We start from the raw sequence: 57,671 nt of genomic DNA on the forward strand, positions 1-57,671 counted from the left end.
GTACAAAACAATAATCGAATTTGAACAACTAAATAATAATCAAAGAATAGCAGCGTAGCGCTTAACTAGCCGTACAGTTTTTTGTTGCATATCCAGATCAACGGATTATTGGATATTCAAACTACTGGATTGATGGATTGATGACTCACGTCTCACGTCTCACGACTCACGTCTCACGACTCACGACTCATGACTCACGTCTCACGTCTCACGACTCATGACTCACGTCTCACGACTGCTCACCGATCACTCAAAGGGCAGCTTCTTGTTGGTTTCTTCGGGCAGTGTCCAATGAAATTCTTTAGATGTTTCTGTTATCTTTGCACTTCAAATTTTGGGGAATCCCGATTCATCGGAATTAACCGAGGGAACGAACTTGCAAGATGGTGACTTCTTCTAATTCAACCCCTCCAAACCGTTCCGTTAATTAGCGGATGGCTAATGGTTTCCTTCCGGGGATTTCGGGGGGGGAAATTGAGATTGACTTAAAATTTGATTGTTTAGGAAAAGTACTTTGGAAATACGCTACGCGGCGGAGATGATCCATAGGAGGAAGAACAAAAGAGACTCAATATTTAGAAAAGGGCTTATGATTTCAGTAGATCAATTAGTGGTAAGTTTTGGTGGCTTCGATCTGTTTAAGGGGGTGTCGTTTCTGGTGGCACCGAAAGATCGGATTGGCTTGACGGGAAAGAACGGCGCCGGCAAATCGACCTTGTTGAAGATTTTGGCCGGCAAACAATTGCCCTCGGAGGGAACGGTTTCGTCGCCTAAGGATACGCGTGTCGGTTATTTGCCCCAGCACATGGTGGTTGATAATACGAAAACGGTATTTGATGAAACCAAAACTGCTTTCGATGAAATTTTGAGCCTGAAAGCCGAAATTGACCATCTGAACCACGAAATAGCAACCCGCGAGGACTACGAGTCGGACAGCTACATGCAGCTGATTAACCGGGTGACGGATCTGAACGACCGCTACCTGATGGTTGGCGGAACAAATATGGAGGGCGAAATTGAGCAGACCCTGAAGGGATTGGGTTTCGAGCGGAAGGACTTCACGCGGCAAACCTCGGAGTTTAGCGGCGGATGGCGGATGCGCATCGAGCTGGCCAAAATACTGCTCCGCAAACCCGACGTGTTTTTATTGGATGAGCCAACCAACCACCTCGATATTGAATCGATTCAGTGGCTGGAAGATTTTTTGGCCAACTACAACGGGGCGGTGGTTTTGGTATCGCACGACCGGGCTTTCCTGGATAATGTCACCAACCGTACCATCGAGATTTCGCTGGGCAAAATTTACGACTATAAAGCAAACTATACCCGCTATCTGGAGCTTCGTAAGGAGCATCGCGAGACGCAGCTGGCGGCTTACCGCAATCAGCAAAAACTGATTGAGGAGACCGAGCAGTTTATCGAGCGCTTTCGGTATAAAGCCACCAAAGCGGTGCAGGTGCAGTCGCGCACCAAGATGTTGGAAAAGCTCGACCGTATTGAGGTGGACGATGAGGATAACTCGCGCTTAAATATTAAGTTTCCGCCGGCGATCCGCTCGGGCACCATCGTTGCCGAATGTAAGCACCTGTCGAAAAGTTACGGCGATTTAGAGGTGTTGAACGATATTGACCTGATTATTGAACGGGGCGAAAAAGTGGCTTTTGTGGGTAAAAACGGCGAAGGTAAAACAACGCTGGCCCGCGTTATCCTGGGCGAACTGGAACATACCGGCGAGCTGAAGATTGGGCACAATGTGAAGGTGGGCTACTTTGCCCAGAATCAGGCGCAAAAGCTGGATGAAAACTTAACCGTGCTCGAAACAATCGACCAGATCGCGGTGGGCGATATCCGAACCAGGATCCGCGATATTCTGGGGGCATTTATGTTTTCGGGCGAGGATGTGGATAAGAAGGTGAAGGTGCTCTCGGGCGGAGAGCGTATGCGCCTGGCCATGATTAAGTTGATGCTGGAACCGGTGAACTTTCTGGTGCTCGATGAGCCGACCAACCACCTGGATATTCGCTCGAAGGAAATGCTGAAAAACGCCCTGGCCGACTATGATGGTACCGTGTTGGTTGTGTCGCACGACCGCGAATTCCTCGACGGCCTGGTGAACTGTGTGTACGAGTTTAAGCACAAAAAGGTGAAGCAGCACCTGGGGGGCATCTACGACTTTCTGCAAAAGAAAAAGTTGGAGTCGCTGAAAGAACTGGAGCAGAAAACCAAGCCGGGAGCCAATAACGCCGCAAAGACTGTTGTGGCCGCACCGGCCGCCGACGATAATAAGCTGAGTTACGAAGAACGAAAGGAAATTAATAAGCAAATCTCGCGACTGGAGAAATCGGTTGAGCAAAGCGAGAACGATATCGCTCGAATTGAGGACGAGATTGCAACGATGGATCAGCAGATGGCCAATCCGGAAATGCTGAACGATGCTTCAATCTTCGAGAAATACGATCAGCTGAAACAGGAATTGGAAAAGGTAATGGAACAGTGGACCGAATATACTGAAGAGTACGAAGGCTTGCTGAAACAGAAAACCTGGTAGCAGGTGAGTCTCAGTCTCAGTCACAGTCTCAGTCTCAGTCACAGTCTCAGTCTCAGTCACAGTCACAGTCACAGTCACAGTCACAGTCACAGTCACAGTCACAGTCACAGTCACAGTCGCGAACTTTGAATTTGGGATTGTATATTTGAAACCTGAAAGCTGAATTTCGGTATATCAAAACGCATAAATATTAGTAAAAAACATACATGAGAGAGCAACGACAACAGAAATCGGACGATATGATTTTCGGCATCCGTGCCGTTATTGAAGCCATCAACTCGGGTAAGGAAGTTGATAAAGTGTTATTGCAAAAAGGCGAACGGGGCGACCTGTTTAAAGAAGCTTTTGATCTGATTCGCCAGCATCAAATTCCATTTCAATATGTGCCGGTTGAAAAGCTGAACCGCATTACGCGAAAGAATCACCAGGGGGTGATCGCCTTTATTTCGCCGGTTAGCTTTTACGATATCGAAAACCTGTTGCCTGGTTTGTTCGAGGAAGGTAAGAATCCGGTGATTCTGGTGCTCGATCAGGTGACTGATGTGCGCAACTTTGGCGCCATTGTTCGTACGGCTGAATGTGCCGGTGTGCATGCCGTGCTGGTTCCCGATAAAGGGGCCGCGCGGATTAATGCCGATGCAGTGAAAACATCGGCCGGTGCCCTGCATCTGATGCCGGTGTGCCGCACCCGCGACCTGAAGAAGTCGGTTTTGTTTTTGCAACAATCCGGACTAAAGGTGATTGCTGCAACCGAAAAATCATCCGAAAACTATATTAAATCCGATTATACAGGGCCGGTGGCCATTGTGATGGGCTCGGAAGAATTTGGAATCGATCGCCAGATCCTGGATTTGGCTGACGATCGTGTTCAAATTCCTATTCTGGGGAATATCCAATCGCTGAATGTGTCGGTAGCTGCCGGCTTGCTGGTATACGAAGTGGTGCGGCAGCGTGCCGAGCTTAATGATTGATCGGCACCTGGCGTTTGAAGGATTCCTCGAGTGAGATGAAGGTTTCGGTACTTGATATACCGGATATTTTCTGAACCTTGTCACTCAGGATTTCTTTCAAATGCTCGTTGTCGCGTGCGTACACTTTTAGCCATATTGCGTATGCTCCGGTGGTGTAGTGGCACTCAACAATTTCGGGGATGGCCTGAAGCATTTTGGCTACATCATCATAAAATCCTCCTTTTTCGAGGTAGATACCAACATAGGTGCATGTTTTGTAATCCACTTTTTTCGGATCGATATGATAACCCGAACCGGTAATAACATTCATCTCGATCATCCTGTTTACACGCTGATGAACGGCTGCTCTTGAAACACCCACCTCGGCGGCTACATCTTTAAAGGGGATACGGGCATTCTTGGTGATAATATCAAGAATGTGTAAGTCTATCTGATCCAGATTATTTCTTAAGGTCATAATGTGAAAATGTAATTGATATAATACGGCAAAAGTAAGCATTATTTAGCAAATCGAAATTATCCTTGGTAGTATTCTTTCAAAATGATTTATTTTTTCGATTCCGCACTCGTTTGGTATAACTTTCAGACTATCAGTTTTATACTGTGCTTAATCGGGGCTGATGGTCTTTAGGTACTGATAAAAGTCAGCAAAAAACGGCACAATAAGTTCGCAAAATTTTGCATGTAGTTTTAAAATGCTATTTTTGCCGATGTAAAAGTATCAAATTGATATATGGCTGAAGATGTATGATTTGAACTTCTCTCACTAAATTGTAGGATTCTTAACTAACTGACATTATGAAAAATGCTAATCTAAGTTGGCTTTTCATTCTTTTGCTATTGATCGTCGTCAGTATTGTCGGCGTTTTTGTACCTAGCGGATTTGGAGGGCTTGATGATCCCAATATCGTTACCGGCGATGTTGCGTGGATGTTGACTGCGACAGCATTGGTGTTGTTAATGACACCGGGGCTGGCGTTTTTTTATGGCGGAATGGTAAATCCCAAGAACATTCTGTCGACCATGTTGCAGAGTTTTATTGCCATGGGATTAATCAGTGTTGTATGGGTAATCGTTGGCTTCAGTTTAGCCTTTGGCGATAGTATTGGTCCCGAGGGCTTCGGGCTGTTTGGTAACCCGGCGACTTTTTTCATGTTCCATAATGTATGCGGGAATACCGACCCGAATTTAAGCCCGACCATCCCCTTGGCGCTATTTGCCATGTTTCAGTTGAAATTTGCGATTATCACCCCGGCGTTAATCACCGGGTCGTTTGCCGGACGTGTTCGCTTCCGGGCCTATATGCTGTTTATGGTTTTGTTTATCATCTTCATTTATGCGCCGCTGTGTCACTGGACCTGGCACCCGAATGGTTTTCTTCGCAACTGGGGGGTGCTCGATTTTGCGGGCGGTACCGTCGTTCACATGTCGGCTGGTTTTGCCGCGCTGGCAGGAGCAATTTTTCTGGGTAAACGCAAAGATTTCGGCACCGAACTGAAGCCTGCCAACATTCCTTTTGTGTTGTTGGGAGCCGGTATGCTTTGGTTTGGCTGGTTTGGTTTTAACGCCGGTTCGGCTTTGGGTGCCAACTCAACAGCTGCTTTAGCTTTAATGAATACCAACACCGCATCGGCCGCGGCCATGTTAGCTTACTTGTTTTACGATATGGCTAAAGGGAAAAAACCATCGAGCATGGGGGCTGCCATTGGCCTGGTTGTCGGCTTGGTGGCTATTACGCCGGCTGCCGGTTTTGTGAATGTTGGCTCTAGTTTAATTATTGGCGTTATTGCGGCTATTGTGAGTAATATTGCCATTGAGTTGCGGTCGAAAACCCGCCTGGATGATACGCTCGATGTATTTCCGGCACACGGGATGGGCGGTATCGTCGGTATGCTGTTAACCTCTGTTTTTGCCGAAGATGTTGGTCTTATTCATGGCGAAACAACCACCTTTTTGTATCACTTATTAGCCTTGGTTGTGGTTGCGTTGTTTACCTTTGGCGGAGCCATGTTGATGTATAAAATTACCGACATGATTCTGGCTATGCGTGTATCGGCCCAGTCCGAGAAAATCGGTCTGGACTTAAGTCAGCACAACGAATCGTACGACTTTGAATATAAAAGCGACACGAAGCTTTAACGAGTCGCTCTTTTATATGCTCGAAACTCCCCACTGTCTCCGGGGAGTTTTTTTATGCCTGAAAGTTAGCCCATGCACAGAGTTGAAGCCGCCGGATCATCAAGAGGCTTTAATGATGTTTTTTAGATGACAAGCCGGCAACTTGTGATAACCCAAGGTGCCCGACTTTCATTTCTGCTCAACCGGGCAATAAAAAAACCGTTCATTGCTGAACGGTTTCCTTATATGTTTTAGTGGTATTACTTGATGGCTACCTGCCGTTTAAAATCCATCTCCAGTGAAATGAATGTTTCGGTACGGGCAATACCTTCAATTTCCTGAAGTTCCTCGTCGATCAGCTTCTTGAGGTGCTTGTTGGTTTTTGTTTGAATTTTCACAAAAATTGCATACTGCCCCGTTGTGTAGTGGCATTCAACAATTTCCGGAATCTTGCGTAAAGCTTCGGCAACCTGTGTGTGGAATTTGGCTTTTTCGAGATAAACGCCCATATAAGCACAAGTATTGTAACCCAGTTTTGCCGGATTGACAACAAACTCGCTGCCCGAAATAACCCCCAGGTTTAACAACCGCTGAACACGCTGGTGTATTGCAGCTCCTGATACGCCGCATTCGCGGGCTACTTCAAGGAACGGAATACGTGCGTTTTTGGTAATTAGGCGCAGGATTTTTTCATCCAGCTCATCGATTTGTGGTAGGGGTTCTATATAATCTTGATTCATCATTTATTTTGATATGAAATTCGAATATTTCCTCTTAAAAATACGATAATTAATAAATAATCATTCTCTTGTTACCGTAATTTGTAATTGAATCTGTTGAAAAACTGAAAATTTGAAATTTGCTTCTTTTTAAAACGGGGCAAATGTAGAACAATTTTATGGATTTCTAAATGATAAAATATGGACAGTTGAAAAAATTGTCCGCTATTAGGACCGAATTAATTGGTTGCCTTGAAACAATTGGCCAGCTGGGTAATATCGTAGCCGCTGGGGCTTTGATATACCCGCAGGTCGAATTCGGGCAAAATAGCCAGTACATGATCAAAAATATCAGCCTGTATACCTTCGTAGTTTGCCCATCGCTGATCTTTGCTGAAGACATATATTTCGATGGGCAGCCCCGAGTCGGTGGGCTGTAAATGACGAACCAAAAAGGTCATCTCCCGGTGGATGTTGGGGTTTTGCTTCAGATAAGCATTCAGGTAGTAACGGAAAATTCCCAGGTTGGTCTGCCGCCGGCCATTGTAAACATCACCGTCCTGAACATTCAGCTTGGCATTAAACTGTTTGATGTCTTCCTGTTTGTCCGCAATATAATCTTTCAATAAGTAGAAACGGCTTAGTTTTTCCAGCAGCTTTTCATCGGCAAAACGGACACTTTTCATATCCAGGTTGATGGAGCGTTTTATGCGTCGGCCACCCGACTCTTCCATGCCGGCCCAGTTGTTAAACGACTCTGAGACCAGAGCATAAGTTGGAATTGTGGTGATGGTTTTATCCCAGTTTTGCACTTTAACAGTTGTGAGGGAGATGTCGATTACGGTTCCGTCGGCTTTATGGCTGGGCATTTCAATCCAGTCGCCGGGCTTAAGCATTTTGTTTGCTGAGAGTTGAATACTGGCCACGAAGCCTAAAATTGAATCTTTAAAGATTAACAACAGTACGGCAGCCATGGCTCCAAGTCCGGCAAAAAGGCCGAGAGGTGATTTATTGATAAGAATGGCGATTCCGAAAATAACGGCAACAAAAATGGTAAAGATCTGCAATAGCTGTACGTAGCCTTTAATCGGTCGGGTGGCAGCGTAGGGTGTGGTCTGGTAGATGTCGTTCACTGCGTTGGCAAAGCGAACAGCGACCATGGTGAAAATGAAAACAAAATAGATTCGAGAGATCACCGATAAGCTGTAATCAACGACAATAAGCTCCGAGAAGCCGCTGACGGCATAAATCATAAAGGCCGACGGCAAGTGAGCCAGCGCACTGAGTACCTTGCGTTTGATCAGGAAATCGTCCCATTCGGTTTTTGTTTTCTGGAAAATTTTGTTGATGAATGACAACAGAATTGCTCTTACCAAAAGTTGGGCTAGTAAAGCGGATATAATCAGGATGATAACCGATATTGTTGTTCCAAACGCAGTGGCCCACTGAGTTGATATGTTTAGGTTCTCGAAAAGGGCAATAAGCCAATTATTCAATTGTTTCATGCGTTGTGTTTTTGCTAAAGTCGAATTTTTATGAGTATTTTATCATTCGAAAATAGATAAAAACCTGGTATTATGACACGTTTTGTATGGATATTGCTGATGCTGGTATGTCCCTTCGGGCTGAAGGCCCAAATTTCTTTTGACAAGTATTTCGAAGCACGTACGCTGCGGATCGATTTCACCCTGGCCGGAAATGATGAGCAAACGGAGCTCTTTCTGGAACAAATGAAGAGGCAAGGCGAATGGGCGGGATCGCACACTCATCTGGTTGACGAGGAGAACTACGGCAATTTTCGGTATCAGCTGAGGGATCCCCAGAGTGGAGAGGTTTTATTTTCACGAGGCTTTTGTTCCTTGTTTCAGGAGTGGCAAACGACCCCGGAGGCTGCCACACTCAGTCGAAGTTACTATCATGTGGCGTTGATGCCGTTCCCGAAAAAGAAAGTTAAGTTTGTTGTGGAGATGCGGACCTGGGAAGGCGTATTTAAGGAATTGTTGAATCTGGAGGTGAAGCCGAACGACTATTTTATTGTCGACGAAAAAGGCGCTGGATATCCCGTTATTCCGGTTATGGAAAATGGCCCCCATGCGGAAAAAGTCGATCTTGTATTTTTAGCAGAGGGCTATCAGGCTGATGAGATGGATAAGTTTCAGCAGGACATTAAACGTTTAACCGACTATCTTTTCGCGATGAAGCCCTACGATAAGCATAAACAGGATTTTAACCTGTACGCGGTGTTGGTGCCGTCGGCCGAGTCGGGTACCGATGTTCCCGGGAAAGGGGTGTATAAGAACACGGCCTTCAATTCGAATTTTTACACCTTCGATGAAGCGCGCTACCTGACATCGAAAGATTTAAAAGCGATACATGACGCCGCTTCGGGTGCTGTTTATGATCAGCTTTATGTGCTGGTGAACTCGGATACCTATGGTGGAGGTGGTTTTTATAATTATCTGAATTTGACAACAGTTGACAACGAACGCTCACCGCAGGTGTTTGTGCATGAGTTCGGACATGGCTTTGCGGGCCTGGCTGATGAGTATTACAGTTCGTCGGTGGCTTACGATGAATTTTATAACCGGAAGGTGGAGCCTTGGGAACCGAATATTACGACTTTGGTTGACTTTGACCGCAAATGGAAATCGATGATTGAGGCTGACATACCGCAGCCGACACCCCGCGTAGCCAGGTACGATGGCGTTGTGGGGTTGTTTGAAGGTGGTGGTTATGCCGAGAAAGGAATTTACAGCCCCGTGATGGACTGCCGGATGAAAACCAATGAGGCGCCCGGCTTTTGCCCGGTCTGCAGTCGGGCGATTGAAAAAGCCATCCAATCGTACAGTGAGTAGTCCGGAAAATAAGACCTGTCATTGTTCGGTGTGAGCCTTGGGCGAAAGGCTGAAAGTGGCAGGATAAATGCCGATAGACAACTGAAGCCTTACTTCAATGCTAATCGGTGTAAAAAAAGAAAGCCCTGAATTAATCTGATTCAGGGCTTTCTTTTGCAGGATGTTATTATTTGCCGTTGGTGGGCACTTTGTACCACTTATTGATTGGGGTGGGAGGGGTATAGTCTTGTAAATACGCCATCGCTTCGTCGCTGGTGTTGGCAATAAAATACAAACTGCGGTACGATGCCTTTGCGAAGTTTTCGTCGAACGAGCGATCAAATTGCCGGAACAGATCATCGTAGAACCCATTAGTATTCAGGAATACAATTGCTTTGTTGTGGTAGTCCAGCTGTTTCAGGGTGATCACTTCCAGAATTTCCTCCAGTGTGCCGAATCCTCCGGGGAGGGCAATGAAAGCGTCGGACAGGTCGCGCATCAAGGCTTTGCGTTCCATCATATCTTTGGTAACGTGCAGTTCGGCGGCATGCTCTGAAACAAGCTGATGGCCTTTCAGTTTTTCCGGGATGATACCGATGGTGTGTGCACCGCTTTCGGCGGCTTTCTCGAGCATCTCGTGCATGAGCCCTACGTTGGCACCTCCGTTAATCAGCGTTTGTTTATTTTGGCCGATCAGTTTTGCCAGCTTGATGGCTTCGCTGAAATACGCTTGGTCGAGCGCATTGCTGGACGAAGCAAAGACACAAATCTTCATTTTCTTTATCGTCTTGAGTTGTGAAACAAGGGGCTTGAGTAAAAAGAAGAGAGTCATGAGTCCGGAGAGTTTGGTCCCGTTACTCATGACTCTCAGCTCGCAACTATTCGTTAGGCATCGATGTTTGCATAAACAGCGTGATCTTCGATGAACTGGCGGCGAGGTGGAACCTCATCGCCCATCAGCATACTGAAAACATGATCGGCTTCGGCAGCATTTTCAATCGTCACCTGTCGTAAGGTGCGGCGCTCGGGGTCCATAGTGGTTTCCCAAAGCTGCTCGGCGTTCATCTCACCAAGACCTTTGTATCGTTGAACGTGTACGCTCGATTCTTTTCCTTCGGCCCATTCGTTAATCAGTTTGAGTCGTTGTTGTTCTGTCCAGGCGTACTCTTCTTTTTTACCTTTTTTCACCAAATAGAGTGGTGGTGTGGCAATGTACAGGTAACCACTCTTGATCAGGTCTTTCATGTAGCGGAAGAAGAAGGTCATAATCAGAGTGGCAATGTGGCTTCCGTCCACATCGGCATCGGTCATGATCACAATCTTGTGGTAACGTAATTTCTCGAGGTTAACGGCTTTCGAGTCTTCCTCGGTACCGAATGTTACGCCCAGGGCGGTGAAAATATTCCGGATTTCTTCACTCTCGAGAACTTTGTGCTGCATGGCTTTCTCCACGTTCAGGATTTTACCGCGCAGTGGCAGGATGGCCTGGAAGCGGCGGTTACGGCCTTGTTTGGCTGTACCACCTGCTGAGTCTCCCTCGACCAGGAAGATTTCGCAGTTTTCAGCATCGCGATCCGAGCAGTCGGCCAGTTTTCCGGGCAAGCCACCGCCGGTCATCACGGTCTTACGTTGAACCAGCTCGCGGGCTTTACGGGCGGCGTGGCGTGCTGTGGCAGCCAAAATCACCTTGTTGACAATCGCTTTTGCCGACTTGGGGTTTTCTTCCAGATAGTTGCTCAGCATTTCGCTTACGGCCTGGTCAACCGGCAAGCTTATTTCCGAGTTCCCCAGCTTAGTTTTTGTTTGTCCCTCAAATTGAGGCTCCGCAACTTTCACCGAAATAACGGCGGTCAATCCCTCGCGGAAGTCATCACCGCTAATGTCGAATTTCAACTTGGCAAGCATGCCGGTTTGCTCGGCGTAGTTTTTCAGCGTACGTGTCAGTCCGCGGCGGAAACCGGTCAGGTGAGTACCCCCTTCGATGGTGTTGATGTTATTAACGTACGAGTGAATGTTTTCGTTGAACGAGGTATTGTAGTGCAGGGCAATTTCTACCGGCACTTCTCCTTTTTCGGATGAAATATGGATGGTCTCGTCAATCAGTTTTTCGCGGGCAGCGTCCAGATATTCCACGAACTCTTTCAGACCGGCTTCCGAGTAAAAAACTTCGCTTTTATACTCTCCGTTTTCATCTTGTTCGCGGAGGTCGGTCAGGATTAACCGAACGCCGGCATTCAGGAAGGCCAGCTCCCGTAAACGGGCCGAAAGAACATCGTATTTGTAAACAGTCGTCAGGAAGATGCTGCTGTCGGGCTTAAAAGTTACGGTTGTTCCGGTGTCTTCCGCTTCACCAATCACGCGTGCGGCATACAGCGGCTTTCCAATGCTGAACTCCTGCTCCCATATTTTCCCCTCGCGGTGCACTTCGGCTCTAAGCAGGGTCGACAGTGCATTCACACAGGATACACCCACCCCGTGCAAACCTCCGGAAACTTTGTAGGTGTCCTTGTCGAACTTTCCACCGGCATGCAGTACGGTCATTACCACCTCAAGTGCCGATTTGTTTTCTTTGGAGTGCATCTCCGTAGGGATACCACGACCATCATCTTTGACCGTGATTGAGTTATCTTCGTTGATTAAAACTTCAATATTTTTACAATAACCGGCCAGTGCTTCGTCAATGGAGTTGTCAACCACCTCGTATACCAGGTGGTGTAAGCCTTTTTCATTCACATCGCCGATGTACATGGCAGGACGTTTCCGCACTGCCTCCAAACCTTCCAGTACCTGAATACTGTCAGCTGAATAATTGCCATTTCCGTTACCGTTTGCTGGCTTATTTTCTAATTCGCTCATTTATTAAATGTTTGGTTTTCCATTAAATAATAAGTCCGGCAAGCCTTGGCTTTTGGGACTGCTTTTGGGGAGGATGTTTGACTGTTGTTTTTATCCTCCGTGTTTTTGGGGAAGTGTCTGATTGATCGTGGATTACCTTGGTATTTCCAGTCGTTTGTTTCCGCTCCCGCATTAACACGCAAATATAGCAAAAAATGTCCTTTTTTATCCAGTTTTTTTCAGTTGAAAGACTAAAGTTTTCAACAAGAAATGGAAAATTAAAAAACAGAAAATCAGTTGATTAATATTCCGGTAGCTGAAAGGGTGACATTCCTTTCTATTTGTCTGGTTTTATGGGGTTGTCAGAACGAAAAGCTAATTCCGGCCATGATGCTGAAATTCTGATTGGTGTAGCCCGGGTAGAACTCATATTTTTGGAAAGCGAAATTGTTGATCCGCCCCCAAAAGCTCAGGTTCGGCTTGAACTGGTATTCTGCGCCGACGTTTAGGTCGATGATGGCATCCATATTTTTAAGTTCGGTGCTTGTTGTCGGCGTCGGGAGGCTCGGGTCGTCCATATCGGTATGGGTTGTTTCGGTCAGGGCTTTGCGCGCACCGATGTAGTACAGGTCGACTGTGAATTTGAGTGGCCCCTCGGGCTTGAAGAACAGCGAGGCTGATGATTCGAAGTTCGGTTTGAGCCAGGCCTCCTGCAGGTGGTCTAAGGTGTAGGAGTGATATTTTGCCTGAATGCGGAAATCGAACTCCTGGCCGAAGTTGTAAAAGAGCTCTCCGCCGATGGTCAGCTGTTTGAGCTTGTCGTACAGAACAGCAAAAGTGTTGTCCCGATAACGGGCTGTGTTTGCATCTTCGGTAATTTCGCTATTGCGGAGGTAATAAAAATGTTCGTCCTTGATGCTGGCATAGCTGGCATTGAAATTATAGCTGAACTGCGGTAAGAATTTCCCTTTGAGGCCACCGGTCAGAATGTATTGATGCTTGGTGTTACGGATGTTCTGATCCGGTCGGATAAATGGATTTTCCGCAGCGATGGCCGAATAATTGTTTGGCTTTAAATAACCATTGAGGCCAGCATACAGCGTTAAAATATCGGCTGTGTAGGCAATATTTATATTGGGAGCAAGCATATAATCGGCATCCTCATTTTTTTCGAAGACGGTGTAGCTATTTATCCCCAAGGTAAATTTCAGCACTTGGGAGTCGAACCTGGCCGCCGGATTAACCTTCACAATGGTCATGTTTCGCTTAAAGCTTGTTGTTGCATTAGGTTGAAGAACACTGTCGGCCGAGCTGTAGCTAATTCCTGCATCCAATACGCCTTCCATGAGGTCGATAGGAGCCGTAAAATGTCCATCCCATTTTACAAGTTGTTCATTTTGGCCGGTTTTCGTGTCCATATACTGGTAGGTTAATCCGGTGTTGAAATTTAGCGGGGCTCTGGGATCGTATTTTTTAGCGTACGAAATAGACAGTCCGCCTTTTGGGAAGGCTTGTTTCTCATTCCATCGCGAAAGATAGGCCGCTTTGTTTTCGTCGCTCATTTTTTCGCCGGTGTAGCCATAGTAGCGGAAGGATTTGTGCTCGAAAAAGAGTTTTGTTTTCAAGCTACCTTTCCGAAACTGGTTGTTGATAAAAAGTTCTGCCAGGCTTTCGTTGTCGGGGGCTTTCACTTTGTCGCCATTGTCCAGTTTTACTTTGCCGTTCGAGAGATCAGCTTTCAGGTGCACGCCCAGTTCAGTTGACCGACTGGCTTGCGCATTATAGAAAAACTCTCCGTACTGGCTGAAATAGTTGCCTACTCCCAGCTTTAGCAGTCCTTGATTTAGCGGCTCTGCCGGCTCCGGTTTCATGCGTGCTGCTTCAACGGGGTGAATGCTAAACGTGGTTAGCATGGGCTGGGTTTTTATCTGGTAGTCAAAGGCCGGCTTGTCGGTTGTTGGTTGACTAATGACCGGCCGTTCATTAATCTTGTAGGCGTCAGAAATCGTCGGCTTGTAGGCTTTTACAACTTCTACTTCCTTGTGTAGTTTCGTGCTATCTTGTTGTGCCGATACCGGTAGTAGAGCCAGGCCAAGCAGTCCGGTCAGTATGATGTGTTTGTAATATGTTGGTCTCATGTCTGTTTAATTTGTTTGCGGTGAACTGTTTACATTAATTCCGGCCTGGGTCTATTTCCATCGGCTCGGGTTTTTGGCTTTGCTGCTGTTTTTCCAGGCTTTCCAGATGTTGCAGCTTGCTTTTTGCCAGATCGATGATGCCATCGTTCGGTTCCGGATAATTTTCAACCATGCTCATTAAAGTGTGCTTGGCCTGGAATTGGTCGCCGTTGGCCAGGTAAATGTCGGCCAGCAGAATAAAACTCTTGGCCAACCAGTACTGGTGGGGCGTATTTTGTTCGATGAAGTTCATGATCACATTTTCAGCTCGTTTGGTTTTGTTCTGGTTGAACAGAATTTCGGCAGTCTGGTATTTTGATTCCGCACCTTCGGGGGTTTGTGTGTCTTCGGCAATACTGGTAAACAGCGGAAGGGCGTCCTTGGCGTTGTTGGTTTGCAGGAACGACTTGGCTAGTTTGAAGTTTGCTTCCTGTTTTTGGCGTTCCGAAAGATTTTCCAATGCCAGCACCTGTTGGGCGGCATTTTTACATTCTTCAAAATTACCGGTTTGGTACAAGCAGCGCATGATGCCGATTTTTGCTTTCTGCATATTCCATTTGTTGCCCGAGTTTACTTCCAGACGTTTGTAGTGCATGAGTGCCTGTTCGTAGTTGGCCGCATTGTATTGCAACTCTGCGGCACGTCCAAGGGCCGGTTCGGTAAATATGTTGTCCGTTCGGTCCAGTACCAGTTCATAATCGTGTAAGGCAGCCGAATATTGGCCTTCGTTGTATTTGGTTTCTGCCAGATAAAAACGGGCATTCAAGCTAAAGCTGCCGGTGGGGTAGTTTTGCAGATAATACTCCAGTTGTTGGCGCGCTTTCTGATCCTTGCTCATCACCAGTCGCTCGGCGGCCATATAAGTCAACGAGTCCTGCTCGCTTACCGTAACCTGCACGTTCGACCCTTTTCGGTTGGCATAATCAACGTAGGCATCAACATTATTCATTTCTACATAGTTGTTTTTTATCCCCAGCATGGCCGCCTGAGCTTCCTCGCTGTCCGGATAATTTTCAGCAATCTGCTTGTAGTAGTTCATCGATTGCTTATAGTCCGACTGGTTGTAACTGATTAGTCCCAGTTGTAAAAGCGCTTTGGGTCGATAGCCGCTCTGCGGGTAATTGTTCAGCAGCTGGTCATAGTACGAAACTGCGGTCGGAAGTTGATTCTCGCGCTCGTAGGTCCTGCCCAGTTCATACAGGGCATCATCGGTATAGGCCGAGCCAGGATACTGGCTCAGCAAGCTTTTCAGACTGCTAATTTTTTGTTGTGGTTGCCGCTGAACACCTTCACTCATGGCCTTCTGGAAAAGCGCATAATCCGCGTCGTAATTATCGAGCTCCAGTGCGTTGGCGTAGTTTGCCTGCGAGCTTGCAAAGTCGCGGTTGATATAGTTACAGTCGCCCAGCCGGTTGTGAGCGTCTGCCAGTTTTTCATCGTTGGCCGGAGCTGTATGTATAAATTGGTTGAAGGCGGCGGCTGCCTGGCTGTAGTTTTTCAGTTTGAAATAGGCGTAGCCCAGGTTGTAGTTGTAGCTGCGGTATTCGGGAGTCGACTGGGCTGCCGGCATCTGGCTGAAACGCTCGTAGCCGGCAATTGCAGCTTCGTAGTTTCCTAAACGATAGTTGCTCTCAGCTCGCCAGTAGGTCGCCTGAGCTTTCAGACTTGGGTTGAACTCACCGTTTTCGAGTGATTTGTCGAAGCAGGTAATCGCATCGGTATACGCCTGGTTGTTGATGAGTTCCAGTCCGCGGTAGTAGCTAACCCGCTGGTACGCTTCCCGTATGGCCGGATTTTTCACCTTAATTTTTTCAATGCTCGTCATGGCATCTTTAAAATTGCTGGTGCTCATATAAACCTGAACCAGGTAATTGTAGGCGGCATCGTTGCGCGTCGAGCTGGGGTATCGGCTGATGTACTTATCGAAGGCGTTGATGGTCTCGTTGAAGGGCGAATAAGACAGTTCGTAGGTGATTTTTGCGTAGTTGAAAAGTGCATCTTCCTGAATGTTGGCATCAAAATTCATGTCCGAAGCTGCTTCAAAAGCAATGCGTGCTTTGTTTTTGTTATCCGTGTGGATGTAGCAGTCGGCCAGATGGTAATAGGCATTTTGAGCCATCTCATCTTTTCCGGCTGAGGCATACTCAAAAGGAGTTATGGCCTTGTTGTATTGTCCGGTTTGATAGTAGCAATACGCAAAAAGATAGTTTTCGTCGCGCTGGCGGCTGTTTGTATTTTCGAAATAATATTCCAGGTGGGGGATTGCTTTGCTGAACTGTTGCAGGTGAAAATAAGAGCTACCGATAATTTTTTCCAGCTCCGGTCTTTGCTTTTTATCTGCTTCGGCAAGCAGTGGCTCGGCAAAGGCGATCACTTGGCTGTATTCGCCCCGCATATAGTAGATTTGAGCCATGTAAAACGGGATGACAGGAGCAAAAGCCGGGTTTTTGCTTAAACGCTTGAAGGCTTCCAGAGCGCTGTCGAAATCTTCGTTTATGTATTTGATGTGTCCCCAGTAGTAACAGGCTTGATCGGCATAAATTGAATTGCCATTGCGCAGCCGGTTGAACTCCTGTTCCGCCTCATCATATCGGTTTGTTTGAAACAAGGAATAGCCATTTTGATAGCTTATTCGATTCCGGTCGGTGGGTGCAAAACTGTAACGGGGTAGCTTTTGGTAAACACGGATCACCCTGGCATAGCGGCCGTCGCGAAACCAGGCATTGGCCAGCTCAAAGTTTGCGGTGTTGGTATAGGTGCTTTGCGGATAATTATTCAGGAAATCTTCCATCGCGCTTTCACCTGCTTTTCGGTTGGTCATTAAAGAGCAGTAGGCCTGGTAGTAGGCCGCTTCGGCCTGGGTGGCTGAGCCGGCCTGGCTTTCTTTTTCTATTTTTGCAAAATAGCTGCCGGCCGAGATAAACTGATTTTTCGAAAGCAGGTCTTTCGCTGTTTGTAAATCGGCTGAAATGGCTTGATTGTGAATTGGTTTTTGAGCAAGAGAAGTGGAGGTCGCAAGGTATATGGCTAGTGTTAATAAACCCAGTCTTGTTTTCATCGGCGGTTAATTTTATGAGTTGTAAAATTAGCATTTAAGTCAAGCACGGTACAAATATCCTGCCTGAGTTCTCAACAAATAACTGTTTATTTTTAAGCTTTATTACGGTGTTCCTGAAAAAAACTTAGTTTTGTGAAAAGCAGCTGAAAATACCATTATGCAAACCAATTCAATTATTCGTTTAACAGGAGTCGATGTTTATCAGCAAGAGAATTTAGTGCTGGCTGATGTGCAGCTGACTGTTCGTCCGGGCGAGTGGATTTACCTGATTGGGAAAGTGGGAAGCGGCAAGTCGAGCCTGATAAAAGTGTTGCACGCCGAATTGGATATTTTTAATGGCGAAGCCTGGGTTGCCGGTTTTAATTTGCGAAGGATAAAACGGAAAGAGATCCCGCTTTTGCGCCGCAAGGTCGGTGTGGTTTTTCAGGACTTCCGTTTGTTGACCGACCGGACTGTGCGCGACAATTTGGCTTTTGTGTTGAAAGCAACCGGATGGAAAAATACAAAAGCCATCGCCGATCGCATTCGCGAAGTTGCCGATTGGGTAGGCATGGCCCGCAGCTTGCAGCGCATGCCGCACGAACTGTCGGGAGGCGAGCAGCAGCGGGTGGTGATTGCCCGGGCAATATTGAATGATCCGGAAATTATTCTGGCCGATGAACCAACCGGAAATCTCGATCCGGAGACCACCGCTGAGATCATGAAGATATTTGTGGATCTGAATCGCCGGGGAAAGACAATTGTGATGGCAACGCATGATTATCCGGTGGTTGAAAAGTATAAAGCAAAAACGTTGCTTTGTGCCGATTTAAAGCTTAGTAACCCGGATAAAGAACAGCTGATATTGGATTTTTCGGACTTGACAGACGAAAAAAAATGATGTTTCAAAGGACTTTGAGCGCCTTCGAAACACCATTTTAGACGAGAAGTCCGTTGAAATTATTCCGCAGTTACCGTGTCAGGAACAGCTACTTCAACTGAATCAACAACGGCTTCTACAGAGTCAACAACAGCTTCTACGGCTTCTGCTACGGCAGGAGCTTCAACCTCTTCGGCGGGCTTGGCTTGTTTTGTGCCACAAGATGCCATTAAGGCTACAATTCCTAAAAGAAAAATAATTTTCTTCATAACAAATAGGGTTTAACTTGTGAATAATTCAGGGTAAATAAACACTTTTAACTAATAGCGAAATTATTAAAAAGAATTACATGACAAACAAATGGTTCATTTAATTCGCGAAAAACACGCAAATGTTTGCCTTGTGTAAAGATGGTCTGATAAAATGCTTATTTAATTTGCTTGAAAAGGTGTTCCAGAACATGAATTTCATTCTCCCAACATAATTCGGATGATGCTATTTTGAGCTTTTTTCGGTATGTTTTTCGTTGTGGTTCGTCCGCTAACATCTGCTGGATTTGTTCTGCCATTTCCTGCGGGGCGGTTGAGTTCAGGATCTGTCCGATTTCGTATTTTCGAACGATTTTGCTCATCTCGGGCAGGGGGCTCACCAGAACCGGGATTTGGTGTTGGATGTAGTCGAACAGCTTATTGGGCAAGGCAAAGCGGTAGTTTAGGCCCAAATCTTCTTCAATGGATAGGCCCAGATCGGCTTGAGCGGTGATGGCTGCGAGCTCCTGAAAGGGCACTTGACCCCAAAAACGAACCTTGAACTGCAAGCCTAGTTGGCGGGTTAGCAGCTGTAGTTGCTCATCCAGATCTCCCGATCCGACCAGCCACAACTGTGCTCCGTTGACATAGCGCATTGCCTGGATGGCATATTCAAGTCCTCTTCCCATATTCAGTGCTCCCTGGTATAGAATTATTTTTTCGTCGTGGGGGAGTATGCTGTGATCGATCGGGCTGTCGGTTTGCCGGCTTCGTAAAGGCAGGTTGCGAACCACTTTGAAATCGGTTCCATACATTTGGCGATAGGCATCGGCTATTGATTGCGAAACGGTGAAGGCATTTTTGAGCCTGGGAAGAATAAATCGCTCCAGTCGCAGCCAAAGCTTTTGTTTAAAGGGGCGTTCGATTAGTTCCGGAACTTGCGTGAAGTACTCGTGACTGTCGTACACCAGTTTTTTTCCGGCAATGGCGGCGGCCAAATAACAGGCTCCAAGCGTATCCAAATCGTTTGACAGAATAATCGACGCAGGTGAAAAAAGCAATTTGAAGAAGATGCGGATATTAAATTCGGAGTAGAATAGCGGTCCGCGATCAAAGAATAAACGTAGTCTCCGGGTCGGATAGCTGCGCTCCTCCAGGGGAAGGCTGTTCCGGCGAAGGCGCCCGATTAAGCGCGGAGAATAGCCCAGCGCAAGTAAGCTTTCGGCAACTTTATGAACCCGGTTGTCGGTAACCAGGTCGTTGGTGACAACAATATCGACTTTTTTAGGCATACTTGTTTTTTAGGTTTTGGCCGGGAGGGCTGTCGACCTAATGGGTTAATTCGTTCTACGATTGTAAACGTAATGAAATTGCTTCTATTATCTTTGGCAAAAAATTAAACAATGATCCGTTTTTCCGAGAATTTTCCGCTTAAAAGTTATAATACATTCGGACTGGAAGCAAAAGCCCGTTATTTTTTTGAATTTACCGAAGCTGAAGACCTGCCTTATTTTCTGGCTAATTTCCCCGATTGGGAGAAGTTGCCTTTGTTATTACTGGGCGGAGGTAGCAACCTGCTGTTTGTTGATGATTTTGACGGACTGGTTTTGCATGCCAATATTCCCGGCATTCAACAAATTCGGGAAGATCGGAACCATGTTTGGCTCGAAGTGGGCGCCGGCGAGGAATGGGATCGTTTTGTTGCCTACTGCGTGCATCATTGGCTGGGTGGGCTCGAGAATCTGTCGCTGATTCCCGGTAATGTGGGCGCTGCTCCGGTACAGAACATTGGCGCTTATGGTGTTGAGGTTGGTAATTATATTGACCTGGTGAAAGGCTTCGACTTGAAAACCTTTGAAGAATATGAAATTCCGGGAGCGGAATGTCAGTTTGCTTATCGCGACAGTATTTTCAAAAATCAATTGAAGGGGCGCTTCGTGGTGACTTCTGTTGTTTTTCGTCTCGATAAATTTATGGAGTATAAACTCGATTACGGCGATCTGAGGGCTGAAGTGGAAAAAAGGGGAGGCGAAAATATTCACGCCGTGCGCGAGGCTGTTATTGCAATCCGAGAGTCGAAACTGCCCGATCCTCAAAAGGTGGGCAATGGCGGGAGCTTTTTCAAAAACCCGATTGTTGGCGCCGATGTTGCTGATAGTTTGAAGAACGAATTTCCGGCAATTCCGGTTTATCCGACCGGCGATGGGAAGTGTAAACTGGCCGCGGGCTGGATGATTGATCAGTGTGGGTGGAAAGGCTATCGCGAAGGCGATGCCGGAGTACATCCTCAGCAAGCGCTGGTGTTGGTGAACTACGGTAAGGCTACAGGAAAACAAATAGCCGCATTGGCAATGCAAATCGAACAATCGGTTGCCGATCGTTTTGGGGTGCTGCTCGAGCCGGAAGTTAATTTTATCGGTCGTTAGGATCGCGTTTTTCCAGCTTGTCTTTCTTACTGACAGTGGGGGTAACGCGGATGATGGTTGCTCCCGGATTGGCTACATTGTCGTTGTAGGTATTGTCGTTGCCTGTTCGTTTGGTGGGGTCAACGAGGATTTGTTTCTGAATGTCTTCATTTAGCTGATCCATACTTTGATCCAGGTTCGAACGTTGCTTTTCTTCATCGTAAGTCGTAATCGGGTTGACCATATAGGTGCGATACTCCACGAAAATTTTGGCTTTATCGATATAGGTTGGATGCACCTGAACAACTTGGGGCGACATGGAAACGTGATTCACCATTACCGAGTCTCCAGACTCAACGGTCATCTTAAAATAACCGGAATGGTCGGTGGCTACAATTTTGGAGTTGCGGTAGTTGATCAGAAATGCGCCTTCAACGGGCATCGAGTCCGGGGTCATGACATAACCGTCGAAAATGTATGACTTAATCGGCAGTGTTTGTGCCTGGCAAAACTCATTGAAAGTGAATAGAATCAGTATTATAATGAAAAGCTTGCTCATTTTGTTGCGATGATTTGTTGTACACCCTCTAAAGTACATTAACGGGAGCTGAAATCAAAGGTTTTTTTATGAACAGCAAAAATTGATTTTTCGGCTTATTTTTTTCGTTTAAACAGTCGGATCAAGTCTCCAGGGCGTATCGTGAGGCCGGGGTTAAATTCATCCGGGTTATAGGGGTTTAGACGTGTCGACTTGTAGACATGGGAGGTAAAGCCCAGTTCGTGTAATTCAGCGTACATCTTCTTCATGTTTTTCTCGAAGTTTTTCATCTGATATTGGTATGAATTTGTGACTACCGGTGCAATTCGATAAATCCGGTAGTTGACCGGGATTATTGGCTTTCGGGCAGGCGACTCCGGCACATGTATAATCTGCGGTTCCAGGGTTAAGTGGTTTACCATGAGCGAGTCGCCGGGCTGAGCTAATGTTTTGAAGTAGCCGGTACTATCGGTGGCTACAATCTTCATACTTCGGTAGTTAATCAGGTAGGCATTTTCCACCGGGATGCTGTCTTCCAACATCAGGTAGCCATCAAAATTCACCAACTTCGCTTTATCGTCAGTTTGTGCAAAAAGTCGAACTGTAACAATGCAGAAAACAAAAATTGATAGGGGGCGCATGTTTTTTTGTGCAAACATACGGCTGCAAGCTGTTAAGTTTAGCTAAGCTTAATTAACGAAAATGAATAGGTGTTAACGGATGTTATTCCGATTAACCATCGATTGGAGCTGTCAATCCGATAAACGCTGGCATTATTTCTGAATTTTTCAAGTTGTAAATGGAACCCCCAAAAGGTCCAATTTCAGCGTTGCGCTTAAGGCTCGGTTTGAAAAAACCTTCATGATTCCGGGCAATCTCCAACGGGAATGAAAGGTTACCATTTTTCGACTATGCTGTTGTCGTTGTTCTCAGAAGTTGTCGGGTTGTCGTTTCACATCTAATCAAAAACCAGATATTGGCATTGCGCCTTAGTGTCTTAGCGTGATAAGACTTTTACAGAAAAAACGGGCATTATTTGTAAATCTTATTCGCGTTGAGGGCATTACGGTAGCGTGTGGCATTGGCATTGTGCTGGCTTAAGGTACGGGCAAAATTGTGGTAGCCCGAAAAATCTTCTTTTGCACACATATACAGGTATTTGTTGTTGTCGGCATTCAACACGGCATCGATACTCGATATCTCCGGGAAATTAATCGGGCCGGGAGGTAAGCCTGCAAATTTATAGGTGTTGTAGGGCGAATCGATCTCAAGCTGTTTGGTTAATATACGCTGAATGCTGAAGTCGCCCAAAGCATATTTTACGGTTGGGTCGGCTTGCAGAAGCATTCCTTTTCGGATTCGGTTCAGATACAGGCCGGCAACAACGGGTTTTTCATCAGCTTTAATGGTTTCTTCCTGCACGATGGAAGCCAGCGTTATGGCCTGAGCCGGTGTGAGGCCCAGCGAATCGGCTTTGGCTAAGCGCTGAGGGTTCCAAAAGCGCCGGTATTCAGCGTTCATCCGATCTACGAACTGTTCCGGTGTTGTGGTCCAGTACATTTCGTACGTATTCGGGATGAACATGGCGTGAAATGAATGCTGGTCAAAACCATATTGCGCGATCACCTCCGGAGAGCGTAAATAGTTGATCAACGCAGCTGAATCGGGGGCAATATATTTGGCAACCTTACCGGCCAGATCTTCCATGAACCGAACATTGTTAAAGGTTACGGTCACCGGTTTTTGATTTCCCGCTTTCAACATGTTGACGATCGCATTGGTGTTCATGCCTTTGGTGAAAACATATTTTCCGGCTTTAATAAACGACGGGTAGTTTTTCTTTTTCGCCACCCATTTAAACGCTTTTTCATTAATCAGTATGTCCTGTTTGCTGATGGAATCCAGTACTTGTTCAAAGCTCGCATTCTCGGGAATGGTGATGCTCCCGGCATTTTTCACATTTTCGTCAAAGGTATAGCCGAATAGCCGGTAGCCATACAAGGCTGCTAAAACAAAGGCGACTGCAAAAATAAGGATGATAATTTTGTTCAGCTTGGGGAAAAGCATGATTCTGTTTCGCGTATTCAAATCCATTTTGTCAATTTTGTTCTGCAAAAATAGCGTTTTATTTCAAACCCGATTCGTGTAAGATTTTCATTAAGGAATGCCGAATAATGAAGATTCGAAATGCTTGAATTGGCTCAAATTAGCTATTTTCGTGTACTCGATAAAAATCATTTTTAAAATTTTCGATATGCATCAGGTAAAATTAGCCGACAACATTTATTATTTAGGGTATAACGACCGCAGGACCCACCTGTTTGAAAATATCTGGCCGATACCAAACGGAGTATCGTATAATTCGTATTTGATTGATGATGAAAAAGTTGCTTTGGTAGATACCGTAGAGCGTGCTTTTATTGACGACTACCTGGAGGACATTGACGCGATACTGGAAGGCAGACCGGTTGATTATCTTGTGATCAACCACATGGAGCCGGATCACTCCGGAGCATTGCGTGCTATTGTCATGAAATATCCAAACATTACGCTGGTTGGAAATAAGAAAACATTCGGTTTTGTTGAAGCTTTCTACATGAAACCGGTGAATACACTGGAGGTGAATGATAACTCAGTTTTGGAGTTGGGGAAAACTAAATTGCAGTTCCAGACCATACCGATGGTTCACTGGCCCGAAACCATGGTAAGCTACGAGGAAACCAACAAGATTTTGTTCTCCGGCGATGCCTTCGGAAGCTTTGGTACGCTCGATGGTGGGGTGTTTGACGATGAAATAAACCTGGAGTTCTACGAGAACGATATTATGCGTTATTTTACCAATATTGTTGGTAAATATTGTCCGCATACACAACGAGCCATCAAAAAGTTAGCACCACTTGACATCAAAATGATCGGCGCAACCCACGGCCCGATTTGGAGAACAAATTTAGACTGGGTGTTGAGTCGCTATAATAAATGGAGTACCTACACCACCGATCCCGGCGTTGTTGTTGTGTACGGATCGATGTATGGAAATACGCAGAAAATGGCCGAAGTTATTGCCCGTCAGTTGTCGGTACGAGGCATTAAAGATATTCGTGTTTACGACGCTTCAAAAACACATAAATCATACATTATCAACGACATTTTCCGTTATAAAGGGTTTATCGTTGGTAGTTGCGCCTATAATAATGCCATGTTCCCGAATGTTGAAAACCTGATTACGACGGTGCAACACATGGGAGTTCGCGATCATCTGCTGGGCGTTTTCGGAAGCTTTGCCTGGAACGGCGGCGGTGTTAAAAACCTGATGAAGTTTGCCGATAGCTGCGGCTGGGAGATGGTGGCCGATCCGGTTGAGGAAAAAGGTGCACTGAAAGCCGAAAAGTATCAAAAATGTATTGAGCTGGCCAATGCTATGGCCGATAAGATTTTGGCCGAATAGATTTTTCGACACAATGAATAGAAAGCCGTTGGAACATGTTCCTGCGGTTTTTTTTTGCGCCAATATTCGGGTCGGCAAGCTATTGGGGGGCGACAGCAGCCTAAAAACAAAAGCCATCGAGGAAACTCGATGGCTTTTTTACTACTACTACTCAATTACTACTAAAAAAACCCCTACCCGAGGGGTATATCTTCATGTTATAATGTTATTCCGGTCTTAAAGATAGCAATTTCTTTAAAACCACTCAATTCATGTTTCAATTTTTTTCCTTCGGCAACATTTTTCAATTCCGCGATAAAGTGGGCGAGGGTTTCTTCAATCGTTTGATCTTCAACGATTCGGCCGGCATTGAAATCGATCCAATTCGACTTTTTTATTGACAATGGTGTGTTGGTAGAAATTTTCATGGTTGGCACAAAACTACCAAACGGAGTGCCTCGTCCGGTTGTGAAAAGTACAATTTGACAACCACTAAAGCCGAGTGCCGAGGCGGCAACCAAATCGTTTCCCGGAGCACAAAGCAGGTTCAGACCATTCTTTTTAATGGGCTCGGCGTAGGCCAATACGTCGGTAACCGTGGCAACCCCTCCTTTTTGTGTACATCCCAGCGACTTATCTTCCAGGGTTGTGATACCGCCTTTTTTATTTCCTGGCGATGGGTTTTCGTACACCGGAAGATCGTGTTTGAGGTAGTATTCTTTGAAGCCGTTAATCATGTCGACGGTTTTGTTGAATACCTTCCGGCTTTCCGAACGCTCCATTAGCAGATGTTCGGCACCAAACATTTCCGGAACCTCGGTCAGGATGGTGCTGCCGCCCTGGGCCACCAGAAAGTCGGAAAACATGCCGACCAGCGGGTTGGCCGTAATTCCGGACAAACCATCCGAACCACCACATTTTAAGCCTACTTTCAAGCTGGAGAAAGGCACTTCCTCGCGCTTGTCATGGCGCATTTGCTCATAAATTTCCTGGAACAGCTTCAGGCCTTCTTCCACTTCATCTTCCACATCCTGTGCAACCAGAAATTTAATACGTGCTGAATCGTATTGGCCGATAAATTTTTTCAGATGATCTATCTGGTTGTTTTCGCAACCAAGACCCAGTACCAAAACACCGCCGGCATTCGGGTGTTTAATCAGTTGAGCCAACGCTTTTTGCGTATTTGTATGGTCGTCGCCTAATTGAGAACATCCGTAAGCGTGCTTAAACACATGGATGCTATCGATATCGCGGGTGTCGTTTTGTTCTTTGAACAAGTTGATGATTTGCTCGGCCTGACCATTTACGCAGCCTACCGTGGGGACAATCCACAATTCGTTGCGGATTCCTACCTCGCCACTACTCCGTTTGTAGCCTTTGAAGGTCAGGGATTGATTTGCGAAAGCCAGTTGATTCAGCTTTTGGCTGAACTCGTAACTTATGGTGCCCGAAAGATTGGTCTTGGTGTTGTGAACGTGTACGTATTCACCCGGTAAAATGGCTGCAGTGGCATGACCGATGGGGGCACCATATTTAATGATGTCCTGTCCTTCAGCAATGTTTGTTACAGCAATTTTATGCCCGCGGGGCACATCGTTTAAAACTTTTAGCTGAGAGCCTTCCAAGTCAATAAGTTCACCGTTGCTAAAATCTTTTAGAGCGATGATGACATTGTCGAGCGGGTTAATTTTGATGTAATTCGCCATATTCCGGGTATTTACGTTTTCGTCAGATTATTATTCGTTTATACTTCTTCTTCATTTTTCTTTTTGGCGATGGTAATCTCCATCAGCGGGTTGTTTTCGTCCAAAACAGCTTTTACGGCTTTTTTCATACCAACTTGTTGAATCAGGAATAAATAGTGGCTTACCGTTAAGGTCAGGTTCGGGATTTGGTTTAGATCCTGTTTCCACACTTTTTCCAGTTTCAGTACTTTTTCAACCAATTGGTAAATCGAGGCCGGACGTCCGTCGCAGGCACCCCAGGCTTCTGCATAGAAGTCAAGGATCCATTGGTCGTCTTGCAACGTATACGTGTTTCCTTCAACTTCACCTTTAAAATACGAAATCATGGCGGCCAAAGAGAATACTAATTTTTGAGGCAGCATACCATGTTTTTCAGCAAAGCCCAAGAGCGAGGGGAGGTTGCGGGTTTCCCATTTCGACATGGCATTTAGGGCGATACTTTGCCATAGGTGACGGATATAGGGGTTGGAGAAACGCTCCAGAATTTTGTCGGCAAATTTGGTCAATTCTTGTTTTGTTCCGTCCAGAACCGGGAGTACTTCTTCGTAAACCATTTCTTTCATGAAGTTACCGACTTCAAGGCTTTCGTAAGCTTCGCGCACGGTTTCAATTCCGTAAAGGTACGAAACAGCATAGCTACCGGTATGGCAGCCGTTGAGTACGGCAACTTTTTGCTCGCGGAAACGGGTCATGTCTTTTACGAATTTTACTTCCAAGCCGGCTTTGTCGGCAGGGAATTCTTTGGCAACCCATTCGGGGCCTTCAATGACCCACAGGTGGAAATATTCGCCTACCACAACCAGGTTATCTTCGTAACCCAGTTCCGCCTGAATTTGTTTGATATCGTCTTTGGGGAATCCCGGAACGATGCGGTCAACCAGTGTGTTACAGAACGCACAGGCCGTGTTTACCCAGTTGATGAAGTCAGCACCAAGCTTCCAGTTTTCAGCGTGTTTCAGTACGTATTTTTTTAAAATGTCGCCGTTGCGGTCAATCAACTCGCAGGTAAAGAAGATAAGTCCTTTATCGTTAGCCCCGTCGAAAGCCTTGAAACGTTCGTACAGCAGTGCGGTTACTTTCCCTGGAAACGAATTTTGCGGCTGCATATCAAGCTTGTCGTTTTCGTCCCAGCTAATTCCGGCTTCGGTGGTGTTTGAAACCACAAAGCGCAATTCCGGATTGAGGATGGCTGCCTTGTAAGCCGCAAATTCGGTATAAGGGTTGATGCCTTTATTAATACAATCGATGAACTCGAATTCTTTAACCGGCTTGCCATCTTTGATTCCTTTGAGGTAGACATGGTATAAGCTATCTTGCTTGTTCAGCAGGTCAACCATACCCATTGGAAGTGGTTGTACAACATCGATTCCGGCATTGAAATCAATCTCATTGTTCATTTTTTGAACGATCCAATCGACAAATGCCCGTAAAAAGTTACCTTCTCCGAATTGTAAGATTCGACTCGGATATTGCTTGGCAGTTTCAACGTTTTTTCTATTCAGCTCCATAATTTTTGGTTTATTGTTTTTTGCTACCGTTTTCGTACACGGAAAATGTTTTTAAAAAAATCGTGTGCGAACACGATCTTGGATGCGAATTTAGAAAAAATATTTATTTCTCGTTCATTTTTTGAATGTTAAAAATCTCAAATAGCTGGAAATCAATAATTAATATTCTATTCTAAGTCGAATTGTTGGGGGGCTTCGGGCTGGTTTAATGTGCTAAAAGTAAAACGGTTATAAGAATGTGCTTTTGCGGCGCTTTGCCAAATCGAAGTCCATTTAGAATTGCTATAAATTAGCCGGAGCTGCATTCAATTTCAATTAACTTTACACGACATTTTACCGCTTACTTTATGCCTAAGAATATTATTGTGATTTCAGGAGGACCGGGATTTGGTAAAACCAGCTTAATAAACGCGTTAGCGAACCTGGGACTGACAACCGGAGCCGAGGTAGCACGGGAAATTATAACAGACCAGCTTCGGACTGCTGGTGCTATTTTACCATGGGTAGATGTTGTTGCTTTTCAGGAAGCTGTATTGGAAAGGCGCGTTGCATTCTGGGAGTCTGTTGGAAGCGAAGAACTGGCTTTTTGTGATCGGGCAATTCCGGACCAGTTGGCTTTTGCACGTTTTCGGGGCTTTCAGCCGTCAAAACAGTTAAGGGAAAAGGCTGAAGCATATCGGTACTATCCGGAGGTGTTGATTTGTCGGCCGTGGCAAGCAATATACTCACGGGATGAGATACGAAAAGAAAGTTTTTCGGAGGCCTGTCGCTTGCATGATTTGGTTTGTGAGCAGTATCTAGAGCTTGGCTACAAACTACATGAGCTGCCGGCAGTATCGGTGGAGGACAGACTGGCTTATATTATGGATCGTTTCGCGCTGTTGGTGAAAAAATCAGGCAGATGACGCTTAACGTATTGCAAATTCAGATTAAATAACGAAACGTAAAAGAAAAGGCCGGAAATTCCGGCCTTTTCAAATTCGTATGTTTGGGGAGCTATTAGGCAAAAACCAATAATTCCTTAACTTGCTTGTAAACGTTTTGTGCGTTGAATCCTAATTTTTCATCCAACACTTTGTAAGGGGCTGAATAGCCAAATGAATCCAGTCCGAACACTTTTCCGTCGGCGCCAACCAGACCTTCCAGGTTAACAGGCAAGCCGGCAGTCATACCGAATTTCTTAACCCCGGCAGGAAGAATTGCTGCCTGGTATTCGGCACTTTGTGAGCGGAATAACCCTTCAGACGGAACCGAAACGATGCGGCATTTTACGCCATCTTTTTCCAGCAGTTCGGCACCGGCAACCAGTGTACTCACTTCGGAACCACTAGCTAGCAGGATGACATCAGGCGTGCCTTCGCAGTCGGTAACGATGTAAGCTCCTTTTTCGGCCTGCAGTGCTTCGCTGTAGCGATCGGCTTTGGCCGGCAGGTTGGTAATATTTTGACGCGACAAAATCAAGGCTGTTGGTGTTGATGTATTTTCCAACGCCAGTTTCCATGAAGCTGTTGTTTCGTCTCCGTCAGCGGGACGTAATACCAACATGGAGTTTTGTCCGTGGTGATTTTTCATCTTTTCCATCAGGCGGATTTGCGCTTCTTGCTCAACCGGCTGGTGAGTAGGGCCGTCTTCGCCCACACGGAATGCATCGTGAGTCCATACATATTTTACCGGCAATTGCATTAATGCGGCCAAACGAACGGCGGGCTTCATATAGTCAGAGAATACGAAGAATGTACCGCAAACCGGGATCACACCGCCGTGTAATGCCATACCGTTCATGATGGAGGCCATGGTTAACTCGGCAACACCTGCTTGCAGGAATGAACCCGAAAAATCGCCTTTTTTGAAAGCGGTTGTTTTCTTCAGGAAACCGTCAGTCTTGTCTGAGTTTGACAAGTCGGCAGACGAAACAATGAGGTTTTCAACTTCGCCGGCGAAAGCAGCCAATACGGCAGATGACGCAGCACGCGTTGCAGAATCTGCTTTTTGTGTAATCTTGCTGAAGTCAAATTCAGGTGTTTCTTTTGAGAAGAATTTCTCCAGTTTGGCAGCTAATTCGGGATTTGCTTTGGCCCATTCGGCCTGCTCTGCTTTCTTGGCAGCCGCTGCTTTTGTTAATTCTGCTTTACGGGCATCGAACAATGCCTGAACATCGTCGAAAATAACGAATGGGTTTTTGGGGTCGCCACCCAGGTTTTCGATTGTTTTATCGAATGAAGCACCGGCTTCGCCCAGAGGCATACCGTGTGTTGCACATTTGCGTTCGTAGCTTGCTCCTTCGGCCGTAACAGCTCCTTTACCCATGATGGTTTTACCAATAATCAGGGTTGGTTTTTCGGTTTCGGCGTGTGCAACATGTAAGGCTCCACGGATCGCTTCAATATCATTTCCTTCGATGGTTAACACGTTCCATCCCCAGGCTTCATATTTTTTTGCTGTGTCTTCGATTGTAACTTCGCTTGTTTCGGTCGACAGCTGGATATCGTTCGAATCATAGAACATGATCAGGTTGTTCAATCCCAATGTTCCGGCAATACGTCCTGCTCCTTGCGAGATTTCCTCCTGAACACCACCATCCGAGATGAATGCGTAGGTTTTGTGAGCCATCCATTCGCCAAAGCGGGCAACCAGGAAACGTTCGGCAATAGCAGCACCAACAGCCATTGTGTGTCCTTGTCCCAGAGGGCCGGATGTGTTTTCAACACCGCGGGCGAAGTCTACTTCAGGGTGTCCCGGTGTTACACTTTCCCATTGACGGAAGTTGGCCAGATCGTCCATCTTATAGTTTCCGGCCATGGCCAGAATGGAATACAACATGGGGGACATGTGTCCCGGATCCAGGAAGAACCGGTCGCGGTTTGCCCAGTTCATGTCGCTGGGGTCGTAGTTTAGGAATTCAGAATACAATACACTTACAAAATCAGCACCGCCCATGGCACCTCCCGGGTGGCCGGATTTTGCTTTTTCAACCATTGCTGCCGCCAGAATACGGACATTGTCAGCAGCTTTTTCAATTAACTTGTTACTCATGATTTTCATTAAATTTTTGTCAGATTTTGACTATAGTCTTATGATTTTCGACCTTATGCAAATTTAAAATAAATCCGCGATAAAGAAACCGCAAAAAAAAGATACCGGCACTTTTTGCACGATTGCTTAAAGTTGCCGGTATCTTCAGAAATTTATTGTCATCGGAACATTAGGGCAGTACGCGAACCATAATGACCCCTTCAATGCTTTTTAGCTTTTCAGCGACATCGGCCGAAGGTGCAGCGCCGTCAATATCGATAATGTTATAGGCAATGTCGGCTCTGTTTTTATTCAGCATATTGGCAATGTTGAGTCCTTCAGCGGCCAGCAGGCTCGAGATTTGGCTCACCATGTTGGGAACATTTTTATTGGCCACAATCAGGCGAGGTCCGCCATGACGTTCCATTTCTGCTTCCGGGAAGTTTACCGAGTTAACGATGTTACCATTTTCAAGGTAATCGCGAACCTGATTAACAGCCATGATGGCACAGTTTTGTTCCGATTCTTCAGTTGATGCTCCCAAGTGAGGGATAGCAATCACATTTTTCATTTTCAAAACTTCTTCATCCGGGAAGTCTGTTACATAGCAAGCTACTTTACCCGATTCCAAAGCCTGGTTCATGTCGGCATTGTTGATCAGACCACCGCGCGCAAAGTTCAGGATGCGTACGCCGTCTTTCATCATTTTCAGCTTGTCTTTGTTAATGTAGCCTTTGGTTTCCGCCGTTTGCGGAATGTTGATGGTTACATAGTCTGCATCCGACAGCAAAACTTCAATGCCTTCGGCACGTTTGATGTTACGGCTCAGTTTCCAAGCTTGCTTTACTGAAATATAAGGGTCGTAACCAATTACTTCCATGCCTAAAGCTTGTGCTGCATTGGCAATTAACACACCAATTGCACCCAAGCCGATAACCGCTAACTTTTTGCCACGGATCTCATTACCGCCGTAGTTTTTCTTCCCGGCTTCAACCAGTGCAGGAACTTCGTCACCTTTACCAATGAGGGTTTTAGCCCATTCGATTGATTGTGCAATTCCACGCGACGACAATAACATACCGGCAATAACCAGTTCTTTTACGGCATGGGCGTTTGCTCCCGGCGTGTTGAATACGACGATACCCTGGTCGGTACATTTTTCGAGTGGAATGTTGTTAACACCGGCACCGGCACGGGCAATTGCTTTCAGACTCGAAGGAAGCTCCATATCGTGCATCTTCTGGCTGCGAACAACAATGCCATCAGGGGTTGCAAACTCACTGGCAATTTCGTATTGATCCAGTGGGAAATTTTTTAACCCGATCGGGTCAATTTTATTTAAGGTTTGAATCTTAAACATGAGTTTATAAATTTTTGAAAAGTGCCTAAATAATGTTTTTTTAAAGTATGACAAAGATCACAATAATAATGAAGAATCGATCATTTTTACCCCATTTTTTGAGTAAATTGAAAGGATGCTAACAATTTTTTTAAATTTATATCAGTAGGTGGCTGGACTGTTTTGGGCCGGGAACGGCAACTGAAAATCCAATGCACAGCGTCTGTTGAAGTTCGTTAAACCATTCTCCCGAAGGAGTGGACGCAAACAGTGCACCAAAGCGCTTGTGAGATGAATGACAGCTTGCGGTTTACTTGCCTTTTCGGAACCGCTCCACTGATCGTACCGATGGTTGCACTCCCTTGTTGGCGAACTTGACATCTTCGATGGAGTAAAATGCATTAGGGTTGTAGGTGCGGATAATTTCAATGACCTCCGGAATATCGACTCTTTTAATAATGGTATAAATGACCGCTACTTTTTCGTTGGCATTGGCCCCGTAAGCATCGTGGTAGGTAATGCCGTAGCCTTTGGCTTTTAGCTTGGCAATCAGGTTGTCCGCATTGGTTCGTGTGATAATCTGTAGTTGAACAATGCCAACGGCCAGCTTTTCTTCCAGAATAAGGCCGATGTAGTTACCAGCCGCAAAACCGGCTCCGTAGGCCACATACGCCACCCAGTTGTCGATGTTTTGGATAATCTTACTCATGGCCAATAGCCAGATGATAACCTCGAAGAATCCGAGTAGGGGAGCAATCTTTTTTTGTCCTTTCGACACCATGACGATCCGGAGCGTTCCTACGGTAACATCGCTTATACGCGCCAGAACAATGAGCACCGGTAGTACCAGGTACGAGAATAGCTCGCTGTGATAAAAGTCTGTCATTGGTTAAATGCTGCGTTTTTGCGAATATACAGCAATTCTCTTCAATTAAACAAAAAGCGGATGCTATATTTGGAAGTAAAAGGCGATTTGATGTTGGTTGCTGTACTAAAGAAATTGAGGGCTTCACTCTAAAGTGAAACCCTCAATATTGTATCGTTTTTGTCGACTTAAAATTCGCTGGTGAAGTGGAATTTGATGTCTTTAAATTCGTCTTGCGCCATTTGCAGGATAAAGCCCGAGTCGGCCATAAACACGTCGCGGCCACGTTTGTCGGTTGCCATTTTTTGGTGTTTGCGTTTTTTGAATTCGGTCAGCAATTTGGGGTCGTCGCATTCAATCCAACAGGCTTTGTGCATGGGCAGCGTTTCGAAACGACACTTGGCGTTGTACTCGTGTTCCAAACGGTATTGGATGACCTCAAACTGAAGCTGGCCAACCGTTCCGATAATTTTACGACCATTAAACTGGCTGGTAAATAGCTGGGCAACCCCTTCTTCCATCAGTTGGTCGATCCCTTTGTTGAGCTGTTTCGATTTCATCGGGTCGGCATTTTCAATGTAGCGGAACATCTCGGGGCTAAAGCTTGGTAAGCCTTTGAAATGAATTTCCTCGCCCGAGGTGATGGTGTCGCCAATAATGAGGTTTCCGTTGTCGGGCACCCCGATGATGTCGCCCGGGAATGCCTCGTCGATCACCTCTTTTTGCGCGGCCATGAAGGCTGTTGGGCTCGAGATGCGCATATTTTTGCCGGTACGGATGTGCTTGTATACTGCGTTGCGCTCGAAACGGCCCGAGCAAATCTTTACAAAAGCAATGCGGCTGCGGTGGTTCGGGTCGATGTTGGCGTGAATTTTAAATACAAAGCCTGTAAAACCTTCCTCGGCGGGTTTAATTTCTCGCTCCTCGGTGACGCTGGGCTTCGGACTTGGTGCAATTTCAACAAATGCATCCAGCAACTCCTGAACCCCGAAATTGTATAAAGCCGATCCAAAGAACACGGGAGCCAGGTCGCCCGCCAAATAAGCTTCGCGGTCAAATTCCGGGTAAACGCCCTCAACCAGTTCCAGCTCTTCGCGCAACTCATCGGCATCGTTTCCGATATGTGTTTCCAGTTGCGGGTCGTTCACATCGGCGAACTTAATGGCTGGCTGAATCTCCTGCACATCGGCATCGAAGAGATTCAGGCTTTTCTTATAGATATTATACACGCCTTTAAAGTCGGCACCACTGTTGATCGGCCAGCTTAACGGACGGGTTTTTATTTTTAGCTGTTCTTCAATTTCATCGAGCAGGCTGAAGGTGTCGCGCGAGGGGCGGTCGAGTTTGTTGATGAACACCATAACCGGGGTTTTGCGCATGCGGCAAACGTTCATCAGTTTTTCGGTTTGCGGCTCAACCCCCTTGGCGGCATCAATAACAATAATTACACTGTCAACAGCTGTCAGTGTGCGGAAGGTGTCTTCCTGGAAATCCTGGTGACCAGGCGTATCGAGAATGTTGACTTTATAGTCGCGGTATTCGAAACCCATCACCGAGGTGGCAACAGAGATCCCACGCTGCCGTTCAATCTCCATAAAGTCGGAGGTGGCACCTTTCTTAATTTTATTGCTTTTCACAGCTCCGGCGACGCGGATTGCTCCCCCGAAAAGGAGTAGTTTTTCCGTTAAGGTTGTTTTACCGGCATCGGGGTGACTGACAATTCCAAATGTTCTGCGACGGTTTATTTCTTCTTTAAAGCCCATAAGAGATAAATATTTTTTCAAGCCCGAAAGCCCGGAAACAGCCATTGGGGCTGTCCTGATTTTCGAGCTGCAAAAATAGAACTTTTTCAAGAATTTAGCGCAGCTGGCTGATCGCTTTAATTGGAATGTTAGCTTCCGGTGGAACGAAATCGCGCGATTTAGGCCTAAGTGATTGTTACCTGGCTGTTATTGCTCCGCGTTGGGAGAGCCGGTATATTGCCGGTCACCGTTTAGTTAATCGACCGGGAAACACGTTTCCAGAACATCTTGTGGAATTTCAGCCCGTCGCGACCAATTATTTGGTGGTAAGTTTGGGGTACATCGCGTGGGGAAAATTTATAGGCCTCGCGGTCTTCATATAAGGCCGGTACTTCCGGATGAAACTGAATGCCAAATACATTGGGGTATTTTTTATGGTGGATGGCTTCAATCACCTTGCCGTCCATCGAGCGGGCGGTTACTTCCCAGCAGCTGTTCAAATTTTCAACGGCCTGGTGGTGGGCACTCAGCACTTTGGGTGAAACGTTACTTTTTTTCCAACGCACCTGGGTCTGGAAGAAGCTGCCGATTTCGAGTCGTAGCGGATGAAAATTAACCGGCATGAGCTGCGGATTGTTGAAAATGTCGGGCCAATAGTTGCGGTGTATATTGTCGCGATCCAGTTGGACAATCTCCTGTGGTGTGCGGGCATCGTACAGCTCGGCGGGGATGTCTTGCACCATGGTGCCACCGGTGGCAACATTCATGGTTTGCATGCCCAGGCAAATTCCGAGGATGAAGTATTTGGGATTGCGCTCCAGAAAAGGCGTGTAGTTGGGGTTTTTATTACTTCCCAGCAGTTGAAAAACAAAGGATAACTCCATCAGATGGCGCTGCGGGTCGGTTACTTCCGACAGCGTTTTCTCCTCGCCGTAAACTTCCGGTTGAATGTCTGGTCCTCCAAACAAGATCAATCCCCGGGATTGGCTAAACATGATGTCGAAATTGTTGGTAAAGTCGTTTGGTTCAAAAATATTATCCTTGTTTAGCGTTCCGGTAAGGCGCTGTAAATGAAACTTTTCGAGGTTGTTATCTCGGATGAATCGGATTGTTTGCGAGTAGTCATAGCTCTCGGCATAAAAATAAATTCCAACAAATTCCGTTTCCCCTACATAAAGTATGCGGTTATCAATGAGGTAGCGAATGCGTTCAATATTTTCAACAGTGGGGTGTGTGAGCAAGATATATGATTTTGCAGGATCGTAATCCGTGTTGAAAAAGTTCTGGGCAAAAACCGGGCTTGAAACGAAAAGGCTAAAGATCAATAAGAATTGGAGTAAGATTCTTTTGATTCTCATGGTGGATATGCTTTTTAAAATTTGTCGATGAAAATAAACTTTTTCGTGGAGAACTAAAAAATCTCGTACTGTATATTTTTATTCTTATTTTTAACAGAACAAAAACGAATCAAAATTCACATAAGATGTCATTTAAACTCTTTTTCCTAAGTACTTTCAAAGGGCTCCGAAATACGCCTAAGGTCGAAAATAAAAGAGATACTCTGTTTTCTGACTATCAGGAGTATAGTGAGCTTGTCGGTTCAGCCGATCTGAAACTATACCTGGAATTACAGCAATACGTCAACTCGGAAGCTTTTAAGAAGGAAAAGACACAGGCTCAGACCGAGAAGTTTGCAGGCAGCCCCGAAGCCAAGATGATAGCTGAGTATGAAAAGTTGGCAGCCGATCCGAAAATAAAGGACTTTTATGTGATTAAAGGATCGCCGGATTTTCAAAAGTATGAGCTCTTGGGGAAAAGCGACTTAATTCGGGAATTTGTTGAGCTGCGCGACTATGTGCAAAGCAAAAAGTACGACGCCGATAAGAAGGCTTTCAAACCCAAGGGGAACGAAAGTTTTGAAAATTCGGCGGCTCATAAAAAGTACGAACGCTATCAGGAGTTGGCCAAATCGGCTGACGTGTTGTTTTGGACTGAATTTCCGTCGCAGAAGATCTATCAGAATTACAAAGAGATGGTTAATTCGCCCCGGCGAGTGCGTTACGAAGAGTTGAAAAAGGAACTCGAGTCGGAAGCTTTCGTCGCACGTAAGGCGTTTTTGGAAGATCCCAATCGCTGGGAGAAAACCGAAGCCTGCCAAAAGGAAAAAATGTATAACGAGCTGAAAGAGCAAGCGCGTTTTAAAGCCTACGAGAAATACAGAAATTCGACCGATGAGTTTCGTTTTTTCGAAAATCACGAGCTATTGTTGGAGGACCATTTCGATGAAGGCAAGCTGGACGACACCAAGTGGAAGCCCATCAGCCAGCTGGCCGAGAAAACCATCGGTAAAAACTTTTCCAAGCCGGGCGATTTGCATGCTTATACCGAAGGGGCCAATATTCAACATTCGGGAAGTTCCGTCATGTTGACGGTGAAAAAGGAACAAACTGATTCGCTTGTCTGGAATTTTCCGCTGGGCTTCACGCCGGTGAGTTTCGACTACTCGGCGGGCATGCTGTGCAGCAAGCAAAGTTTTGTGGTTAAAAGTGGCGTTCTGGAGGCCAAAATAAAATACCAGCCCAATAAGCAGCTGGTTGACCTGTTTTGTTTGGCCGACGATCAGAATAAGTTTCGTTTAAACCTGCTGGAAGCCGGATCGGTTTGCCGCTTGGGGCTTAACCAGGCCGATCGGGCAACCTTCGAAAAGCTTGGTGGTTTGGCCGCCGGACAGTTTTATATTTTTAGTGTAGCGTGGGGACAGGGCCAAATTAGCTGGAAAATCAACAACCATCTGATTTATACCGTGCAGCAATCGGTGCCCGACCTGCCTTTGCGCATCAATATCAGTTCCATTGTGGTTGATCCTCCCAAGCAGCTTCCTCATCAGTTCGAGCTCGACTGGATCCGTCTCTATAAAACGAAGTAGGATGAGGAACGATTTTAGTAAGCGCTCTTGTTAAATAACACATAGCCAAAACTGAACACCAGGAACCACCTGGTGTTTTTGTTTTCCAGGTAGTTGGCCGTGAGGCTTACCGGACCAAAGTTGGTTTGATACACCAAGCCCCCTAAGCCCATTATGGCCAGGTTGCTGCTGTCAAATTTCTGAATCCCGACCTGCATGCCATCTTCTGTTGTCATTTTTCGAAAAGGCATGAACGCATAGCCTTCGAGCCGGAATTGAAATTGATCATTGAAGTTGACGATTGTTTTTAAACCACCGGCAGTAAACTTGTTTGCTCGAAAGTTGGGTGAAATGAGAGTTTTGCTAAAGGGCGTCGGGCTGAATGCCCGCGCTGATAGGATTGTTGACTGGTAGTTTGTGAATAGCTTCTTGTTATTATAAGTAGCTTCGCCGTACAGACCGATGCTTAGTTGTTGGCTTAGTTTAAAGTAATTATCGTACAGACCGCGAAACTGCCAGTAGCGGTGGTTGTGTGTCTGGTCGTTTAGCATTTCGGCCTCGCGGGTTGCTGTTCCGGGGCTGTAGTTTTCCTCGCCGGCAATGAAGCTTAGTCCGGCGTAGGCGCACACCCCTTCGGTTGGAAATTGTTTGTAATTGAAGGTGTTTTCGTCCAGGGAGATGGTCGAGGAGAACGTGCGAAAGGCAGTCTGGTCCTGGCTGTCGTCTTCCTGAATGTCGGTTAGCAGGTAGTAGCTGTTTTTTCTGTTAGTTAAGGCGCTGTTGAATGTTAGTTTGGCACGCGTTCCGACTGGTACGCCCAGTTCAAAGCGTAAGTTGTTGTCTTCGGTAATGCAGGTAGCCGGCATGGCATCCTGGAAAAAAAACTTGGCGTTGTTGCTGTAGTAGTTCCATCGGTTAAAGGTCAGAAATGTTGATAGGTAGACCGGCAGGTTGGACGGAAAGTCGACCCGACCACCAATTTTTACCGAGTTGTAGAAGCGTCCGAGATAGATGTTGGAGCTCAGGGTGTAAGCCCTGTTTTTGAAGTAGCGGTAGTTCATGCCCAGGTAGCCCTGGTTATTGGCTTTGGTGGAGATGTTTCCCCCGAAATTAATCTCCAGGGGTGTTTGTTGTTTAACTTTCAGATGCAGGTCGAAATAACCGTTTTTCCTGTTGTAAATTGCAATGGGACGGATGGATTTAATCTGCGGGTCGGACACTAGCTTAAAATAATTCTCGCGCAGCTGGTCGGAGCTGAAGGTTCTGTCGCGGTGTTTAATGCTTTGGATGATGTATTTTCGTTGCAGCCCGTCGTCGATCCCTTCGGCCTGTACGTTTTGAAACTCAAGAACAGGTTTATGTCGGTTGAAAGTTTCGCGTTTTTCTTGAATCTCACCCAGCGGCACGCGCCGGTGAATCCGGCTTTTGATACTGTCCATCAGCTGCCGGGTGTTTTTGTAGCCAATCGCCTCAATGGTGTCTATTTGATCAAAGTCAAGAAGGCCGACATTCGAGAAGCTTGATTCGATCAGAATTCCCTTTCCCGGAGGGATTTGGTAATCGGTTTTCTGCATCATCAGGTTTTCAAGCTGAGCCATCAGATCGTCCTCGTCAGGCTTGCTGGCATTATTGGCAACTTTGTGGCCAATTATGATGTCGGGCTTAAAGGTGTTCATGGCATTCTGAGCCGGAAAATTATTCACCAATCCGCCGTCGAAAACCAAGGCTCCGTCAATTTCAATTGGCTTAAAATAGAAGGGAAAGGTCATTGATGCGCGGATGGCTTCGCCCAGGTCGCCCGAGCTTAGCTGCACCTCTTTATTGTTGTATACATCGGTAGCAATGCAAAAAAACGGTACAAACAGCTGGTTGAAGTCGTAGTTGCACAGTGCATTGGTTGACGAAAACATCTCCATAAATGCAAAGTCCATTTGTTCTTCGGGGATGATGTTGGTGGGCAGCTGTAGTTTAAATTTATCGTCTTTCTTTTGCAGGTCGAAGCTGAGCCATTCGGAGCTTTCTTCGGGCTTGTTGAAGTAGTAGCGGTATTCTTCCTGTATTTTTCCGGTCGACCAAAATTTAAATTTTTCCGACTTGAATAGTTCCTCCATTTGGTCGGGCGAGTAGCCGGCGGCATACAAGCCGGCTACAATTGCTCCCATAGATGTTCCGCAAACGTAGTCGATGGGAATGTTGTTTTCTTCCAAGGCGCGGATAAGACCAATATGCGCAAGGCCTTTAGCCCCTCCGCCGCTTAGTACGAGGGCAACTTTTTGGGCCGATAATACGTGACTTAGTAGTACCGAAAGGCAGACGAATAGAAGTTGTTTCATGTGCTGTTGACTGAATCATTGTTTGGCAACCAAATATAAAAAAATGAAATGAGTCAGCCGATAGCGATGAATCAGTCTTCAACTTTTGTTTTTAACGATTGGAAGCCTTCACCCAGGATTTCTTTGGCATCCATGACCGTTATGAAGGCATCGGGATCCACTTCGCTGATAAATTTTTCGAGAATAGCCACTTCGCGCCGGCTGACCACGGTATAGATGATTTGTTTTTCCTCATTGGTGTACATGCCGGTTCCGCTGAAATAGGTTCCTCCACGTTCCAGGTCGTCCAGAATTTTTCGTTTTATTTCGTCGTGTTTATGCGAAATGATGAATAACGCTTTGTGATAGCTGAAACCTTCGAGCGTGATGTCGATGGCTTTGCCGGTAATATAAATCACCAACCACGAGTAAAGCGGGATCTGCCAATCTTTAAAGGCGGCTAAGCCGAGTAGCACGATGGCCGAGTCGACGTAAATCATGAGCTGCCCTAATTGCATGCCCGAATATTTGGCAATAATCATGGCAATAATATCGGATCCGCCGGAGGTAGCCCGCGACTTGAAGATCATTCCGGTGCCTACGCCAATCAGCACACCACCGAAAATGCAGGATAACAGCACATCGTTTACCAGCGGAGCTTCACCATCCACGCGCATAAAGGTGATCCAGTCGATGAAAGCTGAGCTGAGCACAAAGCCGGCAACGGTTTTGATACCAAAGCGCGGTCCCAAAATTTTAATGCCGGCAATGGTTAAGGGGATGTTGACCAACAGGCTGAATAAACCAATGGGAAAGCCATCGGGCCACAGCTCGGACATCCCTTTGGTGAGGTAGTGTACAACAATGGCGATACCAAACAGGCCGCCGGGAACCACTTTGTGGGGCGAGATGAAATAGACGAAGCCTACGGCCAGAATAAACGAACCAATGGTAATGTAGCTATAGTCGCGAAACCAGGCGAGGCTGAAGATTTTATCTTTTGAAACAAATGGCATGGGTTTGAAATTTTGAGCTAAAATAAGCGATGCAGATTCAACAACTCTTGATTTTTATCAGTTTTACGAACACCCCCAAAAGATCCTGATTTCGGGAGATCTCCAACAGGAACGTAAGTCGATGGTTTTTGGATATCGTGTTGTCGTGCTTGTCGTGTTGTTGTCCCCAATGGTATCGAAGCCACTTGATGATCCGGCGTCGTGGGGTCCATCGACTTTTGCAAAAAAAAGGCCTCCGAACGGGAGACCTTTTTAATATTTTCAAAGTAAAAATTAACCTCTTTTTTCTTTGATACGGGCTTTTTTACCAGTCAGGCCACGTAAATAGTAGATACGTTTACGACGAACGCTACCTCTTTTGTTTACGTCGATACCTTCGATGAATGGAGATGATAAAGGTAAGATACGCTCTACACCGACATTTCCAGACATTTTGCGAACGGTGAATGTTTTTGTAACACCAGTTCCTTTAATTTGGATCACTACACCGCGGAAATCCTGAATACGCTCTTTGTTTCCTTCTTTAATTTTGTAGTGAACAGTGATTGTATCACCTGCGCCGAATGCCGGCAACTCTTTTGCTTGCTCAGCTGCAAATGCGCCTTCTGCTACTTTGATTAAGTCCATCATTATAAGTTTTAAGTGGCAATGTTACACCGTTTTCCGGTCTAAGAGATTGCATGAATTTTGCGCAAAAATAGTGAAAAATAAATTGCTTCAAAATGCCAGGGCAACTTTATTTCCGAAAAATCAGCAGTTTTGGCTGTTTTCGAATCCGACAGGGGCGAATTAGTGGCCTGCTCCACCAACGACTTTAAAGTGATCACCCGTACTTTTTACAATGGCATCGTACCACCACTGCGGATAGCCCGGTTGCTCGGGCGATACCGGAACGCCCCATTCATTGCGTTCAAACTCACCGTCTTTCTCTTTTTTGATGTTGCCGTCGATGTATTTGATCAGCAAATATTCGAAAAGTTGTTCCCATTCTGCCGTCATCTGGTTGGCTTCGTTGGCCGAGTAAGTGGTCAGAAACTCGCGGGCTTTCTGTTCACCCACTGTTTCGTACAACATTTTGGCTGCTGCATCAATGGCAGGCGTGCGTTCAATAAATTTTCCTTCTATAGCTGCCTGGGTAGCCCGAATATGCTCAATCATGGCATCGTAGCGCAGGTAGGCGAAGTTGGTTACTTTGTTGAAGGTCCAGAAGGCCGAAGTAGGCGAGTAGCTCAGCAGGTCGCCGTTGCCCACGCGAAAACATTCCGGAACTTCAGTAATGCCGCAATACATGGGGGCATAGCAGGTGCTGTAAGTATCGTCGACACCAAACCACAACAGCCCGCCAATGGCGTTGGGCAACCAGGCGCGCGACTGAGCAACAAAGGAGAATCCGGTTTGTTGGGTCGAGATGGCGCGTTCGTTGCAATATTCCACCGAGTCAACTTTCCAGGTTAATCCTCTCCAGCGGTAGGGCAATTTGTAAGGGCCGGCACCCAGATCCTGGGTCATGTCCAGTTGGGTTCCTTCAAAGTGGTCGCGCATCATTTCCATCACGTCTTTCACGGTCAGCTTTTGGTCGGGTTTAATCCACAAAGGCATCCGGTTCGATGCGTAATTATTTTCACCTCCATGTTCCACTTTACCGGCGGCATAATCGGCATACTGATCCATGTCGGATGCCACTTTTTTGAATCCGGCCCAAACCCGGGCTTCACAAAAGCGGGCAGCGCCAAAGTCAACCGGCGCGTAAACGTCGGAGAAGCTAAAATCTTTATTTTTTCCGTCGAACCAGCCTTTTTCGCGTGCAAAGGCAATCACATCCTTGGCATACAGGCAGTTTTCGGAGTCGTTCAGCGGGAAGGTGGTGATGCGCGCCTGGTTGGCATGTCCCGAAATGTAACCGTCGGGGATGCGCTGTGCTACCCATACGGCTCCCTTTTCGCCTTCACCTTTGCCAATCATTTCCAGGATCCAGGCTTCGTTCGGATCGGAAACAGAAAAGGACTCACCGGAGCTGGCATAGCCGTATTGTTCCACTAAGTCAGTCATCACCTGAATGGCCTCGCGAGCTGTTTTGGCGCGTTGCAGGGTGACATAAATCAAGCTGCCATAGTCCATAATAGCTCCCTGCTGACTGCCCAGCTCCGATCGGCCGCCAAAGGTTGTTTCGCCAATAGCCAGCTGAAACTCGTTCATATTTCCCACTACGCTGTATGTATGGGCTGCCTGTGCAATTTGTCCCAGGTATTTTCCGGTGTCCCACTCGTGAATATCGCGCATGGCACCCTCGGGGTAGTCGGCTGCCGGTTGGTAATATAATTCACCATAAAGCACGTGCGAGTCGGCGGCATAGGTAATCATGGTTGAACCATCAACCGATGCTCCTTTGGTAATTAAGAAGTTGGTACAGGCCCAAACCTGTGCTGATAGCATGCTGATAGCAAGACATGCGAGACTGATTTTCTTGATCATTCTAAATACAGTTTTTGAGGGACAATGCGTCCTGTTGTTGTTAATTTGCGGGGATAGCGTGTTTGTTAGCGATATGGTGTTCTTGATTCTTCGTTTTTTTTCCGGTTGCCTGCAAATATAATTATTGCCGCAATGAAGTTAAAATGATATCGCTCAAATGGAGGCCTGAAAAATTGAGTGAGGCCTGTTTCATATTCAAAGTGTACCCGATTATGGAGGGGATTGTTGAATTGTTGAACTGCGCCTGCGACTGACCACTTCCTCTGGATAAAGTAATAAGGTTTTATAGTTCTTCTGTTCCTTTTTTCTACTAAGGTTGACTATAGAAATAAGGGTCTGCAATATTTCTTAAAACCTTATTTTATTAATTCACCTTAGTAGAAATTCTGACCTATAAACCCCCACCTTATTCGCTTATTCCTGCAAGTAACCATGAGACAAGAACTCGACTCAAGACTCAAGACTCAAGACTCACGACTGTTTGCTGATCCCGAAGGATCGGGAGTTGAATTGTTGAACAGGCCGACGCAGGAGGCCGTCTTTCCCCATACCGATTGTCATCGCGAGGAGGGACGACGAAGCGATCTGTCGTAGTTGAAGGCGACTGAGACTGCGACTGCGACTCATGTCTCCCGACTGTTTGTTGAATCCTTGAACTGCTTGATCTTCCGGCAAACGGACAAATCGCGAATATTGCAGGTCGATGATTTTTTGCCATCTTTAGGGACAGTAACATAAAACAGATGACTATGAAACTGCGAGCTTTCCATAAACTCTCCTACGGACTCTATTTAATCGCTTCGGAACACGAGGGCAAAAAGGCGGGCTACATCGCCAACACAGTCTTCCAGGTAACGTCAAAACCGCCGCTGATTGCCATTTCGTGCCACAAGGATAACATGAGCACGGCAGTCATTCGAAATTCAGGTAAGTTTTCGGTTTCGGTGTTGAAGAAAGAGCTGGATGTGAAACTAATCGGTGATTTTGGCTTTATGTCGGGCGACGAGATTGACAAGTTTAACCAACGGGAGATAATAACGGCGGCTACCGGTGCGCCGGTTGTGCTGGATGAAGCTGTTGCCTGGTTCGACTGCAAGGTGCAGCAGGAAATTGATTTGGGGAGCCATTGGCTGGTGATTGGCGAAGTGCAGGACAGCGACCTGCTGTCGGACGACGACCCGCTGACTTACGCCTGGTATCGCGAAAAATACAAAATGTTCTCGCCCAAAAATTCGCCCACTTACCTGGAAAAGGACAAGCTGGATGAAGAGCAGAAAGAGGACGAAGCGAACGCCCCGCAGGAAGAACCCAAGCCGGAAGGAGCGGAGCCACACGTCTGCCTGATTTGTGGTTTTGTGTACGATCCGGAAAAGGGCGATCCGACCATGGGAATCCCGCCGGGCACAGCTTTCGAAGACCTGCCTGATGACTACAAATGCCCGATTTGTAACGCCGGGAAAGATTATTTCCGAAAACTATAGGCATCGCGTGCTTTGACCCCCGTTGAATCCGGTTCATTGTCCAAGGGAAAGGCATTTTCCCCAAGGGGCAAACGAAAAGTACATGGGGGGAAACGGTTTCCCCCAAGGGGATCGTCATAATCCCCCCTGTACTTGAGGCGATCCCCTGTGTACCGACGATAAGTACAGGGGGGATTGTTATTTGCCCCACGGGGCAACTGGCCGGTATTTCAGCCCGAATCAGCCGTCGGCCGGCCGGAATCCCCCAAAATAGTAGAGGCCGACTCATCGAGCCAGCCTCTTTTCGTGTAGTGATTCCTCCCCCAAGGAATCACTTGCTCTGTTTCCCTTATAGAGCGTCTTCAGTAATCATACTAATGTTTTTTAATCCCCTTTAATGCTTTGGGATCGTTTGCTTTCATTAAGCTGATCGCATAACCACCTCCCGGAGCACAAAACAACTCAAACTTACTTTTGTTCGTTACCACGAATTTTTCAATTTCGTAAGCCTTCGGATTGTTTTTGTAGTGCGCATCTTTCGCGTCGTGGTAAACTGTTGCCAGGTACTTTTGTCCTTCCGGTAAAAAGTCGAGGCTGATTTTTGATGTCCGCGGTTCCTCGTCGTTGGTGCGTCCCACAAACCAGTTGTCGGTCCCTTTTTCTTTGCGGGCGTAGGTAATGTAGTCGCCGGGTTCGGCTTCCAGCACTTTGCTGTCGTCCCAGTCTACCGGTACGTCAACAATAAACTGAAAAGCATCGAGGTACTTTTTGTAGGTTTCCGGCAGGTCGGCAGCCATTTGCAGCGGGCTGTACATGGTTACGTAGAGGGCCAGCTGGCGGGCAATGGTGGTGTTCACCCACGAGTGGTTGTCGGGGTTGTACTGGCTCACATCCTGCTCAAAAATACCGGGTGTGTAGTCCATCGGGCCGCCAATCAAACGGGTAAAGGGCAGGATGGTGGTGTGGTCGGGCGTGTTGCCTCCGAACGATTCGTACTCGGTTCCGCGCGCCGACTCGTTTCCGATCAGGTTCGGGTAAGTTCGGCAAATACCGGTAGGGCGAACGGCTTCGTGCGCATTCACCATGATTTTATAGTCGGCGGCTTTTTCAATGGCGTATTGGTAGTGGTTCACAATGAACTGGCTGTAATGCGTTTCGCCGCGCGGAATGATGTCGCCTACATAACCGCTTTTTACAGCATGGTAACCGTGGTCCACCATAAACTGGTAGGCCTCGTCCAGGTGACGTTCGTAATTGCGCACCGAACCCGATGTTTCGTGGTGCATAATGATTTGTACCCCTTTGTCTGCCGCATATTGTTGCAGCTCATCCACATCGAAGTCAGGATAGGGCGTTACAAAATCAAAAACATAGTCCTTCGATTTGCCAAACCAGTCTTCCCAGCCAACATTCCAGCCTTCAACCAAAACACCATCAAAGCCATATTGGGCGGCAAAGTCGATGTATTCTTTCACATGTGCCGTGTTGGCAGCGTGACGTCCGTTTGTCGTCAGTTTCGAAAAATCAGTCACACCAAGTTGAACGCTGGGAACATCGGCATAGGCCCACGAGCTTTTGCCGGTAATCATTTCCCACCAAACACCAACGTACTTTACGGGTTTAATCCACGAAGTATCTTCAATTTTACACGGCTCGTTCAGGTTGAGGGTGATGTGCGAAAGCAGGATGTCGCCGGCTTTATCGGAGACAATCACCGTACGCCACGGACTGGTACAAGGCGCTTGCATATAGCCTTTGTCGCCCACGGCATCGGGGGTAAGCTGTGAGGTGAAAATCATCTTCTGATCATCCAGGTTCAGGTGCATACAGGCATAGTTAATCAAGGCTGCTTCGTGCAGGTTGATGTAAAGGCCGTCGTCGCTTTTGAGCATCAGTGCCGTTTGCACACAGGTTGGGCCGGCCGCTTTTTGCGATTCATTGGGCGTAATAGCCTTCTCCATTAAGCCCCTGATTTCCGAAAGCTTGGTTTTGTGGTAGCTGTATTCCTGGGTGTCGTAGTCGCCCGGAATCCACCAGGCGGTGATGTCGCCGGGCATGGCAAATTGTGTTTTTTCTTCTTTGATGACGAAATAGGTCAGGTTGGCTTGCTCCGGAAATTCGTAACGAAAGCCCAGTCCGTCGTCGAATAAACGAAAGCGAACAACCATTTTGCGGTCGGTTTCGGTTTGTTTCAGGGTGACAGCCATTTCGTTGTAATGGTTACGAATGCTTTTTTCTTCGCCCCAAACAGGCTCCCAGCTTTGGTCGAAAGTCGAACGTTCCACGCCGTCAACAGCAAAACCGCTCAACAGGTCGGCTTCATTTTTCAGGTCGAAGCCCAACCGGCTTTCCCGAATCACCGGTTTGTTGTTGAAGAACAGCTGATAAGTGGGATAGCCGTCTTTCAGTTCAAACTCGAGCTTTTGCAACCCGTTGGGGGATTTTAATTCCTCAGCACGCCCGTAAAGGCTCAGCAACACTAAAATAACGAGTACTAAATTCTTCATGTCTTAATTTTATTAATGATCTTTTATGGTGTTTTGATTAGTTTCTTTTGAACGCTTTGCGCGCCATTGTTCATCCGCAACAGATAGATGCCGGCCGGTAATCCGCGAACATCCAATTCCAGGCTGTTGGTTTGCGGCAGGCTTTGTTGCAGTAACTTCCCTTGCAGGTTGAAAAGCTGCACGCTTTCGATGTTGGTATCACTCGTAATATGTACCCGCTCGTTGGTGGGGTTGGGGAACAGGTTAATGCCCGTTGCCGCCTGCTGGGGCGTTTCAACGTCGGTTGCTAAATCCTTGAAGGCCGGTAATTGCTGATCGGAGTACAGCCGGTATTCGCCTGCTGCCAGGGTGATGGGTTGGCTGGTTGCGTTGACGGTGTACTCCGCTCCGGTGAAAAACTCGTACCAGGTGCCGGTATGTTGAAAGGGCGCATCGATGGTTTGCGACTCTACATCGAAATTGCCAATTAGGCTGATGTGGTGCTCGTCGGTGGCCAGCTGAATAGATTTTACCGCACCGCTTAAATTCAGGCTTTCGGTACCAGTGGTGAACACCGGAAACTGATTGCGCAGCCGCAGCATGGCCGAATACACATCAAACAGGTTCAGGCGGTCCGGATCGTCCAGGTAATCCCAGCGCAGGGGCTTTTCGCCCACACGCCCGTTTTCGTCAATGGAGTAGTCGTAGCCCAGCTCGCCAAACTGCCAGATCATTTTCGGCCCGGCCAGGCTGAAAAAGAAAGCAGCAGCCAGTTCGTTTCGATCCAAAGCTGTTGCAAGTTGGGTAATGTCGTAGTCGCCGGATGAATTCCCGTATTGCAGGTTTTTATACATCAAGCGTTCCTCGTCGTGGCTTTCCATATAGGCAACCAGGCCGGGCTGTGTGAAAGCACGGTTTTGATACGAGGCCCACGAAAAGTCTGATTTCCCGTTTTCATTCCATCCCATGGTCGCTTCGCTGAAATTGCTGTTGGCATTGCCCCACACCATCAACCCGTTGCTGTAACCGGTCAGTTCCTGTTCTTCGGTGTTGGCGGCAAAGTGCTCCAGAATAACGTAAGCATCCGATTGCACCGACCAGATATGATCGGCCATGCGTTCGAGGATGGTGATGCGCGAGGCATCGTATCCCGAGCCGTCGCCGGCGGTGTTGGTAAAGCCTTTGGTAAAGTCGAAGCGAAAACCATCCACTTGATATTCACTCATCCAATAACTGGTCACGCTGTCCACAAAAGCCTTCGTGTAGCTACTCTCGTGATTGAAGTCGGAACCCCACGAGTAGGCGGTATTTGGCGATGTTACATTGAACCAGGGGTTATCAGCAGCAGGGCGGTTGTTGGTATCGTCCCAATACATTTTCACCATCGGAGAGCTGTTGTAGGCATGGTTCAGTACCATGTCCTGAATGACGATCATCCCCCGGTTATGGATGGAGTCGATCAGTTCTTTCAAATCATCTTTGGTCCCGTACGCTTTGTCGGGTGCAAAATAGTAGTTCGGGTTGTATCCCCAGCTGCTGTTGCCTTCGAACTCGCTGAAAGGCATCAGCTCGATGGCATTCACGCCCAGGCGCTCCAGGTACCCGAGTTTGTCGATCACGGCCTGGTAGGTTCCTTCCTCGGTAAAGTCGCGGATCAGCAGCTCGTAAATCATCAGGTTTTCTTTGGCTGGCAAGGTCCACAAGCTGGTTTTCCATTCGTAGGCCGTTTGGCCAGTTTGTAAAACGGATGCACGGCCCGAGGTTTTGTCGGCCGGATAGGCAATCAAGTTGGGATAAACTGCATCTGTAATGTAGCTGTCGTCGTAGGGATCGCTGATTTTGTCGCAATAGGGATCGCCAATACGGATGTCTCCGTCAATCCAGTACTGGTAAATGTATTCTTGTTGAGGCGTTAAATTTGAAAGGGTGATCCAAAAGTATTCGCCATCTTTTTTCATTTGGTATTCCGTAGAAGCGGTCCAGTTGTTGAAATCGCCCAAAACGTAGATGTCGGTTTTGTTGGGGGCTAAAAGGACTAGTCCAACCTCGGTATCGCTCATGTAGTTGATTCCTTGTTTGTACCCGTCGGGCATGGTGGCTTCGGTTGCAGAAGGACTGATAAAAACATGAACTGAATCGTAAGCTGTTGCGCCATTGGATGAGGCAGATGCGATTAGCCATTTCCAGCCGGTTTCGGATACGCTTGTTGTGGTCGAAATACTGCTTCCGGTAGTGGAGATGAGCAGCGTTTCATCCAGTTTGAGGCTCAGGTTAGCATCAGCAGAGCTGACTGCGGAAACCGTAATGCTTTCATTTTGGTGAAATAGTTCGCCGGAAGGGGAGGTGAGCGATACGACCAAAGCCGCTTGGTACACATCAGCATATATATTTTGTCCGCCTGTGGCTTTGCCTTCTTTGGTTCCGTCGGCATTTCGAAACACGAAGGCCATTTGTTCGATTTGCTCACCGTCGGGAACTCCGTAAAATGACCGGATATCGGGTGTAATTTCCAACTGGTAGATGTTAGTCGAGATTCGGGTCATTTTAGCTTTGTCAATGTTGACATCCCAGTCGGCAATGACATATTTCCAATCGGAACCCGAAGTACTTTGATCGGTAATGACACCGGTGTGGGCATAAACGTCTCCCGTGTAGTTGGCCAGCCCGCCGGTGCCTTGCGTGGCGTCGAAGGTAATGGTGACAGCAGCGCCGGCTATTGGAAATGCCGGGTTGGTTGTAACCTGAGCAAAAAGCCGGCTTGCAAAGAATAGGAGCAGGATTGGCAATCCAATTTTTTTGAAAATTACAGGAATGTGGTATTTCTGTCGCATAGCTTAGTTTTTAAAAAAGCCGCCACTTTCGAAAGGGCGGCTTTTTTTTATAGACATGTTATTGCACGATAGAACCGGTATCGTTCATAAAGTTCAGGTTGATTGTCGCATTGCCGCTAGTCAGCTGAACCCGTTCCTGGTCATCACCCGTACCGCGGTATACAATTTGACCGTTGAGGATGATAAATTCTGCCTGCCACCAGTCGCAAACTAAGGTGTTGGCTGCAACATGCATTCTCAATTCATCGCCATTAACGGTACCTTCAAATTTCACAAGCTTGTTGGTTTTGTCGATGGTGAATAGGTTTTGCGGATTTGCCGAATCCCAGCTGCCAAATACATTTCCAATTCCGTACACGCGCGTTGGGTTTGCTTCGACTGTTCCGGCAATATAGTTGACAACAACCGTATAGTAGCCAGCCTCGGGAACAATCAGGTTGCTGGTTCCTTTTTCCCAAACACCGTCGGTTGGATCGCCTTGTACGGCAAAGTCTCCCACCCATGCTCGTTGTGGTGCAATTTTAACGCCTGCATCCTGCACTGTAGGATCTAACCATACAATAGTCCAGAATAATTCGGGATGCGAATGCACGGGTTTAAATTCAGAATAGTTGGTATCCCAGTTCCATCCTCCGTCGCCGACAGCATTCAGGGAAGCACCAGTCATGTAGAGGTTTTCCGGTAAAACCGATGGGTCGAAGTAAGGAATTCCGGTAAGCGCAACGGCTTCACTGATTGTTTCCGGGATCTGGTAATTGACAGAGGTTCGGATTCGCAGTTCAAACTGTCCTTCAGCATTCGGACTGAATCCGAGGGTCAGCAATTTGTTGTTCAGTTCAACATTGGTTATTGAGAACGAATTCGTCACAGATACGCCCAATTCGACCGGGTTTGCAAAATTGCTCCCGGCGGTGGCTATTTCCACGGTATAGTCTACGCTTAAGTTGGTGCCGTAGTCTATTTTCTTCCATTGCACGGTCATAGCCGTTTCGTCGGGTGCATTCAGGTCCAGTGTTAAAACCGTTTCAGGCTCAGGGCTCAGAATCTCGGGAGGGGTGACATTGCTGATGTCACCGAGCTGTACTTGTTCCAGATCCTCGGAGCATGATGTAACTGCCAGCAAGGCGGCAAATACGATCAGTATGTGATATGTTAACTTTCTCATTTTTGTTCGGTTTAATAGTTATCATCGTTTTGACTTGCATTGGGGTTGGAGGCAAGTTCTGCTGATGGGATGGGGTACACGACCCGGTAGGCATCAATGGCACGGCCGTTTTGTGTGCCACCTTTCCAAGGCCACAGGTAGGTGTTGGTGGTAAATTTCCCGAAACGGATCAAGTCCTGACGGCGATAACCTTCCCAGTAAAACTCGCGTCCGCGTTCTTCCAGCAGGAAGTCCAGCGTTAGCTGACTTTGAGAGATGTCGTTGGCATGGCTTCCGTCGTACGCACGGGCAATGACCTCATTGACATAGCCCAAGGCAGTGCTCATGGAACCATTGCCGCCACGAAGAACTGCTTCAGCATACATTAAGTAAGAGTCGGCAAGGCGGAACATCGGGTAGTCGGTATCTACAAAATACGGATCGGAGCCGGAGGTTGTGCCATCGCTGCTTTTGTTTTTGAACTTGGTGACGTTGAGCCCCTGGGTGTAATCCAGCGGGTTGGCCATATCCAAACCAGCATTGATAACCAGCATCGTTCTGTAATCCAGCGTTTCGTCGATGGATTGCGTTTTCCCTCTGCTATCGCCGGCGGGGCGGGCTTGAAATTTATCGTAGATTGACCTTGTGGCATGGTTTCCGCCCCAGGTACTTGATGGAATACCGACGAAGTTTCCTAAAGCCCCGTTGGTTCCGGCTGACATGACGTACTGCGAAGCCGAGAAACCTCTTGTTCTGGATGCATCAACCGCCAAAGCGAAAATGATTCCGGTGCATTCATCATTGTCTATCGAGAACAGTTTCCGGTAGTTGCTGTCCAGGGTGTAGGCTGCGTTAACCAGTTCGGTGTATTTAATGACTTCGTCGTAGCTCACTTTGCCATCGACCGGGTTTTCGACGCCGGAGAAATTGACCGCGTTGATGTACATTTTTGCCAATACCATGTAGGCTGTGCCGGCATCCATGTGCCCGTATTCGGCAGTACCTGCCGCCGGTAGGTCGGGAATGATTTCATCTTCCAGTTGAGAGATAATCCAGTTGAACAGCGTTTTCCGGTCGACCGGAGTCGGGTATTGTTCGGTTGAATTTTCGTCGATGATACTCAATTTCCCATAGAGGTCGATGCCATGGTAGTACGCGATGGCGCGGATTAAACGGGCCTCGGCACGCATCCCGGCAATGGCTTCCTGATTTTGTTCGACCACTGAGCCGCTGGCCGATTTGGAGAGAAACTCATTGGTCAGGGCAATCATGTAATACAACCGGTAGAACATACCAGCGACATATTGGTTGTCGGCCGACCAGTTGGCGTTTTGTAAGGGAACCAGTCCGTTGTCGTTCCAGGCATTCATGGCCTCGCCTGTTGGTAATGTTTGCATGTTCCAGTAGTTGCGCAGGTAGGCCGACATCCCACCGTCGGAGATGGTGCTCAGGTCACTTTCATTGTTGTCGCCTTTTTGCCCGGCAACGTTGTAGCTGCTGTATATTTTGGCCAATACCTGCTGGTAACCATCCAGCGAGGAGTAAACCTCGTCGCCAAATACCAGGTTCGGATCAATCGGCGTAACATTCAGGTCGTCTTCGCAAGCGGTAAAAATGCTTGCCAGAACGAATAGATATATAAGAATCTTTTTCATCTTTTTCATTTTTTAAAATCCAAAATTAACTCCTAACAAAAAGGTCGTCGGGCGGGGGAAGATGTTTTTGTCAATTCCGTTAAACACTTCCGGATCTAGGCCTGAGTAATCCGATATGACAAAAAGGTTCTGACCGGTTAGTGACAGTCTTAAGGTAGACCCCTTGAGTCCAAATGCCGAATCGAAGTTGTAGCCGACTGAAAGGTTGTCAAGACGGAAGAAGTCTGCATTTTCAATCCAGAGTGAAGAGAATACTCTTTGTTCTTCGGTATACAGGAATCCTGTGCCTGAAGCAGAGCTTAACTTATTGGAAAGTGATTGGGTTGTTGGATTGTAAATGTTGACGTAATTGGCTCCGCCGGCTGCAACATCGTTATAGATTTGGGCACCAAGCTGGAAGCGTCCGCTGAGGTTGAGGTCCCAGTTTTTGTAATGCAGGGTCGAGTTAATGCCGATCAGATAGTCGGGCGTAGAGCTGCCGCAGAAAATCCGGTCGTCGGAATTAATTGATCCGTCACCATTTTGGTCAACGTAAACACCTTCAAGCGGTTTCCCGTTTTGGTCGTACACCTGTTCGTACACATAGAATGAGTTCACCGAGTGCCCCACAGCGTTCATCTGGATGTAGTTGCCCGAACCTAAGTCGCCCGAAGGAACACCAACATAGCTGGGGTCTTCAACAGCTGTCAGCTTCGTAATTTCATTTTTATTGTAGGTTAGGTTGCCGCCAACTTCCCACGAAAGATCGTCGCGGGAGATAATCCGCCCGACTAAGCTAAGTTCAATCCCTTTGTTGGTCAGGCTACCGACGTTGGACACAATCCGGTCCGACAACGAGGTTCCGGCAGCAACCGTAATCTGGTTGAGCAAATCGGTTGTTTCACGATAGTAATAGTCAACCGATCCACTTAAACGCCCGTCGAACAGCGCGTAATCAACACCAATGTTGGTACTTGTGGTTTCTTCCCATTTGAGGTTTGGATTGTAAGCATTCGGGCGATAGGTGTTGATCCATTGATTTCCCAGAACGTACATCGCGCCGTTATCCGATAGGGTATAGGTTCCGTAGCCCACGTAATCGTTTCCGGTCACATCTTGTTGACCTGTGATCCCCCAACCTAACCGAAGTTTGAGGTCCGACAAGGCTTTTACATCCTGCAAAAAGCTTTCTTCTTTTAGTTTCCAGGCAAAAGCCACGGCCGGAAATGTTCCCCAGCGGTTACCGTCTGCAAAACGGGAGGTTCCGTCCCGACGAACGGTTCCGGTAAGCAGGTATCTGTTTTTGAACGCATAATTAAAACGCCCGTAGTAGGAGATCAGGTAGTTTTCACCTCCGTAAGGAAGATCTTCGGTCGGGTTCTCACGCGTGTCGTAGTAGTCGTTTTGGTATTTGTCACCTTCATTTTTAAAGTGCTGCCAAGAGTAACCGGCCATCACATCGAATGTGTGATCGGCAATTGATTTGCCGTATTTTAAATAGGTGTCTAATACCTTGTTGGTTTTATCCTGGTTTTCGTGAAATAATTCACCCCGAATCGTTTCATTTTCATAAACCCAGGAGGCATCGGGCGAAATTGTCCGGTTTTGTTTGCCATCTGAATAGTCGATCCCCATGTTGACAACAGCGCTCATTTCAGGGAGAAAATGAAATTTATAGTCCAGGTTTAAGTTCACAATTGCGCGGTACACTTCCGACTCATCATGACGTTGTTTTAGCAGGGCAACCGGGTTGTCGGGTGTAAACTGAAGTGGTGTTCCTGTGCTGGGGTCAATCCATTGCCAGTAGCCTCCCCATTGCTCTCCGTTCGGGTAGCTGTAAGTATTGTGAACCGGATGGGTCGGATCCATACCGACGGCTGCGCCAACAGCTGATTCGTCGGCAAACCGGTTTTTGACGTACGATCCTTTGGCATTCATGGCTGTTTTTAAATGACCATCGAAGAAGCTGGGCGTTAAGTTTAAACTCAGTGAATTGCGCTCCAGTTTTGAGGTTTTCAGGACACCTTCCTGATTGTTGTATCCGTACGATAGCCGGTAAGGCAGGAAGTCCAAACCTCCCTGGATGGCGATGTTGTGATCGTTGCCAACCGCTGCCTGGTAGATTTCATCTTGCCAGTCGGTATCAGCATCGCCCATTGCATTGATGGCATCGGCGTTTGGATTGTCGGATTCAGGGCCGTACAATTGGTTAATAATATTGCGGTATTCGTCGGCGCTGTATACATTGACTTTGTCGGAGACTACACCAACCGAGAATTTACCAGAATACTGCAACGAAAATGGTTGTCCTCTTTTCCCTGTTTTTGTGGTGACGATAATCACCCCGTTCGATGCTCTTGAACCGTAAATTGCGGTTGCCGAAGCATCCTTAAGAACAGTCATGGTTTCGATGTCGTCGGGGTTTATGGAGGACAGTGGGTTTGCCAAGCCCATGACACCGTCAGACGAAACAGGTACCCCATCGATAACAAACAACGGATCGTTGCTGGCGCTCAGTGAGGCCCCTCCACGAATCCGTATGGTTGCGCCGGAGCCCGGTTTACCGCCGTCGGTAGTAATCTGCATCCCTGAGGTCTTACCAACAAGCAGATCCTGTGGTGAAGTGGTTGCTCCCTTATTAAAATCATCGGAGCTGATGGCTGTTACCGATCCGGTTGCATCGTCTTTTTTCACCGTACCATAACCAATAACCACCACTTCGTCCAAATCTTCGGTATTAACAGCTAGCTGGATGTTGACCTTTGTTTGGTCGCCAACAACTATTTCGCTGGTTTTGTAACCGATGTACGAGAACAGGATGGTAGCTCCTTTTTCGGTCTGGAGGACATAATCTCCGTCGAAGTTGGTAATCGTACCTACTGTTGTTCCTTGTACAAGAACGGTAACACCAGGAAGTGGTTCGCCACTTGCCGCATCGGTTACCTTGCCCGAAATACTCACGACCTGAGCCCAGCTGCTATTGGTTAGCAAGACTGCCAGAGCCATGAGTACGACATTTAAATGTTTACGAATAATCTTCATGTTTTTGCAATTAGTTTAATTCAATTAGGTCATCTTCTAATTTAAAGCATTAGTGCAGTCGATTTTATTCCGTTTTTTTTATCCGATGGTACAAGTATATGATTTTGTTTTTGAGCCGTGTACCAACTTCGAAGCCGAATTTTACTGCAAACGTCACCGCAAACGTTTGCAGTAAATGTGTTAAAAAACAGGTGGTTACTGGTGGGGGGCGTGTAGGCATGGCTGAAAATTGTTGCTAATTCTTTAAAATAATATATTCTTCTCATTTATGTTGATGTTTTTGAGCAGCTTCAGAAAATAATTTCAAGAGGGTGTAACACAGCGAAAGCCTCTGGTTGTAAAAGACTAATCGAATAGCAGTATTTTTAAAACATACGCTCAAGGTCTTCAATGCTCCGTTCTGTTTGTGTTTTATTTTTATCTTGCAGGAACATCCAAACTGACCAATGAAAAGTAGTTCAATAACCATCAAGGATATAGCCCGTATCTTGGGCATATCGCCCTCTACCGTATCACGAGCACTGAAAGATCATCCGGATATTAGTGCCGAGACCAAAAAGGCCGTGAATGAGCTGGCCGTGCAGTTAAAATACCAGCCCAATGCCATTGCTTTAAGTTTGAAACAAAACCGAAGTAATACCATCGGGGTGATTATCCCCGAAATTGTGCATCATTTTTTCTCGTCGGTCATCAGTGGTATCGAAGATGTGGCCTACGATGCCGGTTTTACGGTGATGATATGCCAGTCGAACGAAAAGCATGACCGGGAAGTGGCCAATGCCAATATGTTGCTTTCGCATCGGGTGGATGGGGTTTTGGTTTCGGTTGCCAAGGAGTCGACGAATTTCGATCACTTAAAACTGTTGAAAGAGAAGGGATTGCCCCTGGTCTTTTTCGACCGGGTAGTGCCTGTTGTTGAGGCCGATTGTGTGGTGATTGATGATGAAGAGGCGGCATATAAGGCTACCCGCCATTTAATTGAAAACGGGCGTAAGCGAATTGCTCATTTTTCAGGGCCGCGACATTTGCAGATTAGTACAAACCGGAAAAACGGCTATTTGCGTGCCATCCGCGAAGCTGGGCTGAAAGAGGATGCCGACTTAATTATGGAAGCTGACAATTTTGAAAAAGCCAATAATGCTGTACGGATGCTGGCTGACCACAATAAGTTGCCCGATGGTATTTTTGCAACCAACGATTTAACGGCCATTGGGGCGATGCAGGCGGCGCAAAAGTTGGGAATAAAAATACCCGAGCAGATTGCCATTATTGGTTTTAGCGATGGTCGTTTGTCGGGCATTACAAATCCGACCTTATCGTCGGTCGATCAGCATGGCTACGAAATGGGCAGCACTGCTACCCGGATTTTGCTGAACCGCATCATGAATCCCGAAGAAGATTTTAAGCCAATTAAGCGGGTTTTA

The 57,671-nt window shown here is 46.8% G+C and carries 39 protein-coding genes (1 of these 39 running past the window's edge); 11 read left to right on the top strand and 28 right to left on the bottom strand.

The window, feature by feature from the left end; translation table 11 throughout:
• Positions 1-589 precede the first annotated feature (589 nt).
• Positions 590-2,548, top strand: coding sequence for an ABC-F family ATP-binding cassette domain-containing protein (locus C8N47_RS10775; protein ID WP_107822572.1), 1,959 nt, complete (start codon positions 590-592; stop codon positions 2,546-2,548).
• Positions 2,549-2,754: 206 nt separating this feature from the next.
• Complete coding sequence (rlmB, locus tag C8N47_RS10785; RefSeq protein WP_107822573.1) at positions 2,755-3,519, top strand: 23S rRNA (guanosine(2251)-2'-O)-methyltransferase RlmB; 765 nt, start codon at positions 2,755-2,757, stop codon at positions 3,517-3,519.
• On the opposite strand, the gene C8N47_RS10790 is transcribed toward rlmB, so the two are convergent.
• Positions 3,509-3,976, bottom strand: a complete 468-nt coding sequence (locus C8N47_RS10790) for an Lrp/AsnC family transcriptional regulator (RefSeq protein WP_107822574.1) — start codon at positions 3,974-3,976, stop codon at positions 3,509-3,511. The genes rlmB and C8N47_RS10790 overlap by 11 nt on opposite strands.
• A 341-nt stretch (positions 3,977-4,317) precedes the next feature.
• On the opposite strand from C8N47_RS10790, the gene C8N47_RS10795 reads away from it, so the two are divergent.
• Positions 4,318-5,658, top strand: a complete 1,341-nt coding sequence (locus C8N47_RS10795; RefSeq protein ID WP_107822575.1) for an ammonium transporter — start codon at positions 4,318-4,320, stop codon at positions 5,656-5,658.
• Between the two features lie 239 nt (positions 5,659-5,897).
• On the opposite strand, the gene C8N47_RS10800 is transcribed toward C8N47_RS10795, so the two are convergent.
• Together C8N47_RS10800 and C8N47_RS10805 are read right to left on the bottom strand one after the other, a co-directional pair.
• Entirely contained in the window at positions 5,898-6,380 is a 483-nt protein-coding gene (locus C8N47_RS10800; protein WP_245915705.1) for an Lrp/AsnC family transcriptional regulator, read from the bottom strand.
• Between the two features lie 215 nt (positions 6,381-6,595).
• Positions 6,596-7,861: a mechanosensitive ion channel family protein gene (locus C8N47_RS10805; protein WP_107822576.1), complete on the bottom strand. Its 1,266-nt coding sequence runs from the start codon at positions 7,859-7,861 to the stop codon at positions 6,596-6,598.
• 72 nt (positions 7,862-7,933) lie between these two features.
• Here C8N47_RS10805 and C8N47_RS10810 point away from each other — a divergent pair, with 72 nt between their 5' ends.
• A complete protein-coding gene (locus C8N47_RS10810; protein ID WP_107822577.1) occupies positions 7,934-9,211 on the top strand; it encodes a M64 family metallopeptidase in 1,278 nt (425 codons plus the stop codon).
• A gap of 166 nt (positions 9,212-9,377) precedes the next feature.
• Here the strand turns inward: C8N47_RS10810 and C8N47_RS10815 are convergent, their stop codons facing one another.
• The 4 genes from C8N47_RS10815 to C8N47_RS10830 all read right to left on the bottom strand — a co-directional run bounded on the left by C8N47_RS10815 (position 9,378) and on the right by C8N47_RS10830 (position 17,260).
• Positions 9,378-9,965 (bottom strand): LOG family protein, encoded by a 588-nt coding sequence (locus C8N47_RS10815; protein WP_170111368.1) that lies wholly within the window; start codon positions 9,963-9,965, stop codon positions 9,378-9,380.
• 110 nt (positions 9,966-10,075) lie between these two features.
• Positions 10,076-12,046 (bottom strand): DNA topoisomerase (ATP-hydrolyzing) subunit B, encoded by a 1,971-nt coding sequence (gyrB, locus tag C8N47_RS10820; RefSeq protein ID WP_107822579.1) that lies wholly within the window; start codon positions 12,044-12,046, stop codon positions 10,076-10,078.
• Positions 12,047-12,387: 341 nt separating this feature from the next.
• Positions 12,388-14,163 (bottom strand): TonB-dependent receptor, encoded by a 1,776-nt coding sequence (locus C8N47_RS10825; protein ID WP_107822580.1) that lies wholly within the window; start codon positions 14,161-14,163, stop codon positions 12,388-12,390.
• Between the two features lie 34 nt (positions 14,164-14,197).
• The gene (locus tag C8N47_RS10830; RefSeq protein ID WP_107822581.1) at positions 14,198-17,260 is read right to left on the bottom strand and encodes a tetratricopeptide repeat protein; all 3,063 of its coding nucleotides are present in this window, start codon (positions 17,258-17,260) and stop codon (positions 14,198-14,200) included.
• 157 nt (positions 17,261-17,417) lie between these two features.
• Between C8N47_RS10830 and C8N47_RS10835 the strand changes: the two genes are divergently transcribed.
• Positions 17,418-18,140 (top strand): cell division ATP-binding protein FtsE, encoded by a 723-nt coding sequence (locus tag C8N47_RS10835; protein WP_107822582.1) that lies wholly within the window; start codon positions 17,418-17,420, stop codon positions 18,138-18,140.
• Between the two features lie 59 nt (positions 18,141-18,199).
• On the opposite strand, the gene C8N47_RS10840 is transcribed toward C8N47_RS10835, so the two are convergent.
• Both C8N47_RS10840 and C8N47_RS10845 read right to left on the bottom strand, forming a co-directional pair.
• Complete coding sequence (locus tag C8N47_RS10840) at positions 18,200-18,388, bottom strand: hypothetical protein (protein WP_107822583.1); 189 nt, start codon at positions 18,386-18,388, stop codon at positions 18,200-18,202.
• A 158-nt stretch (positions 18,389-18,546) separates the two neighbouring features.
• Positions 18,547-19,659 carry a glycosyltransferase gene (locus C8N47_RS10845; RefSeq protein WP_107822584.1) on the bottom strand — a complete coding sequence of 371 codons (1,113 nt, stop codon included), beginning with the start codon at positions 19,657-19,659 and terminating at the stop codon, positions 18,547-18,549.
• A 111-nt stretch (positions 19,660-19,770) separates the two neighbouring features.
• On the opposite strand from C8N47_RS10845, the gene murB reads away from it, so the two are divergent.
• Complete coding sequence (murB, locus tag C8N47_RS10850; protein WP_107822585.1) at positions 19,771-20,793, top strand: UDP-N-acetylmuramate dehydrogenase; 1,023 nt, start codon at positions 19,771-19,773, stop codon at positions 20,791-20,793.
• Here murB and C8N47_RS10855 read toward each other — a convergent pair.
• The 3 genes from C8N47_RS10855 to mltG form a co-directional block, all read right to left on the bottom strand.
• Positions 20,780-21,331: a hypothetical protein gene (locus tag C8N47_RS10855; RefSeq protein ID WP_107822586.1), complete on the bottom strand. Its 552-nt coding sequence runs from the start codon at positions 21,329-21,331 to the stop codon at positions 20,780-20,782. The two genes, murB and C8N47_RS10855, sit on opposite strands and share 14 nt — an antisense overlap.
• A gap of 95 nt (positions 21,332-21,426) precedes the next feature.
• The gene (locus C8N47_RS10860; RefSeq protein WP_170111369.1) at positions 21,427-21,951 is read right to left on the bottom strand and encodes a hypothetical protein; all 525 of its coding nucleotides are present in this window, start codon (positions 21,949-21,951) and stop codon (positions 21,427-21,429) included.
• 391 nt (positions 21,952-22,342) lie between these two features.
• Positions 22,343-23,425 carry an endolytic transglycosylase MltG gene (gene mltG, locus C8N47_RS10865; RefSeq protein WP_146161506.1) on the bottom strand — a complete coding sequence of 361 codons (1,083 nt, stop codon included), beginning with the start codon at positions 23,423-23,425 and terminating at the stop codon, positions 22,343-22,345.
• Positions 23,426-23,564: 139 nt separating this feature from the next.
• Here mltG and C8N47_RS10870 point away from each other — a divergent pair, with 139 nt between their 5' ends.
• Positions 23,565-24,755: an FprA family A-type flavoprotein gene (locus C8N47_RS10870; protein WP_107822683.1), complete on the top strand. Its 1,191-nt coding sequence runs from the start codon at positions 23,565-23,567 to the stop codon at positions 24,753-24,755.
• Between the two features lie 197 nt (positions 24,756-24,952).
• On the opposite strand, the gene C8N47_RS10875 is transcribed toward C8N47_RS10870, so the two are convergent.
• Entirely contained in the window at positions 24,953-26,440 is a 1,488-nt protein-coding gene (locus C8N47_RS10875) for a UxaA family hydrolase (RefSeq protein WP_107822589.1), read from the bottom strand.
• A 38-nt stretch (positions 26,441-26,478) separates the two neighbouring features.
• The gene (locus C8N47_RS10880; protein ID WP_107822590.1) at positions 26,479-27,987 is read right to left on the bottom strand and encodes a tagaturonate reductase; all 1,509 of its coding nucleotides are present in this window, start codon (positions 27,985-27,987) and stop codon (positions 26,479-26,481) included.
• A gap of 347 nt (positions 27,988-28,334) precedes the next feature.
• Between C8N47_RS10880 and C8N47_RS10885 the strand changes: the two genes are divergently transcribed.
• A complete protein-coding gene (locus C8N47_RS10885) occupies positions 28,335-28,892 on the top strand; it encodes an AAA family ATPase (RefSeq protein ID WP_107822591.1) in 558 nt (185 codons plus the stop codon).
• Positions 28,893-28,986: 94 nt separating this feature from the next.
• Here the strand turns inward: C8N47_RS10885 and C8N47_RS10890 are convergent, their stop codons facing one another.
• From C8N47_RS10890 to C8N47_RS10910, 5 genes are all read right to left on the bottom strand, one after another.
• Positions 28,987-31,020 (bottom strand): transketolase family protein, encoded by a 2,034-nt coding sequence (locus C8N47_RS10890; RefSeq protein WP_211316109.1) that lies wholly within the window; start codon positions 31,018-31,020, stop codon positions 28,987-28,989.
• A gap of 169 nt (positions 31,021-31,189) precedes the next feature.
• Positions 31,190-32,359 carry a phosphoglycerate dehydrogenase gene (locus C8N47_RS10895; RefSeq protein WP_107822592.1) on the bottom strand — a complete coding sequence of 390 codons (1,170 nt, stop codon included), beginning with the start codon at positions 32,357-32,359 and terminating at the stop codon, positions 31,190-31,192.
• A 289-nt stretch (positions 32,360-32,648) separates the two neighbouring features.
• Positions 32,649-33,224 carry a DUF2179 domain-containing protein gene (locus C8N47_RS10900; protein WP_107822593.1) on the bottom strand — a complete coding sequence of 192 codons (576 nt, stop codon included), beginning with the start codon at positions 33,222-33,224 and terminating at the stop codon, positions 32,649-32,651.
• Positions 33,225-33,391: 167 nt separating this feature from the next.
• Positions 33,392-34,966 (bottom strand): peptide chain release factor 3, encoded by a 1,575-nt coding sequence (locus C8N47_RS10905; RefSeq protein ID WP_107822685.1) that lies wholly within the window; start codon positions 34,964-34,966, stop codon positions 33,392-33,394.
• Between the two features lie 230 nt (positions 34,967-35,196).
• Positions 35,197-36,303: a gamma-glutamyl-gamma-aminobutyrate hydrolase family protein gene (locus tag C8N47_RS10910; RefSeq protein ID WP_107822594.1), complete on the bottom strand. Its 1,107-nt coding sequence runs from the start codon at positions 36,301-36,303 to the stop codon at positions 35,197-35,199.
• A 125-nt stretch (positions 36,304-36,428) separates the two neighbouring features.
• Between C8N47_RS10910 and C8N47_RS10915 the strand changes: the two genes are divergently transcribed.
• Positions 36,429-37,871: a glycoside hydrolase family 16 protein gene (locus C8N47_RS10915; RefSeq protein ID WP_107822595.1), complete on the top strand. Its 1,443-nt coding sequence runs from the start codon at positions 36,429-36,431 to the stop codon at positions 37,869-37,871.
• 14 nt (positions 37,872-37,885) lie between these two features.
• On the opposite strand, the gene C8N47_RS10920 is transcribed toward C8N47_RS10915, so the two are convergent.
• The 4 genes from C8N47_RS10920 to C8N47_RS10935 all read right to left on the bottom strand — a co-directional run bounded on the left by C8N47_RS10920 (position 37,886) and on the right by C8N47_RS10935 (position 43,650).
• Positions 37,886-40,183: a patatin-like phospholipase family protein gene (locus C8N47_RS10920; RefSeq protein ID WP_107822596.1), complete on the bottom strand. Its 2,298-nt coding sequence runs from the start codon at positions 40,181-40,183 to the stop codon at positions 37,886-37,888.
• Positions 40,184-40,254: 71 nt separating this feature from the next.
• On the bottom strand, positions 40,255-41,178 hold the full coding sequence (locus C8N47_RS10925; RefSeq protein ID WP_107822597.1) for a YitT family protein: 924 nt from the start codon (positions 41,176-41,178) through the stop codon (positions 40,255-40,257).
• A 273-nt stretch (positions 41,179-41,451) separates the two neighbouring features.
• Complete coding sequence (gene rplS / locus C8N47_RS10930) at positions 41,452-41,805, bottom strand: 50S ribosomal protein L19 (RefSeq protein WP_107822686.1); 354 nt, start codon at positions 41,803-41,805, stop codon at positions 41,452-41,454.
• Between the two features lie 162 nt (positions 41,806-41,967).
• Positions 41,968-43,650: a dipeptidase gene (locus C8N47_RS10935; RefSeq protein ID WP_107822598.1), complete on the bottom strand. Its 1,683-nt coding sequence runs from the start codon at positions 43,648-43,650 to the stop codon at positions 41,968-41,970.
• A 749-nt stretch (positions 43,651-44,399) separates the two neighbouring features.
• Between C8N47_RS10935 and C8N47_RS19065 the strand changes: the two genes are divergently transcribed.
• Positions 44,400-45,131, top strand: a complete 732-nt coding sequence (locus tag C8N47_RS19065) for a flavin reductase (RefSeq protein ID WP_170111370.1) — start codon at positions 44,400-44,402, stop codon at positions 45,129-45,131.
• Between the two features lie 353 nt (positions 45,132-45,484).
• On the opposite strand, the gene C8N47_RS10945 is transcribed toward C8N47_RS19065, so the two are convergent.
• From C8N47_RS10945 to C8N47_RS10965, 5 genes are read right to left on the bottom strand one after another with little or no spacing between them, the layout of a single operon-like run.
• On the bottom strand, positions 45,485-47,617 hold the full coding sequence (locus C8N47_RS10945; RefSeq protein WP_107822600.1) for a glycoside hydrolase family 97 protein: 2,133 nt from the start codon (positions 47,615-47,617) through the stop codon (positions 45,485-45,487).
• Between the two features lie 23 nt (positions 47,618-47,640).
• Positions 47,641-50,427, bottom strand: a complete 2,787-nt coding sequence (locus C8N47_RS10950) for a DUF4961 domain-containing protein (RefSeq protein WP_107822601.1) — start codon at positions 50,425-50,427, stop codon at positions 47,641-47,643.
• 58 nt (positions 50,428-50,485) lie between these two features.
• Positions 50,486-51,592 (bottom strand): SusF/SusE family carbohydrate-binding protein, encoded by a 1,107-nt coding sequence (locus tag C8N47_RS10955; RefSeq protein ID WP_107822602.1) that lies wholly within the window; start codon positions 51,590-51,592, stop codon positions 50,486-50,488.
• 11 nt (positions 51,593-51,603) lie between these two features.
• Complete coding sequence (locus C8N47_RS10960) at positions 51,604-53,226, bottom strand: RagB/SusD family nutrient uptake outer membrane protein (protein WP_170111371.1); 1,623 nt, start codon at positions 53,224-53,226, stop codon at positions 51,604-51,606.
• A 12-nt stretch (positions 53,227-53,238) separates the two neighbouring features.
• Entirely contained in the window at positions 53,239-56,247 is a 3,009-nt protein-coding gene (locus tag C8N47_RS10965) for a SusC/RagA family TonB-linked outer membrane protein (protein WP_107822604.1), read from the bottom strand.
• Positions 56,248-56,693: 446 nt separating this feature from the next.
• Here C8N47_RS10965 and C8N47_RS10970 point away from each other — a divergent pair, with 446 nt between their 5' ends.
• Positions 56,694-57,671 carry the 5' portion of a LacI family DNA-binding transcriptional regulator gene (locus tag C8N47_RS10970; RefSeq protein ID WP_107822605.1) on the top strand. It continues 36 nt past the right edge of the window, so the window shows 978 of its 1,014 coding nt (coding positions 1-978); it begins with the start codon at positions 56,694-56,696; the stop codon falls past the right edge of the window.

Source organism: Mangrovibacterium marinum (genome assembly GCF_003046625.1).
In the GTDB taxonomy this organism is placed as follows: domain Bacteria; phylum Bacteroidota; class Bacteroidia; order Bacteroidales; family Prolixibacteraceae; genus Mangrovibacterium; species Mangrovibacterium marinum.

Coding starts and splice junctions, on each gene's coding strand:
- C8N47_RS10835 (WP_107822582.1), top strand. CDS start 17,418: ATGCAAACCAATTCAATTATTCGTTTAACAGGAGTCGATGTTTATCAG.
- C8N47_RS10920 (WP_107822596.1), bottom strand. CDS start 40,183: ATGAAACAACTTCTATTCGTCTGCCTTTCGGTACTACTAAGTCACGTA.
- C8N47_RS10875 (WP_107822589.1), bottom strand. CDS start 26,440: ATGGCGAATTACATCAAAATTAACCCGCTCGACAATGTCATCATCGCT.
- C8N47_RS10965 (WP_107822604.1), bottom strand. CDS start 56,247: ATGAAGATTATTCGTAAACATTTAAATGTCGTACTCATGGCTCTGGCA.
- C8N47_RS10795 (WP_107822575.1), top strand. CDS start 4,318: ATGAAAAATGCTAATCTAAGTTGGCTTTTCATTCTTTTGCTATTGATC.
- murB (WP_107822585.1), top strand. CDS start 19,771: ATGATCCGTTTTTCCGAGAATTTTCCGCTTAAAAGTTATAATACATTC.
- C8N47_RS10915 (WP_107822595.1), top strand. CDS start 36,429: ATGTCATTTAAACTCTTTTTCCTAAGTACTTTCAAAGGGCTCCGAAAT.
- C8N47_RS10845 (WP_107822584.1), bottom strand. CDS start 19,659: ATGCCTAAAAAAGTCGATATTGTTGTCACCAACGACCTGGTTACCGAC.
- C8N47_RS10840 (WP_107822583.1), bottom strand. CDS start 18,388: ATGAAGAAAATTATTTTTCTTTTAGGAATTGTAGCCTTAATGGCATCT.
- C8N47_RS10890 (WP_211316109.1), bottom strand. CDS start 31,020: ATGAGTAACAAGTTAATTGAAAAAGCTGCTGACAATGTCCGTATTCTG.
- C8N47_RS10825 (WP_107822580.1), bottom strand. CDS start 14,163: ATGAGACCAACATATTACAAACACATCATACTGACCGGACTGCTTGGC.
- C8N47_RS19065 (WP_170111370.1), top strand. CDS start 44,400: ATGAAACTGCGAGCTTTCCATAAACTCTCCTACGGACTCTATTTAATC.
- C8N47_RS10950 (WP_107822601.1), bottom strand. CDS start 50,427: ATGCGACAGAAATACCACATTCCTGTAATTTTCAAAAAAATTGGATTG.
- C8N47_RS10815 (WP_170111368.1), bottom strand. CDS start 9,965: ATGAAGATTTGTGTCTTTGCTTCGTCCAGCAATGCGCTCGACCAAGCG.
- C8N47_RS10945 (WP_107822600.1), bottom strand. CDS start 47,617: ATGAAGAATTTAGTACTCGTTATTTTAGTGTTGCTGAGCCTTTACGGG.
- C8N47_RS10870 (WP_107822683.1), top strand. CDS start 23,565: ATGCATCAGGTAAAATTAGCCGACAACATTTATTATTTAGGGTATAAC.
- C8N47_RS10830 (WP_107822581.1), bottom strand. CDS start 17,260: ATGAAAACAAGACTGGGTTTATTAACACTAGCCATATACCTTGCGACC.
- C8N47_RS10905 (WP_107822685.1), bottom strand. CDS start 34,966: ATGGGCTTTAAAGAAGAAATAAACCGTCGCAGAACATTTGGAATTGTC.
- rplS (WP_107822686.1), bottom strand. CDS start 41,805: ATGGACTTAATCAAAGTAGCAGAAGGCGCATTTGCAGCTGAGCAAGCA.
- gyrB (WP_107822579.1), bottom strand. CDS start 12,046: ATGAGCGAATTAGAAAATAAGCCAGCAAACGGTAACGGAAATGGCAAT.
- C8N47_RS10885 (WP_107822591.1), top strand. CDS start 28,335: ATGCCTAAGAATATTATTGTGATTTCAGGAGGACCGGGATTTGGTAAA.
- rlmB (WP_107822573.1), top strand. CDS start 2,755: ATGAGAGAGCAACGACAACAGAAATCGGACGATATGATTTTCGGCATC.
- C8N47_RS10955 (WP_107822602.1), bottom strand. CDS start 51,592: ATGAGAAAGTTAACATATCACATACTGATCGTATTTGCCGCCTTGCTG.
- C8N47_RS10855 (WP_107822586.1), bottom strand. CDS start 21,331: ATGAGCAAGCTTTTCATTATAATACTGATTCTATTCACTTTCAATGAG.
- C8N47_RS10895 (WP_107822592.1), bottom strand. CDS start 32,359: ATGTTTAAGATTCAAACCTTAAATAAAATTGACCCGATCGGGTTAAAA.
- C8N47_RS10775 (WP_107822572.1), top strand. CDS start 590: ATGATTTCAGTAGATCAATTAGTGGTAAGTTTTGGTGGCTTCGATCTG.
- C8N47_RS10860 (WP_170111369.1), bottom strand. CDS start 21,951: ATGCGCCCCCTATCAATTTTTGTTTTCTGCATTGTTACAGTTCGACTT.
- C8N47_RS10925 (WP_107822597.1), bottom strand. CDS start 41,178: ATGCCATTTGTTTCAAAAGATAAAATCTTCAGCCTCGCCTGGTTTCGC.
- C8N47_RS10880 (WP_107822590.1), bottom strand. CDS start 27,987: ATGGAGCTGAATAGAAAAAACGTTGAAACTGCCAAGCAATATCCGAGT.
- C8N47_RS10935 (WP_107822598.1), bottom strand. CDS start 43,650: ATGATCAAGAAAATCAGTCTCGCATGTCTTGCTATCAGCATGCTATCA.
- C8N47_RS10800 (WP_245915705.1), bottom strand. CDS start 6,380: ATGATGAATCAAGATTATATAGAACCCCTACCACAAATCGATGAGCTG.
- C8N47_RS10810 (WP_107822577.1), top strand. CDS start 7,934: ATGACACGTTTTGTATGGATATTGCTGATGCTGGTATGTCCCTTCGGG.
- C8N47_RS10960 (WP_170111371.1), bottom strand. CDS start 53,226: ATGAAAAAGATTCTTATATATCTATTCGTTCTGGCAAGCATTTTTACC.
- C8N47_RS10790 (WP_107822574.1), bottom strand. CDS start 3,976: ATGACCTTAAGAAATAATCTGGATCAGATAGACTTACACATTCTTGAT.
- C8N47_RS10900 (WP_107822593.1), bottom strand. CDS start 33,224: ATGACAGACTTTTATCACAGCGAGCTATTCTCGTACCTGGTACTACCG.
- C8N47_RS10805 (WP_107822576.1), bottom strand. CDS start 7,861: ATGAAACAATTGAATAATTGGCTTATTGCCCTTTTCGAGAACCTAAAC.
- C8N47_RS10910 (WP_107822594.1), bottom strand. CDS start 36,303: ATGAGAATCAAAAGAATCTTACTCCAATTCTTATTGATCTTTAGCCTT.